The organism is Rothia mucilaginosa (assembly GCF_964210535.1).
Taxonomy (GTDB): domain Bacteria; phylum Actinomycetota; class Actinomycetes; order Actinomycetales; family Micrococcaceae; genus Rothia; species Rothia mucilaginosa_F.
Genome location: NZ_CAXOMR010000015.1, coordinates 1 through 55,229, shown reverse-complemented (window position 1 = coordinate 55,229; position 55,229 = coordinate 1). Strand labels below are relative to the sequence as shown.

The window sequence follows — 55,229 nt, the reverse complement described above, 5'->3', positions numbered from 1 at the left end:
AGTTGTTTGCGTTCACTGTATGGTTTTTGGATAATAACCCTGGGCTTTCTTCGGGAGGCTGAGGTTTTTTATTCGGAAGATTTTCCGTGGTTATAGCAAGAGGGAAACGCCTGGTTCCATTCCGAACCCAGAAGCTAAGACTCTTTGCGCCGATGGTACTGCACTTTTGTGGGTGTGGGAGAGTAGGTCACCGCGGGTTTTTTTATTCAAGAGGGGAAGACCTTATAGGTCTTCCCCTCTTTTTGTGTACCCAAAAACTCTTTGGAGCGAAAGCCCCATAACTCAGCAGAGTACAGAGACGCAGCAGAGAAGAGGAGGAACAAGGCTGCAGGGCCAGCCCGACAGCGTGCTAGCCTACTGCAGAGGTAACGCGATGGGAAGCCCATAGATCCCGTCTGAATGACGAACTAGAGGGCACGGTGGAGAAACTCTTGGTACCTTAACAACAAGAGCAGTCCACATCTCTACCCGAACAAGTAGAGAACACGCAAAGGAGCATCACCATGGCCGATGAGAAGAGCATCTACGAGCGCTGGAGCGAAGAACGCCTCGACCCGCCCTTCCCCAAAGAATGGGGGCTGAGCGAAGAAGACGAAGCCGAGCTGCTTTGGCCTATCTGGCCCCTGCTGTTTATGGGTGAATCTGATACTGAGCAGTACGTAGAAACCATTACCGATTATGTGATGGACGTACTCGGTCTGGAATACGATGGGGAGAACGAAGACAGCAAGTTCTGGGAGAAGCGCGTAGAGGACTACGTGAAAGAGCTCATCAAGCGTCGTCGTGCATTCGCCGCAGAGCTGGGCATTACCTCCGAGAAGCAGAAGAATTCCAACCTCAACCGTGCCTTCGCAGCGCTCGAAGAAGAAGGAGTTATCGCACGACAGAACTTCACCTGCTGCGGTACCTGCGCCTCCGCAGAAATCTGGGATGAGATCGACGATAGCCGTGAATGGAAGGGATACATCTACTTCCACCAGCAGGACACCGAAAGCCTCGCTGAGAGCGGCGGTACCTACGTTGGGTTCGGCTCCTTCCTCGCCTACCCCAGGGACGAAAATGAATGGAACGCGCTGAGCGATGCGCAGAAGGAAGAGATTAGTGCTCTTCACAAGAAGCTTTCCGTGGAGCTTATGAAGGACACTATTATCCCCGTACTGGAGAAGCACGGCCTGAACGTGGAGTGGAAGGGGAACTTCGACACCCGCCCGTTCATTGGGGGAGTGGAAGTCTACAACATCCCCTAAGGATGTGAGCTGAACCGGATGGGAGCCTAGCGGCATACCTGGTGGGGGAGGAGCGCCTCCCAATGCTACAGAAGTTTACGAGGAAAATAAGCTGAGAGCGTGAGAACACACATCACAGTATCTCAGTCAGAGTATTAACTAGCCGATAAGGCACCCATTCGGTAGGCTAGACGGGTAGCGCGGTACGTCCACACTAGAGATAAGACAGAACCTATCCTCGCGACAGGAACTGCTCGACATACCTTTCAGTTGCTATACGTAGCAGGAAGCTAAAGCTCTAGAACGCCCAGCAGAGATCAGAAGGCGCCGAGCTCAGACGAGCACTGGCACTCTGAACCTCTGCCCTGACGGGTGCGTACTCCATAAGGAGTAAGCTAGCACAGTGGATGAACCGCCACCCATATTCCCAACCAAAGGAGCAGGCATGTCGACCGACGCCCGCGAAAAAGCCCGCCAGATTGCGGCCCAGCAGGCCAAGAAGAGCCCCAGCCAGGCAAGCCGCCGCTGGCTCCAGCTCGGCGTACTCGCCGTGGTCCTCGTCATCGTAGGTATCATCGGCTTCGTCGTAATCAACGGCAACAAGAACACCAAGGTAGCTGAAAGCGGCCCCGTGCCCGCCAGCGCCAACGAATACGGTGGCATTGTGCTGACCAAGGACGGAATCGTCAAAAACTCCTCTACTCAGGAGACCCGCGACTTCAAGCAGCTTGTAACCTCGACCTCCTCCGTGACCCCCATGGTCAACGGAACCGCAGCAGCCGTCAACACCCTGCCCCCGGGCGTGCAGACCGCTGAAGAGGCATCCAAGAACGGCCAGCCCGTTCGCGTGACCATCTTCCAGGACTACAACTGCGTGCACTGTGCAGAGTTTGAGAAGAAGTACGGTGAGGAAATCCAGAAGCTCGTCGAAGACGGCACCATCACCCTGGAAATCCGTAACCTGACCTTCCTGGACCGTTCCTCGCCCACCGCATACTCCGCACGTAACGCGGCAGCAGCATACTCCGTGGCAAACCAGGTCAGCACCAGCGACTTCCTGAACTACCAGCGTGAGATCTTCACTCACCAGGGTAGCGGCGACATGAACAACCAGCAGATCGCTGACATCGCCTCGAAGTACCACGCCTCCATTGGCTCCGATATGAACGAAGGCAAGTGGCGCCCCTTCGTGGACGTGGTCAACGCTGAATCCGCAAAGAACGGTATTAAGGGTACCCCCACCGTCTTCGTTGATGGTGACCAGTACACCAGCAACGACTTCAGCGCCTTCCTGAAGAGCAAGATCGAAGCTAAGAAGAAGTAACCGCTTCGATACGAAAACCCGGTAACCTCCGCGTGAGGCTACCGGGTTTTTCTGTATGTATCCGAAGCTTTGAAAAGAGCGGTGCGCGCCGGTGATAAAGAAGCGCAACGGTGAGGGGGAGGAACCGACGAAGCGCTGGAAGCGGCGCCTGGAGCCTCCTACAGAGGGGCTGATTGGAAGGGAGAAAGCGAAGGAAACGAACGCATCAAACCGGCATAATCCAGAAGCGTTCTCAAGCAAACCGCCAAAGAACAACTAAGCAGATTCAACCACGAGAATAGGGTACACTGGACAAGTTGCCTCCTTAGCTCAGTTGGCCAGAGCATCTGTCTTGTAAACAGAGGGTCACCGGTTCGAATCCGGTAGGGGGCTCAGAAAAATCCTGGTTCGCACCAGCCTCATAGCAGAGGTGCGGATCAGGATTTTATTGTAGCGAGTGTCCTCGAGTGTCTAAGGGACCCGCACCAAAACACCGTCTACCCGCCCTGAGGAACCAAGTATGTCTGAAACCTCCGGAACCCCGCAGGCCACCGCCTCGCAGGGCACCCGTACCGCGGCGCTGCGCACCGTCAAAGCACGCGAAAACAACGACTACCCCCTCGAAGAATTCATCGAATCGCGAGGATTCCGCCCCGAAATCCAGGGCCTGCGCGCCTTCGCCGTGCTCCTCGTGGTGCTCTACCACGTCTGGTTCGGCAAAGTCTCCGGCGGCGTGGACGTCTTCCTCTTCATCTCCGCCTTCCTGCTCTCGCTCTCCTTCATGCGCAAGATCAACGAAGGTAAACCCCTCAAACTCTTCAACTACTGGCTGCACGTCTTCCAGCGACTGCTACCTGTAGCCACCGTGGTTATCGCGGGCACCACCATTGCGTCCTTCTTCGTGCTCGCGCCCAGCCGCTGGTCGCAAACCGTTACCGACGCAACGAGCTCCCTGTTCTACTTCCAGAACTGGAACCTCGCGTTCAGCTCCGTAGACTACTACGCCCAAAACGCCTCCGTGAAGTCGCCCTTCCAGCACTTCTGGTCGCTCTCCATCCAGGGACAGATCTTCATCATCTGGCCCCTGCTCTTCGCCGCAGTAGCCTACGTCGTGCACCGATTCCGCGGAAACCTCTTCACCACCGCGGTATTCATCTTCAACACGGTGTTCGTCGCATCCCTGACCTTCTCCATCGTCGAAACCGACACCAACCAGGGATTCGCCTACTTCGACACCCGCACCCGCCTCTGGGAATTCGCCATCGGAACCCTGCTGGCGATGCTCACCCTCAAGTGGAAGGCGCCCGAAAAGGCGCGCGTCATCATGGGCTGGGTCGGCATTATCGGCCTGGTCACCTGTGGCGCAATCCTGCCTGTTGAACGAGCATTCCCCGGCTACCTGGCACTCTGGCCCGTGCTCTCCGGCGCGCTCGTCATCATGGCAGGCCGCACCAACAGCCGCTGGGGCATTGATCGACTGCTGGTCTCCGCACCCCTGCAGAACCTGGGCAACATCTCCTACGCCCTGTACCTGGTGCACTGGCCCATCCTCATTCTCTACAGCAGCGCCGTCGGCACCTCCCGCGTGAACGTCATCGAAGGCACCATCATCATCCTTGCCTCCATTGGCCTGGCATGGATGCTCATCCGCTTCGTGGAAAAGCCGCTGCGCTACCGCAAGGATCCCTTCGTACCCTGGCTCATGATGAAGATGCGCTTCAAGACCGTCTTCTCCGTCAAGACCTGGGCAGACCAGCTCGCCTTCATCCTCGCCATCTTCCTGGTCGCCGGCGTACCCCTGACCGCCGCACAGACCTGGATCGGCTACCGCAACGCCCAGTCCGAGCAGAACGCCGAACTGAAGGTACAGACCGTCAGCGAAAATTACCCCGGCGCCCGCGCAATCGGCGGCGCCCAGCAGGGACTCATCGACAACCCCATCCCCTCCGGTGGTGACGTCAAGGCCCAGTTCGACGGACTGAGCGACCCCTGCGCCGGTGGCTTCGCCCCCTCTGACCCGGCACTCGCCAAGTACTGCACCATGCAGAAGTACGGCCCCGAAGACGCGCCGCTGACCATGGTCATCGGTAACTCCCACGCGGAGCAGGCGCTGAGCATCTTCAAGCCCATCGCCGAGCAGACCAAGACCAACCTGCAGACCTACCTGCTCGGTGGCTGCCAGTACCCGGTCCGCGCCGTCAATGCCAGCAACGAATGCTCGGAATTCAACGCCAAGATGACCGAGGAAATCCTCAAGCGCAAGCCGCAGACCGTGGTACTCATCGCCACCGTTGCTCAGGCACGCTCGAACGATGAACGCGTTGACCCGAGCCTCGACGAGACGGTCCGCCGTCTCACCGAGGCAGGAATCCAGGTTATCGGCCTGCGCGATAACCCGCGCTTCGAGTACAACATCTACGAATGCGCTCAGAAGGCCGGTGCCGACAAGAGCTCCTGCGCACGACCCGCAAGCGACAAGTACGCCGCAGAAAACCCCGCGAAGGAAATCTTCGACAAGTACCGCGACCAGGGCGCCGTCATGGTGGACCTGAAGGACGTGTACTGCCCGGACGGCATGTGCAGCCCCGTGGTTGGAAACATCTACGTCTACATCGACGACAACCATGTCTCCAAGACCTACAGCCGCACCATGGCTCAGGAAGTGTTCCAGCGTGCTGCAGAAGGCGGCTGGCTCGTCAACGGAAAAGTGAACTTCTAAAGTTCGTCAATACAGCGGATCCCCCGAACTGTTCTACAGAAGTGTGAACAGTGCGGGGGATTCGCTATTTTCTGACCCGAAATTAGGATAGGCTAAGTTAGGAGGCTTCTGGGAAAAGCCTTAGAGAAGAAAGGACGCCATGAAAGAAATCACCGAACGCACCCTCAAAGTTGAGAACGTCAGCCTCGGCTACGGCGAAACCACCATCGTCAAAGACCTCTCCCTCGAATTCCCCAAGGGCAAAATCACCGCCATCATCGGCCCCAACGGCTGCGGTAAATCCACCCTGCTACGCGGTGTCTCCCGACTACTCAAGCCGCTCAACGGCGACTTCACCCTCGACGGCAAACCCACCCACGAATACTCCATGAAAGGCTTCGCCCGCATGGTCGGGCTGATGCCCCAGCATCCCATCGCCCCCGAAGGAATTACCGTAGCAGACCTGGTCTCCCGCGGCCGCTACCCCTACCAAGGCCTCTTCAAACGCAATAGCGCCGAAGATGATGAGGCGGTCGCCTGGGCGCTAGAAGCCACCGACACTATGTCCCTCGCCGAACGACAGGTCACCGAACTCTCCGGCGGCCAACGTCAGCGTGTCTGGATTGCCATGGCGCTCGCCCAAGAAACTGACATTCTACTGCTGGACGAGCCGACCACCTACCTCGACCTGGCACACCAGGTGGAGCTACTCGACCTGCTCTCGGAACTCAACGAACAGCGCGGCACCACCATGATCATGGTGCTGCACGAACTGAACCTCGCCGCCCGAGTCGCCGACTACCTCGTCGCGATGAAGGACGGCTCCATCGTTGCCCAGGGCGAAGCACACGACGTGCTCACCCGCGAGAACCTCGACACCATCTTCGGGCTGAAAGCAGAGGTCGCCGACCCGTTTAACGACGGCAGCGTGGTGGTTGTACCGCATCCTCGCTCAGCTATCGGACAGAAAAACGCCTAACTATGGTTATGCAAAATAAACGCCGCCGCGTGCGCACACATGGTGATAACGCCTATGGCATCTTCACCCTGGCTGTGAGCCGTGTGGAGCGGCTGACCCCTTCCTACGTGCGGGTCAGCCTGACCGGTCCCTCCCTGCGCTACGCCGTGAACCCGGTCGCGTTGGGTGGGCTAAATGCCGACGCACATGCGGTGGGGGAACAGGATACTACCAGGAGTGAGGGCGAGCTCGGTTCCTACCGCGGCGTGTTGGACGGCTACGTTAAGTTGCTCGTGCCGCCCGCCGTCCAACACGACGAGTATGGACGCATCACGCGCCTAAACCCTGAGCCGGTGCACATCGACCTCACCGACACATGGCGGCAGGATTGGTTCGCCTTGCCCGACACCGAACGCGGCTGGATGCGTACATACACTCTGCGCGCCTCCCGCCTGCGTGAGCCTGATGCTGCTCTGCGCAAGGTGATTGAGGCCCTGCCTACCGCACCCCTCATCCCTGCCGGGGTAAGCCTACCTGCCGCGCAAGGTATCGACTCCGCTCTGCCCGAAATTGCCCTCGACTTTGTGTGCCACACTGAGGTAAGTTCCGACGGGGTTGAACGCAGGGGCCCCGGTGCTACCTGGGCAAGCCTTGCTGAGAGGGGGGATAGAGTCTCTATCCTCGCGCCCCTGGCTGGTCAACCCCTGTGGGCCTCTTGGTCGAGTGGTGGCGCCGAGCGCATCATCCTCGCGGTGGATGAAACCGCGGTACCCGCCGCGCTCTCTATCCTTGCGGACTATGCTGCCGGGGAACAGAACCCTGCCGAAATCCAGCTCATCGCAGAAGTGCCTCACGCAACCGACAGCCTAACCACGCTCTGGGATGGTCCCTATCCGCACTTGCCTGCACTGAGTGAGTTACCGAACCTCACCGTTAACTGGTGTGCTCGCGAAGATGCGCCCCGAGGCGAAGCCCTGACTGCTGGTCTGCGTAAGGCTCTGGGTTTGGGCGGGTGGAATTCTAAAGGTGCCCCTGTAACTACTGAGCCTTCCCCAGATTGTGACGACGAAACCGAGGTTGTCTGGACCTTGGCAGATGATGAGAACCCGCAGATTTACGTGTTCATCGCCGGTGAGTCGTCGGTCGTCAAGACCCTGCGCCGTATCTGCGTGCAGGAGGCGTCCATTCCCAAAAATGATGTTTCATTCATGGGATACTGGAAGACAGGACGCACCGAAAGCTAAGCGAAGAAGCCGGTACACCGCGCGGGTGTACCGGCTTCTTCCATAGAAGGGCTAAACTCTGCAGACGCCCGGAAAGAAGAACATAATGACGACCCCGCTCCTAGACTCTAACGGCAAGCTCAACGGTGAATCAGTACGCTACGTGGCAATCGGTGACTCCTTCACCGAAGGCGTGGGCGACGTTGACCGCCGCCGCCCCAACGGACTGCGCGGCTGGGCAGACCGCGTTGCCGAAGGTATCGGCGCAGTAGACCCGCAGGCACAATACGCAAACCTCGCCATCCGCGGCCGCCTGCTCGGTCCCATCCTGGATGAACAGTTGCCCCGAGCCCTGGACCTCTGCCCCAACATTGTCACCTTCTATGGCGGCGGCAACGACATTATGCGCCCCAACGTTGATATCGACCAGCTCATGACCCGCGTGGACGAAGCCTTCGCCGCCATGCGCGCCCAGGACATCACGATCCTGACCATTACGGGCCTGGATGTGCAGGGTCAGGGCCCCTTCGCCCGCACCCGCGGCCGCACCGCAACCTACAACGAACTGCTGCGCGGCATCGCCGAAGACCACGGCGCACACATTATCGACTACTGGCGCTGGACTGACTTCCTCGACTGGCGCCTGTGGGCTGACGACCGCCTGCACATGAACGACCTGGGCCACGAGCGCTTTGCTTCCCGAGTGCTGGCGCAGCTCGGACTGCCCGGCGTGGTGACCGAATCGGTACTGCCCCCGGAGGTGCAGCTGACCGCTCGCGAGAAGATCGAGCAGGAGGCACGCTGGGTTCGTGAGTTCGCCCTGCCGTGGATTGGTCGCCGCCTGAAGGGTACGAGCTCCGGTGACGGCGTGACCCCCAAGTACCCGGAGTGGGTGCCCGCGGCAAGCCTGAATAATTAGGCTGAAGAACTAGGACCGCGGTGGCTCACGATACGGCGTAGAACTCTACGCCGGGGGAGCGCCCTGCGCTGTATCTGTACCGTATTTGCGCTCGCATCTACGCCGTAACTGGAACGGTGAATCCGCCGTTACCCGTACCGTTGCGACCCCTTAAACTGCCCTTTAAAACCGGGGCGGAAGCGTTAAAACGAGAGTTAAAAGCTCTTTAAACGCGTGTTTAAACCTGTTTAACAGCCCTGTGCACACCGTCAGAAGCGGTGGCGCGGGGCTGTTTACGGCTTAAATCCGGCTTAAGCTGTTAATCTCACAACATGAATTTCACCGGTGTAATTTATCCCCGGTCACATCGAGAACGCCCGTTCTTAAAATTGCGGATTAACGCCTGACTAGGGGCGTTAAAGATTCCCTTAAAAACATCTGGACTTGCAAAAACACCCATTTTTGGTAGAATGGGTAGGTATGTTTGCCGCCCGGCGGCAGGCGTGCATCCGCGAATCGAGCGCTTTGCTTAAACGAGGTGCAATCGGCTCAGAACACCGAGATTCCGCGGATTTTTAAGGCAAAATCCGGCGTGCAGGCTTGCACGAACCCCCGTATTTACCTAGAATTTAACGCTGTTCGTAGTGGTGGAAACGCCTCTCGACACTAATAAGCTTCACCGTTTTTCCCGCGGCGGGGATCGATGCGTGGCCTCTCACCCACGTGACGATCTCAAACACTCTAGCCCGGCGAATAACCCGGTGCTTCTACATTGGTGGCGGGACGCTCACGAGTAACATCGACTGCGTACCGTCATAAAAGTCAATCAATAAAGGAGTGAAACATGGCAGCAGTCTGCCAGGTGACCGGAGCTGTTCCCGGCTTTGGACACAGCATTTCGCACTCGCATCGCCGCAACAAGCGTCGATTCGACCCGAACGTTCAGAAGAAGACCTACTGGGTTCCTTCGCTGCGTCGTAAGGTAACCCTGAACGTGTCCGCTAAGGGCATCAAGGTTATCGATGCTCGTGGCATCGATGCCGTTGTTGCAGAAATCATCGCACGCGGGGAGAAGATCTAGTAAATGGCATCCAAGGCTAAGGACCTCCGTCCTATCATCAAGCTCAAGTCCACTGCTGGCACCGGTTACACCTACGTGACCCGTAAGAACCGCCGCAACAACCCCGACCGTATGGTGCTGAAGAAGTACGACCCCGTCGTTCGCAAGCACGTTGACTTCCGAGAGGAGCGCTAAGAATGGCTAAGAAGTCCAAGATCGCTCGCAACGAGCAGCGCAAGGTCATCGTCGCTCGCTACAACGAGAAGCGTATCGCGCTGAAGAAGACTCTGATCGACGAGAACGCTACCCCCGAGGAGCGCGAAGCAGCGCGCGTGGCACTGCAGAAGCTGCCCCGCAACGCTTCCCCCGTTCGCGTGCGTAACCGCGACCAGATCGACGGCCGCCCCCGCGGTACCTTCCAGAAGTTCGGTATCTCCCGCGTGCGCTTCCGCGAGATGGCACACCGCGGCGAGCTGCCCGGTATCACCAAGTCCAGCTGGTAAATCTGGTATTTTAGTTCCTAAACGGTTTTCCGTCGTCACCGACGGTCACTCGCTTTAGACTCAAACCTTAAGTCTCTGGAAGGGGCACCCTAATGGCTAAGAACCGTACCGAACTCGTTGCAGAGGTTGCAGAGAAGTCTGGCAAGAGCCAGGCAACTGTAAACGCAGTCCTCGACGCAGTGTTCCAGGTTTTCGAGTCTTCCGTCTCCAAGGGCGAGAAGATCACCATCCCCGGTTGGATGGCAATCGAGCGCACCGACCGTGCAGCTCGTACCGGCCGTAACCCGCAGACCGGCGAAACCATCCAGATTCCCGCCGGTCACGGCGTGAAGCTGACCGCAGGCTCCAAGCTGAAGGCAGCAGTCGCTAAGAAGAAGTAATTCTTGAGACTTTGAATCTGCTAAAGACCCCCACCAATATGGTGGGGGTCTTTTAGTATGCCCAGATGCTCTCTCTTGGCGCTGGGGGGCACAGGTTGCTGGGAGGCGGTGGTACAGGCGAGGTGGTGCGGCTGGCGAAGTGGTGCAGCTAGCGGATTGGGAGGGCACGTGCGGCGGGGAGCGTGCGCAAGGCAGAGGGCGTGCACAAGGTGGGTCTTCAAGACCCTAACCCTTAACTCGAGCATAAGACACAGAAAGTAGCTCGGTTTCACAGGGGAAGCTCTGATGGGCTACAGAAAAAATAAAGAAAATTTATACATTTGAGCAGAAAGCTATGCATGAGCTGAGCGAGAAATCGCGATTATCAAACCCCGCTGGGAAAAATACTTATACATTGCCGATCGGACACAGCTTAAACACAGCAAACTAAAGCTCAATCTTAGACTCACACCCTAAGCTGGAATCACCGGCGAAGGAAAAGCCACACACCATACACGGCGACCCCACCCAACCGGAAAATCAACCATACAAACCCCGGACGATTGACCCTCCGGGATGCACAAGGAGAACCACCTCATGGCACGCCCCGCACTGCATACTTCCGCACAGACCCCCAACCGTCGCTTCCGCACCGGCGCGGCAGCCCTGTCCCTCGCAGCAATCGCCGCGCTCGGCCTGAGCGCCTGCGGTGCACAGAACACCTCCAACCCGGCACCCACCGCCACCGCGACCGCTAAGGCATCCTCCACCGCCGACGCAGCAGTTAACGCGGGCAACGGCAAGGTCACCGTCAAGGCAAGCGACGCAGCCTCCCCGAGCGCCACCGCAAGCAGCTCCCAGGGCACCGTCACCGTCACCGAAGGCGGCGTGACCGTCAGTGGCGCTGATGGTACCGGGGTCACCGCAGACGCCAACGGTAATGTGACCGTCAACGGCGCGAACGGTACCGGCGTCACCGCAGACGCTAGCGGCAACGCAACTGTGAACGGCGGCTCTGCAGCGAACAACTCCGCATCCGGCAACTCCGGATCCTCCGCAAAGGTCGACGAGAAGGCCGGTGAGACCACCGCTAAGAGCGGCTCCAACGGTGCCGGTAACGGCACCGTGACCGTCGACAGCGGAACCGTCAGCGCAGCCAACGGCTACACCCTCATCGAAATCAAGACCGACGGCGGCTGGTCCTACCACGCCCCCAACGGCGACATCATCGAGGTACGAGCTGACGGCTCCTGGGAGCGCGTTGGCGATGGAGGCGTCGTTGAGGTTGATGCTGACGGCTCCTGGGAGCAGACCGGCGAGAACGGCGTGATCGAGGTAGAAGCCAACGGCACCTGGGAACAGACCGGCGGCAAAGGCGCGGTTAAGGTACCCAGCGTCCCCCTCAAGCCTGCCGGTGCTACCGTGGACCCGGTCAAGCCCGTCACTCCCCGCCGCTAAGAAGCTGACTGACGAACCGGGTGAAAACGTGGGCTATGCCACCCGCTAGAATGCGGATAAACACCCATGCACCCGGATAAACAGACCCAAACTCGATAGAATTAACGCGGTTGGTTAAACCGATAATCGTTATGGGACCCCACAAGGATCCTGCGCACGACGCGAATACGTCGCCAACTAGCCGCACCATACTAACAACCACAAGGAGAAACAATGGCATTCGCCCCCGCAATGAAGAAGACCACCGCGGTTCTGTCCATCGCTTTCGCAGGCGCACTGGGCCTGAGCGCATGTGGCTCCCAGTCCTCTTCCACCACCACCGCGACTGCATCCGCATCTGCTTCTGCGACTGCTTCCGCAAGCGCATCGGCTAAGGCATCCTCTGCAGCTGCAACCACCTCGGCTGCTTCCGCTTCCGCTACTGCAGACGTGAAGGTTGACAAGGACGGCAACGTCACCGTCAAGGCTAACGACGGCGAGGGCAACTCCGCAGACGTCAAGGTCGGCGCAGATGGTAAGGCATCCGTCAACGCTAAGGACTCCGAGGGTAACTCCTCCAAGGTAGAGTCCGACGAGAAGGGCACCAAGGCTGAGTCCAAGGACTCCGAGGGTAACTCCTCCTCCGCCGTTGAGGGCGACGTCGTTGTCTCTGAGGACGGCGGCTGGACCATTCAGGGTGACGAAGGTCAGGTAGCTGTACAGGCTGACGGCTCCTGGAGCCGCCAGGACGCAAACGGCCAGGTCGCAGTCAAGGCTGATGGCTCCTGGAGCATCCAGGCTAACAGCGGCCTGCAGGCAACCGTGGACGCTTCCGGTGAAGTAACCTCCATCGTTGGCGGCGAGAAGGCAGACCTGAAGGCTCCGAAGGTTCCTGCAAAGCCCGCACAGGCTAAGGTCAACCCCGTCAAGCCCGCACAGCCCAAGTAAGCTGTAAAGAGCTAACAGCGGCTTGTGACGCTACCAGAGCGTAACAGCCCCTGACCTAGAAGACGCCCCGTGCGCATCCGACAGTGATGCGTGCGGGGCGTTTTGCGTCTTCAAGTTGCGCTGAACTCCTAGGGAAAATAGGAAGCTTCGCATAACTGTTGTTAGGATTAGGGAGACGCTCAGAATCTAGCTCTCACTCAACTCTCACTCAACAAACAACCACACTATAGGTCTCCCCGGCATAGCACGGGGATCTACCAGAAAAGAGAACACAGTGAAGAAGTCTATGGCTGTTCTGTCCCTGAGCCTCGCCGCAACCTTCGGTCTTGCCGCGTGCAGCTCCAACGCCAAGGCACCCGCCGAAAGCCAGAGTGCATCCGCGAGCGTGTCCGCTTCGGCAAGCGTTTCTGCCTCCTCCAGCGCGTCCGCAGCTGCAACCACCTCGGCAGCTACCTCAGCATCCACTTCGGCAAGCGCATCTGCTTCTGCAAACGCAAATAGCTCGAGCTCCTCCGCTAAGGCGTCCGGAAGCCAGAAGGGTGGCTTGTCGGGTGCTTCCTCCATGCCCACGGACGCCACCGATAGTAGCTACGGCCCGAAGGTCTACGAGCATTACAAGGAGACCGTCGAAGAAGCTAAGAAAGATCACTCCACCAAGAGGACTACGAACGCTGAAGGTAACGTGTATGCTGACCCTGACGGAAGCATCGCTGTTGTCGAAGCTAAGAACGGTAGCTACATCAGCATTGAGAACGACGGCGGCTGGGTACGTGTGACCCCTGAAGGTGAGGTTATCGCCGTGACTGGGAAGGGCGGCTGGGCCGCTGTCAAGCCTAACGGTGAAATCATTAACGTTGATGAGAATGGCGCGGCTTCCATTATGAACGTTAAGACCTCGGAGGTTTCGGACGATTACCAGTCCCTGGAAGTGCCCAAGACCCCGGCTCCGGTGGGAGATTTCCCCGCCCCGAAGAGCCCCGTTAAGCCGACCAGCATGGCTGCGAACTAAACGTATCCACCACTTAGCTGGCGACTAGCTAGACCCGCACGCCCCGTGCGCATCCGATAGCGATGCGTGCGGGGCGTTTCTGTGCGCTTGCAGAGTACCGCCAGAATGAGGTGCTAGGCTGGACGCGGGAAATAACGCCCGCTCAACAAGTCCCACCCATAACGGACACCCCGGACGCCCAGCGCAGTTCGGGACCTACCAGAAAAGAGAACACAGTGAAGAAGTCTATCGCTGTTCTGTCCCTGAGCCTCGCTGCAACGCTCGGCCTTGCCGCGTGCAGCCCCACCAACATCAAGGCACCCACCGAAAGCCAGAGCAACTCCGCCAGCGCAACCGCGTCGGCAACTGCCTCTGCAAGTGCGTCGGCTACCGCTTCCGCGAGCGCATCCTCCGAGTCCAAGGCAAGCGCATCCTCCGACAGCTCTTCAGATACCAAGGGCACCGATAGCAGCTCCAGCGACAACACCGCAGTCAGAATCGGTAAGCAACGATACAACGTTTTCAAGAAGGGTGCTGAACAGGCCAAGAAGGACCCCAACGCTAAGAAGAGCACCAACGCTGACGGCACCGTGTACACCAACACGAAGGAAGGCGCATCCATCGTCGAAGCTAAGAACGGCGACTACATCCTGATTAGGGATGACGGCGGCTGGATCCGCGTTAGCCCCGACGGATCGCTCAGCAGCGTCAGCGAATCCGGCGACTGGAGCGTCATCAAGACCAACGGCGACACCATCGCTGTTGACGAGAACGGTGAAGCCACCATCACGAACGTTGTCACCGGTGAATACTCCCAGGACTACAAGTCGCTGGAACTGCCCAAGCCCCCGGCACCCGTGGACGGCTACAGCACCGCCCCGAAGGAAGGCGTGAAGCCGACCAGCGCCAAGACCCACGAGTAGGCAGACCCGTACAGGGGTAGCTACTTGGTGACCGCCCCGAGAAATTGAACGCCCCGTGCGCATCCGAGTGTGATGCGTGCGGGGCGTTTTGCGTCTTCAAGCTACGCTGAGAAGAGCCGTGAAAGTAGCGGGGGAGGGGCCACCCGCAACATCTCAGGGAGCTTTCAGGTCGCGGTGCTAGCATGATGGCGTACGCCGGGTAGCCCGTGTACAGGTCAACCACACCACGCACTGCGCCGTTGCAGAGCGGCGCATACAGAAAGAGAAACTACAGTGAAGAAGTCTATTGCTGTTCTGTCCCTGACCATTGCCGGTGCCCTCGGCCTCGCAGCCTGCGGCGGTAACTCCGGCACCAACTCCAACTCCTCCGCATCGGCAAGCGCGTCCGCTTCTGCAACCGCCTCCGCAACTGCCTCGGCACCCGCAAGCACCTCCGCAGCAGCAACCAGCGCAAGCACCACCTCCGCAGCAGCTGAAACCACTAAGGCAGAAACCAAGACCACCCAGGGCACCATCAGCGCACCTAGCGGCCTGCCCAGCGAAGCAACCGAAGCACTCAAGAAGGGTCAGGAAGCCGCCCAGCAGGGAGCCTCCGCAGGCTACACCGGCAGCAAGAAAGCACTGGAGCAGCTCAAGGAGCAGTCCGGTGTGAAGAAGGTGCAGACCAGCGACGGCACCGTCTACTACACCGATGAATTTGCCGCATTCGAAGCCAAGGACGGCGCTATCGTTAGCATCCAGAACACCGGTGTGTGGACCAGCATCGACTCCAACGGTACAACCATCGTCGTGAAAGAGGACGGCTCCTGGATTAAGACCAACCCCAAGGACAACCTCTACACCGTCGTCAATGCAGACGGCACCGCATCCGTGCTGAACACTAAGACCTTCGAGAAGGCGACCGACGTCTCCACCATTGAGACCCCGAAGGCACCCGGCCGTATCGACGGTTTCAGCGGCACCGCTAAGACCCCGGTCAAGCCCACCAAGATTGGTGACCTCTCCGAGGTCGCAGGCGCTAAGTAAAGACTAGCTCCTGCCCCCGGGCAGAACAGCCAGAACAGCCCGCCAGAATAGGGCTTACCAAGTGCCCCGTGCGCATCCGATAGTGATGCGTGCGGGGCGCTTCTGTGCACCCACACACCACCCGCAATATGACTTAATATGACAGGTCGTTAAGCCCCCAAGTCACAAAGCTCAACTCCCAGCGAACCACCCCCACCACGCTGGCATAATGGGGACAGCAAACCAACGCGCCCACACGCGGCGCACCCAACAGGAGAGAGAACCCATGAGCGAGAACACCACCCGCAACGTACGCGTGCGCGCCAGCGAACTCGAAGGCCGAGCCTGGCTCAACACCGGCGACAAAAACCTGACCCTGCAGGACCTGCGCGGCAAAATCGTTATTCTCGACTTCTGGACCCTCTGCTGCATCAACTGCCTGCACGTCCTCGACGAACTACGCCCCCTCGAAGAAGAATTCTCCGACGTACTCGTCACCGTCGGCGTGCACAGCCCCAAATTTGAGCACGAAGCAGACCCCGTAGCGCTCGCCGCAGCCGTCGACCGCTACCACATCACCCACCCCGTACTCGACGACCCCGAACTGACCACCTGGCAGGCATACACCGCCCGCGCATGGCCCACCCTCGTCGTCGTCGACCCCGAAGGCTACATCGTCGCGCATCTCTCCGGCGAAGGCCACGTGCAGGGCCTCACCTCCCTCGTACGTGAACTCGTCGCAGAACACGAGGCGAAGGGCACCCTACACCGCGGCGACGGCCCCTACGTGCCCCGCCCCAAGGCAGTCGGCACCTATGCCTTCCCCGGCAAGGCCATCGAACTGCCCGCCGAATTCGGCCCCGCAAACCTCTTCGGCAACCGCGAGCGCACCTACCTCGTCGCAGACACCGCACGCCACCGCATCCTGCAGGTAGCAGCCGACCTCAACACCGTCATCAACACCTACGGCGGCGGCGACGACCCCGTAAACCACCCCGTCAAGGGCCATGTCGACGGCACCGGCACCGAAGCGCGCTTCAACGAGCCCGCCGGCCTCGCCCTCGTACCCGAAAACCTGCGCGAACAGCTCGGCTACGACGTGCTGGTCGCCGACACCGTCAACCACCGCCTGCGCTCCATCAACCTGCGCACCGGCGAAGTGCGCACCCTCGCGGGCAACGGTGTGCAGCGCGTCATCGACGGCGATAACGCCATCACCGGCGACCCCAACCACATCCCCGCCGACGTACCCGCCACCGAAATCGCGCTCTCCTCACCCTGGGACGCCGTCTACTCCCGCGAAGCCGGCCAGTTCATCATCGCCATGGCGGGCACCCACCAGCTCTTCGGCTACGAACCCGTCACCGGCGCCGTCAGCATCTTCGCAGGCTCCGGCGTCGAAGGCCTCGCCGACGGCCCCGCCGCCGACGCCTGGTTCGCACAGCCCTCCGGCATCATCGAAGCCCGCGACGGCAGCCTCTGGGTCGCCTGCTCCGAAACCAGCGGCCTGCGCCACGTCACCTTCACCGAGGACGGCGTACAGGTCACCTCTGCCGTCGGCAAGGGCCTGTTCGACTTCGGCTTCGTCGACGGCGACTCCGACACCGCCCGCATGCAGCACCCCCTCGGCCTGACCGAACTGCCCGATGGCTCCGTCGCCGTCGCCGACACCTACAACGGCGCCATCCGCCGCTGGGACCCCGCAACCGGCACCCTCGGTACCCTCGAACGCGGCCTCGACGAGCCCTCCGACCTGCTCGTCGAAGAAGTACCCGGCGAAGAACCGCGCCTCATCATCGTCGAAACCAACGCCCACCAGCTCGTACGCGCCTCCATCCCCGCCAAGGCACAGCACGTCGACGAAGGCGCCATCACCACCGCACGCCCCTCCACCAAGCTCACCGGCGGCACCCTCGAATTCACCTCACGATTCACCGTGCCCACCGGCCAGAAGCTCGACACCCGCTGGGGCGACCCCACCCAGCTGAAGATCTCATCCACCCCCGAGAACTTCATCCTGGAAGGCGCCGGCACCTCCACCGGACTGACCCGCACCCTCGTGCTCAACCCCGAAATCACCGAGGCAGTCCTGCACATCACCGCCCGCGCCGCCGCCTGCGACGGCACCCCCGACGGTGACATCCCCGAGCACGCAGCATGCCACCTCTACCAGCAGGACTGGGGTATTCCCGTCATCGTGACCGGTGACGAGGTAGACGAAAGTGAACTCGTCCTGGACCTGCGCGGTATCAACTAGGAACCTATAAAAGAATCAAGGGTCAGTATTATCCTCTCCTCTGTTAGGAGCGAGAATAATACTGACCCTTTTCTACGTAGTAACTACGTCTAGAAGGAGACACGGACCGCCTTCGCATCCGCCTCCACCGACGCCTTCAACGTAAACGGAATCTCCTTCTGCACCTGCGAACGCGCACCCGTATACAAATCCAACTGAGTAAATGACACCCTCGCCGTACCCGACATCGGCTTCAACGACCACACACCCGCCGAACTCACACTCACCTGCGGATCCGCCACCTTCTCAACAGACCACTTCACCTCAGAATCCACACGACCCGTAAACGCATACTCAAAAGGGCACCCACCAGGATAAAGAGTGCTCTGCTGCGTGCACTTCTTCAAATGATCCTGCACCTGCTCCTTCACCGACGCCAACGCATTATCACTCGGCTTCAACTCTATACGCACCGCATGATTCGCATCCTGCGCCGTCACCACCTCATTCACCTTCTGCGCCGTATACACCGTCGAATCATACGACACCGCATACACACCCGGATAAAACACAGGGAACGACGCCACACCCTTATCCACCGCAACCTTACGGTTATTAATCGTCGCAGCCTCCACACCCTGAATATTCACCTTCACCGATGGCAAAGACGCCTCATCAATAGCCCACTTATCAAAAAAGCCCCAATGCGTGCCCGAACGGTGCAAACGAAAATCCGTATGCTGCTGCGAACCCCCCAAAGAATACGAAGCACGCACCGTCGCATGCTCACCATCCTCGCTGGTCTCCACCACCTCATACGACACCTCACCCAACGAAGACACTGAACGCCTCAAAGCATCCCCATCCAGCAAAGACGCGTCACCCTCCGGAATCTGCGCACCCAACAAACCACGCGCATACGAACCATTACCCGTACGCAACGCATGAAAATACTCCCGCACCTGACCAGTCGGGCCATACACCAGCTTATTCGTCATAACCAGCGCCGCAGCAGCCACAGACACCGCCACCACAACACCGACCATCCACATTGCCAGAACCCGCTCCACGGGAGAAAAATTACGCATAGAACCAGGGTAACGCAGGTAGTCCGCTAGGTTTCACGCACCGCACACACTAAAGTTGTGTATATGGCAGAACGCGCTCACGAAGTCCCCGCCAAATACGGCGAAGTCAACGAACTATTCCACCCCCGCATGCGCTCCTACGGCAGGCGCATCGAAGCGGCACTCCCTGGCACCATCGTGCTCCTCGCCGCACTCGCCTTCATCTTCTACAAGCGACCCGCCCTGCCGTACACCATCCTCGTACTGCTCATCGGCACCATCGCAGGCGTAAACCTCTACTCAGTCCTCAAACCCACCATTATCGTCATCACCAAAACCCACGTGCTCCGCGCACGCACCTTCGGCTGGTTCGCCGTACCCCTCGAAAACATCGACCACACCATCTTCGTCGAAAAGCTCTACCCCAAAAAAGCCTACGGCCAGAAACTCAAAACCGTCGCCGGCCGCCTACGCTACCGCAGCTTCCCCGCCATGTGGGCCGTCGACAAAGACGGCAAACAGCTCATGCGCATCGACGGCCGCGTCTGGGACGGCAAAACCATGCGAGAAGTCTCCTCAAAGCTCTCCGCCCAAACCACCATCTACAAGCAGATCAACGTGGTCAACATGGACAAAGAACACAAGGGACTCATCACCTTCAACGAGCTGCACCCCGGCTGGCGCTCCAGCCTCATGACCGCGCTCGCCGTCATCATTGTGGCAATCCTCTTCGCCGCATCCTTCATGCCCGAAGAACTCGCCCGCACCATCTACCTCATCCACTAGAACACCCATTCTTTAAAGTTCTTCTGGATGCGCTTCTTGAGGATGTGCAAAGGCCCGGCACCCACCCCACACGGGGCAGGCGCCGGGCCTTTTGCATGCCTAGCTCAGAACGCTTAGTGCGCTCGTTGCATAGGTGAACCTATTCCGCCGGGCGGGACAGTACCGCCACCAAAAACTCCGAAGAACCCTCAACAAACGGGTGCATCTGCCACGACGAATACGTGTTATCCACATTCAGACCAGCCTCGCGGGCATCCGCCAAAAACTGCTCAAACGCATAATCACGGCCCGGACCCGAACCGTAACCAACCACCGCACGGCCGCCCGGCGCCAACACGCGGCGGAAATTCTCGACCACCGGCTTACGAGTCGAACGAGCCAAGAAACCCATCACATTACCCGCACACACCAGCAGCTCAAAACCATTCTCCTCAGTGGCGTCACCCTCAATGCCCAGAACCTCCGGCAAATCCACCAGATCAGCCGTAATCCACGTAGCATCCGGGCAGACGCGGCGCGCCTCCTCAATCAGCTCAGGATCAATATCCACACCCGTCACACGGTGACCCAACGCGTGCAGCTGCTTACCCACACGACCAGGACCCGAACCCGCATCAAGAATCTTCGCGCCACGAGAAGCCAACGCATTCACCAGACGAGACTCACCCGCCATATCATTGCCCTCAGCCTCCATCGCCTTAAAACGGTCAATGTACCACTGCGAATGATTCGGGTTGCTCTCCTTGCGGACCAGCCACAAGGACTTCTCACGCTCGCCCGGAGCGTTGAAACTCATCATTGCCATAAAAACTCCTTAGACAGGGTTGAGGACGCGCCAGCCACCAGGCAAGGTGACCGCGGCGTATAAGCGGTGTGTGCGCTACGTACTAGCATAGCCCCACCCGGCGTCTGCCGGTAAGGGCAGTAAGAGCCGGACGGGGCTATCGGAAGCGCTACAGAGGCGCTACAGGGGCTGGACGATAGGGGCGCGTTTAGAGGTGGTCGCCCTCAGTATTCGACGTACCCTCAGCAATCGCCTTACGCATCTGCTCCTCACGCTCCTCCTCAGCCAGACGAGCAGCTTCAGCGAACTGCGCCTCAATATCGGCCAGCAGCGCCTCAACCTCCTCCTTACCAGCCACCGGACCGCCAGCAATCAGACCATCAGCACCCAAAACCACAGCCAACGGCACACCATTACCGAAATTCGCGCGCGCACCAGCATCACGGTCAATCAGCGGAGTCAAACCTTCAGGCAACGTACCCGCATTACGCGAGGTCTGCAACGACTCCAGGCTCGAATACACCGGATGCAACGCCACCTGCGGCAGACGCTCCTGCCACGAAGACATCGTCTTCAAAAACTTCACACAACCAGCACACGTCGCCGACACAAACACCAGCACACGCGCCTGATTCTTAGCCAACGCGCGCATATTCGTGTGACGACCATTCTCCAGGTACAGCGCCGCATGAGGAATCGGCATACGAACATACTGCTCCTCGCCGTTCTCGTCATACACCGGCTCCGGCAAAATCACCTGAGCCTGCGGCTCCGACTGCCCCAGAGCATCACCGCGGCGAACCGCATCCAGGGTCAGCGCAATCAGCGCCGCACCAACAACCCAAGCCCAGCCGGAGGCATCCAACGAGAACAGCGTGAAGAGCACACCTGCACCACCGGCCAGGGCCGCCGCGTGAGCGCCAGCCGCCGCCAACAGCAGCGCAATATTACGGACCAGCGTGTAACGGCTCACCGGCGCATTCGACTCAGAGCCAAAGCAATTACAACCAGCAGTACGACCCGTCGCCAGCGCGCGCGCAATCACCACCGTATAGAACAGCATCAGAATCAGTGCCAAACCCGACGCAATCACCGCAGGCAACCGCACCGGCGACAGCAGCAGGACGGCGGCTAGGGCAATCTCGAACCACGGCAGGACAAGCGACACCGCACGGGTCGGCGCGATCTTCTCCAAACCAAGATTCTGAATACCAGTCACGGTACTCTGCGGATCCTTCGCCTTAGCAATACCGCTAATGAGCAGGGTTAGGGCGATGAGAGCCGTGCACAAAACAAGCGGCACAGTAGGGACGGTGAGCATAAAACTCCTAGAGTGAGTGTGCGAAAACAGGAGGCGGCAGGGCAGTTTTTGGGCAGAACAAACCGCGCGACGTGCCGCCGTGTTATACACGATTTTACGCCCTGCACATGGGGAAACCGTCTCTACGAGTTAAGCGCCTACCAGTTAAGCGGAAAGCGGTATACGCCCTCGTTCCTACAGGGGCACCCGTCCTCGCTTCGCTTCGGACACCCTGATGTCACTACGGGCGATACCGCTTTCCTTACACCTAGACTCTTGGCGCCTTGGCGCGCTAGGCCCTTCCTCCGCTCCTGCAGGGACACCCTGATGTCGCTTCCGGAAGGGATAGCTACGCCGGTGGACCACTAGATTGCCGTGAGGCGCACCCCGTACTCGCCCGCCAGCTCCGCGTACGCCTGCACAAAGCGCTGCGCTCGCGCACCCGAGGCACAGAAAACGCCCACACGCTGATCACGCACCGACTCAAACAAGCTCAGCAGCTCCGCGGGCACGTCGGTTGCCGGCAACAGCGACCCCTCAGCGTCGCTCAGCTGCGATAGCGGCAGATGCAACGAACCCTCATGCTTCACCGACTCTTCACGCTCGGGCACCTCACGCACATCCAGCAGAACCTGCGGAACATCATGCGCCGACAAATCCACCGGCACCACACGCGCCGGATCCGGCACCGCCCCAAACGACGTACACGTACCCGACAAGGCATCATACGTCAGCAGAGTACCCGCCGCCGTCGGCAAACCACTCACAAACTTGAGCACCTCCGTCGCCATCAGCGAACCCACCACAGCTGTTGTCGCACCCAACACCCCGGCAAGCGCACACGACTCCACCGTCTGCGGAATCGTCGGAAAAATATCACGCAAATGCGCGCCATCCGGCTCAAAAAGACTCACCGACCCGCCAAAACGCAAAACTGTGCCCCACACCAGCGGCAAACCCGCAACCTGCGCAGCATCCGCAATCAGATACTTCGATGCAAACGTATCCGTACAATCCACCACACAATCCGGTGCCGACGCGGCGAAAAGATCCAAAATCCAGGACGCATCCACATGCCGAATCGTTGTCTCAACCGTCAACGACGGGCACAGCTCCAGGGCACGGCGCGCCGCAACCTCCGCCTTCGGCTCACCCACATCAGACACACCAAAAAGCGGCTGACGCTGAATATTCGACAGCTCCACCGAATCAGAATCCACAATATGCAGATACCCCACACCAGCCGCCGCCAACGCCTGCACCACCGGACAACCCAAACCACCAGCGCCAATCACCAACACGCGGGCAGCCGCCACCGCATCCTGATCAAAGCCCGGCAGGCGACGCTGACGGTCCGTGCGCTCGCGATCCAGACGCGCATGCTCCGGATTCACCGGGGTAGGGGCAAGGTTTACATCCACGAGACAAAACCCTCCGACGGCGACGACGCCTTCGCGTGCTCACGCACCGGAATACGGCCAGCCTCACGCGCCAACGCGCCCGCCTGCACCGCAAACTTCATCGCCTGAGCCATCGCAACCGGATCCTCAGCACGGTTCACCGCCGACGCCAACAATACCGCATCACAACCCAGCTCCATCGCCAGCGCCGCGTCGGAGGCGGTACCCACGCCAGCATCCAGAACCACCGGAACCTGCGCGCGAGAAGCAATCAGCTCAATATTGTGCGGGTTCAAAATGCCCAGACCGGTACCAATCGGCGCGCCCAACGGCATAACCGCCGCAACGCCCGCATCCTCCAGGCGAGCGGCAGCCACCGGATCGTCAGAGGTGTACGCGAGCACCGTGAAATCCTCGGCGACCAGCTGCTCGCAAGCGTTCAACAGCTCCACGGTGTCCGGCAGCAGGGTGTCTTCGTCGTGGATGATCTCGACCTTTACCCAGGAAGTGCCCAGCGCCTCGCGGGCGAGCATTGCGGTCATCACCGCGTCAGCTGCGGTGCGGCACCCTGCGGTATTAGGTAGCGGCGCAATATTGAGCTTCTGCAGAAGCGGAAAAATGGGGGTGCCTGCGGCGTGACGGCGCATGGCAACGGTCGTCATTTCGGTGCCGGAGGCGATGAGCGCCTGCTCGAGCAGGTCCATGCTGGTTGCGCCTCCGGAACCCATGATAAGGCGGGATGTGAAGGTGCGGTCGCCGATGGTGAGCGGTGTGAGGCTCATGAGTTCTCCTCTGTGGGAACGTCTAGATAACGGGGTTTAGGTGTTGTGTGGGCGCGGCGGCGCGCCCGGTGTAGAAAGAAAACCGAGAATGTCTGTTCTTTTTTTGCCGGTGGGTATTCACCAGCGGGAATCTAACCGGTACAGGCTGGCGGGTTAGCCACCCTGCACGGCGGTGAGGGCATCCACCCTATCGCCCTCGCTTAGCGGCACATCCAGCCACGTGGAACGCGGCACGATACTGCGGTTGAGCGCGACAGCCACACCATTTTCGGTACCGAACTGGTCCATGACAAGGTCAAATACGGTGGGGGCGTTCGTGGTTAGCGGCTCGCCGTTGTAGGTGATAATCATGCGAAATCCTTTCGTGAAGGTGCCGGGTGCATCCGGCGGGGACTGTGTTTAGTGGGTGAATCGTGCCGGGTCGCACGCCTGCATGATGGGCGGAATCTCCGCCCCGCAGGCGACCTCCGCGCCGACCTTGCCGGCGAGCGCGGCAAGCAGAATACCGTGGCGGAAATAGCCCGTGGACACGAGCTGACGGGTGCCATCAGCGCGGGTACGGTGCCCGAAGATGGGCAGGTCGTCCGGGGTGCCGGGGCGGGCGCCGACGTTCGCCTCCAGCAGCTCGCACTCTTCAACAGCGGGCACCAGGCGGATTGCGTCACGCAGTAGCTGGTGCACGCCGTCAATGGCGGGTAGCGTGCGGTGGTCTTCGCGGCTGGTCGCGCCGATGCACAGCTCTCCGCCGGGGCGGGGGATGAGGTAGACGGGGCGGGAGTTCACGTAGCCGCGCACCACGTGCTTGAGGATGGGCCGCGGGGCACGCAGGCGCAGAATGTCCCCGTAGACGGGTCGTAGCGGGTAGTCCCCGTGCAGCGTTGCCCCTAGTCCGGTGCAGATAATGTCGCCAGCGTCCGGGTCGGTGACCCGTTCGGTGCTGAAGGTTACACCGCGGCGGGTGAGCGCGTCTTTGAGGGCGCGCCTCATGAGCCGCGGGTGCAGCTGATGGTCGCTGGGGATGCTCACGGCACCGGCAATGCGCGGCGCCAGGAGCGGTTCGAGGGTGCGCGCCTGCGTGGGCGTGACGGGGTCCGCGGGGCGGTTCATGTCCCGGTAGTAGGCGCGGGTGCGCTGTAGGTGCTCGGCGTCGGCACGGTCGGCGGCGACAATGAGCGTGCCGGTGGTGTCGTAGCCGGTGGGCAGGCCGGTGGCGCGGCTGAGCCGCTCCATGAGGGAGGGGTAGGCGTCGGCGCTGGCGGTCATGAGCGGGAAGAGCGCGTCCTGCTGGAATTGCACTTCTGCGATGGGCGCGAGCATGCCGCCGGCGTAGTGGCTGGCAGCAGGGTAGAGCGCCGTGCCGTCCTCGACTGTGCTGTCCTTGACTGTGCCGTAGTCGCTGGTTTCGGCGTCGATGAGGTGCACGCTCTCGCCGCGTTCGGTGAGCTCAAACGCGGTGGTGAGGCCAATGATTCCGCCGCCAATAATCGTGATGGTCATGGTTATGCCTTCAGTGCGGGGTTGTCGACGAAGGCGCGGACCATGGCGATTCCGGCAACTCCGGTGGTGCGGATGGCGGGGCAGTCTTCGGGGGTGATGTCGCCGATAGCCACGGTCGGCACGGCGGACAGCTCGGCAAGTTCGCGGAGCCCGTCAACGCCCAGGGGCGGGCGGTTGGACTGCTTGGTGGGGCTGGGGCGGAACGGCCCGGTGCCAATGTAATCGATGAGGTGCGCGACCTTGTTGGACTCTTCAACGAGCTGCCGGGTGCCGGTGGTGAGGCCGATGATCGCGTCGGCACCGAGGAGGGCGCGGGCGTCGGCTACGGGCAGGTCGTCCTGACCGATGTGCACGCCGTCAACGCGCACACCGCGGGCACGCAACGCGAGGGCAACATCGACACGGTCGTCGACGAGTAGGGTCTGGTGCGGCTGGATGATGCCGGCGATAGCTTCGGTGAGCTGGTAGAGCTCGCGCGCGCTGATGGGTTTGGACCTGACTTGGATGCAGGTGGCGTGTTTGGCTGCCCGGACGGTTTCGAGGGGGTTGTCGCCTGTGACGAGGTAGAGGCTCAGGTCGAGGGGACGTTCGGGGGTGGTGTAGGGGTGCGTTTCGCGGGTCATGCGGGTCTACGATTCGTCGTCGAGTAGCTGTTTTTGAGAAAATCTCTCATTGAATTTCTGTGGTTAGGTTAGCACAGCTGTGGGGTGAGTTGAACATTCTTCAAGTGTTTTGGGGTGGCTTGCGGGGTGTGTTCCTCGCTTGTGTAGGGGATAGGCTGGCGCGCTATACACTTCCTTCGCTCCTGCAGGGGACCCGCCCTCGCAGAGCTCGGGCACCCTGATGTCGCTTCAGGAAGGTATAGCTGAGCCGTGCGCAAGCCTGCGGTGAGGTACCCTGAACCCAATATTCAATCTTGGCGAGCTGCCTGCGGTACCCAACCCGAGTATTCCTTCCCCCTCTCCGCGCACACTCTTCCCAAGCCGAGTAGCCCGCGGTTCGCACCCCTGCCGCGGCAGCCGCACCCACTACTCCACCTGCCCGGAGAGGGGAAGAGAGGCAGGGGAGAGGCCGGTATGTTCCGTCGCGACATCAGGGTGTCCGACGCGGAGCGAGGACGGGTTCCCTGTAGGAGCAAGGAACATACCGCCTCGACCCGTCCAACCCAAGCGGCATCCTAAACTCTTGGCCCAACTACCGCATCCAACCTAAAAAATAAAGCCCCAAACCATAAGGTCCGGGGCTTGTGGAGCGGCTGACGGGAATCGAACCCGCGTATCAGGCTTGGGAAGCGTGCGCTCTACCATTGAGCTACAGCCGCATCTTTTTCAGTGTATCGTGCCTGCTTGCCGGGGGTGAAATGTGTCGGGGGTGAAATGTGTTGCGGCTGTTTGTGTGCGGGGTACCGGGGTTGAAATGTGATGTAGGCCTGTGTACTGGGGCTGGTGGATGCCTGCACGTGGGTGGTGTTTGCCAGGTATCCTTTAAGCGTGCTTATTTCAGATCGCGATATTCGTCAAGAGATTGCTGATGGGCGCATCGTTCTTGAACCGTTCGATGAGTCGATGATTCAGCCTGCAAGTGTGGACGTGAGGATTGATCGTTTCTTCCGTCTGTTTGATAACCATAAGTACCCGCATATTGATCCTGCTCAGCCGCAGGAGGATTTGACGCGCCTGGTTGAGGTGGCTCCTGATGAGCCGTTTATTTTGCATCCGGGTGAGTTTGTGTTGGGTTCTACGTATGAGAAGGTGACTTTGCCTGATGATGTGGCTGCCCGCCTGGAGGGTAAGTCGTCGTTGGGTCGTTTGGGTCTTCTGACTCACTCTACGGCTGGTTTTATTGATCCTGGTTTTTCTGGGCATGTGACGCTTGAGTTGTCGAATATGGCGACTTTGCCGATTATGTTGTGGCCGGGTTCTAAGGTTGGTCAGTTGTGTTTCTTCCGTTTGAGTAGCCCGACTGAGCATCCGTATGGTTCTGGTGCGTATGGTAACCGTTACCAGGGTCAGCGTGGCCCGACTGCTTCGCGTAGTTATTTGAATTTTCATCAGACGATGATTCCTGCGGATAGTTCTGTGGAGTCTTAGTCTTTCCCGCTTTGGGGTGCGGGCGTGCAGGCTGTGTGTTTGTGCGCCCGCGTGGGGCGGTTTTCGCCTGTTGTGCTCGTGCGTTCACTCGCGTGCGGGTTTTTATCTCTCACTCTCTAAGGATTTTTGATGAATCTGAAGCCTGTTGTTCTGCGTGTTGCTGGCGCGGAAGTTTCTTTGTATCTGATTGATATGTCGGACTCTTTTGTGGAGCGTTTTAAGAAGGCGTGGGAGCCTCTTGCTCCGGAGTTTTTTGATACTCCTGATGAGGCGTATGCTTCGTTGTCTCGTTTTGATCAGGTGATGCTGGTGCATGCGCCGACTGATGAGTCGGTGATGGATTTGGCGAATCCGTTGATGGGTCCGTTTGATAAGGTGTCGACGCTGCGTGTGGCTGATGATGATTCGGGTATGCAGGATCTGACGAGCCGTATTACGTTGGCGATGATTGAGCAGCTGGTTGGTCGCGGTGTGATGCTGCATGCGGCTGTTATTGGCGACCCTGAGTCGAAGCGCGCTGTTGCGTTGGTGGGTGTTTCTGGTAGCGGTAAGACGACTGCGTCGCGTTTCTTGGGTTCGAAGTTTGCGTACCTGACTGATGAGACTGCGATTATTTCGGATGAGGGTGTTGTGTCGCCGTACCCGAAGCCGCTGTCTGTGATTGTTGACCCGAATGCGCCGAAGGATCAGCAGAACCCGGTTGATCTGGGTCTGAACGTGGTTGATCGTGATGACCGCAGCTATGAGCTGTCGCGTATTGTGTTCATTTCTCGTGATGAGTCGGCGTCTGAGCCGTATTTTGAGCGTGTTCCGCTGCATGAGGCTCTGGTGTTCTTGAGCGAGCAGAGCTCGGGCCTGGCGCGTCACCCTGAGGGTGTTGTGTCGCTGGCTAAGCTGGTGGAGCGTTGCGGTGGCGTGTGGCGCCTGGTGTACTCGGAGGTTGAGGATACTCTGCCGCTGGTTCAGGATCTGCTGAATGGCGGTGAGCTGCCGAATGCTGATGAGGTTGAGAAGCTGGAGAAGTACACGGTTGAGGATCACCTGCCGGGTGTGTTCTTGAACGGTACGATTGCGGTGTCTCGTATGCCGGGCACTTCGGGTGTGCGTGTGGGTGAGGACGGCCCGTTCTTGCTGCTGTGTGACACTGAGCTGAATGAGCTGTCTGATTTTGCGGCTGAGTGCTGGCTGCAGGCTGAGGGCGACATTTCGTATGATGACCTGTTTGCGCGTCTGGCTGAGATCTTTGAGGGTCTGCCTGCGGAGGCGTATGACGAGAACCTGAGCGCTCTGGCGGCTGGTTCGATGCTGTGGGTTCGTGTGATTGATGATCCGCTGATTGATGACGCGACCTGGGCTCAGATGACTAGCGATGAGGTTCTGGATGAGGAGCAGCAGCAGATTGCGCTGGATTCCTCTGAGGATGCTGTCTCTGATGATGAGGACGACGTGGTGGAGGACTAACCACTGCGGCTTACTGACACGGCTCTCTGGCGCGGCTTTCTGAGCTCCGCTTGATAGGCACTGCTTGGTAGGTACTGCTCGATAGGCACTGCTTAAGCACGAAGGAGGGGCGGGTAGAAGATCATTCTTCTACCCGCCCCTCCCTGTGTGTATGCGGGGTTGCGTCTGCAGGCTTGTATTTGCGGGGTTTGCAAGGACGCTTAGCCCCGCGACGCCTTACCGAGCAGCCTTACTGGGCTGCCTTGTCGCGGCGCTTCTGTTCACGCTTCTGCTCGCGGCGAGCCGCACGCATACGCAACGGACCGGGCGCCTTCACCGGCAGTAGCAGGAGCAGACCTGCCACCACAACGATCAGAATACCGAGCACACCCCAAATCTGCGCGCCCATGATGCTCACGCACAGACCGAACAGCATCGGCGCCAGGAAGCTGGTGGCACGACCGGTGGTCGAGTACAGGCCGAACAGCTCACCCTCAGTACCGGGATCAGCCAGGCGAGCCAGGAAGGTACGGGATGCCGACTGCGCCGGGCCCACGAACAGGCACAGCAGCAGGGCGCATACCCAGAACACGCCCGGTTCGGGGAAGAACAGCAACGGGGTAGCCGCCAAGATAATGCCGACCAGCGAGATAACAATAATCGCCTTCGGGCCCAGGTAGTCATCCAGGTAGCCGCCCAGAATCGCGCCAACCGCCGCGACAGCGCTACCGGCAATACCGAACAGGATCACCTCGGAAGTGCTGAAACCGAACGTGCCCGCCGCGAGAATACCGCCGAACGTAAAAATACCGGACAGGCCATCACGGAACACCGCCGAAGCAATCAGGAACCACAGGGTCTGCGGGGACGTCATCTTCAGCCGTTTAATGGTGCGCCACAGCGCCTTGTAGGAGGCGAGCAGACCGCCCTGACGAGCCGGGGAGAGACGCTCCATGCCGAGCTCCAGGAAACGCAGCTCGCGGGTGGGTAGCACCTCCGGCAGGAAGCGCTCGCGGGTGCGCATACGCACCAGCAGAGGCACGCAGAAGATGAGGCACCATGCGGCGGCGAACAGCGCGACCGCACGGATATTCAGGGCGTTATCGGTGGTCAGGCCGAGCACCTCGGGGGTCAGCACAAAACCCCACAGCACCACAGCCAGCGCCAGGATGCCGCCAATGTAGCCGGCAGCCCATCCTGCGCCCGAAATCTTACCGATATTCTCCGGGTGGGAGATACGCGGCAGCACCGCGTTATAGTTCACGTACGCGAACTCGCTGAACACGCTTGCCGCAGAAATCAGGGTGACACCCAGCCACAGGTACTGCGGGGTGGGGCCCACGAAGAAGCACGCCGCCATCGAACCGACCAACAGCATGGTGTTCACGCCAAGCCAGAAGATGCCCCTGCCGGACTTGTCGTTACGCTGACCGGTCACCGGCGCCAGAATCGCAATGAGGAAACCGGCAATGGTCAGACCCAGCGACAGCGCCGAAGAAGTCTCTTCGGGCGTGCCAAAGTAGCTACTGGTCAGGTACACGGTGAAGATGAAGGTCATCATAATCGAGTCGAAGCTCGACGAACCAACATCCCACATGACCCAGGACGCGACCGAACGGCGGCTGTTCGCGTGGTCAACGACCCTACGCGGAGCCTTCGTCTTACGGCGGGGAGAAGAAATAGTCATAGTTGTGCTTTCGGATGCCGAGGTGGCGCTTCAGCGTAGCGGCGGCGTGAAACCGGCTGAAGTGGGGCGGGCGTGCTGAAGATGGAACACCAGGCGGTACGTACCGAGTGAAGATACGTACCGCCTAGTTCATGAACTTTCGCGCGGAAGGCGCAAAGTCTTAGTTGAAGAAACGACGCTGCAGGCGAGCAATACCGAAGCTCACTACAGCACCGACGACGGAGGTCAGAACGGTCCAGAGGATGACCTGACGCAGGGTGTCTTCAGAGTCGTGGGAAATGGCGGGAGGCTGGTTACCGGTAGCCTTGGTCCAGGCTGCGCCCAGGCCCTTACCAACCAGGGCAGCAGCGCCCATGTTGATACCCGCAATAGCAAGCTTAGCGACGGGGTTCATGTGTATCTCCTTAGCTGTATACGATGCGGCGTCCTGCCCGTGAACCCCTTCGGGGTTGGGTGAGAAAAGAGCGCCACTCCCTAGCGTATAGGGTTTAAGGCGTTCGTGCCGCTTTGGAGCCTCTCCGTCCCAAAATTGTACACCGTGCAATTCTGTAATGCGGGCAGAAGAACGAAACAAAAAGCGGCAAATTGGCACGAACAGCCAGACAAGCCTACAATCGAACCTGGGTTCCCACCCGCGCCACAACGGTACGGACAAGGAACCCCACACGACAGGGGAGCGCCACCGAGGCGCTGAGAGTGCTAAGCAGACCCTCGAACCTGATCCGGTTAGTACCGGCGTAGGGAGTCGAATTATTCTCGATGCCCTCGTCCATTCAGAGGGCGAGGACATTCCCCTTCCAACGAAGGAAGGACCACCAATGTCGCAGAACGTAACCCCCGCCTCCAAGGCATCTAGCCAGGCAGAAGCGAAGAAGCCGAACCTGCGCTGGCGAGTCAACGAAATCGTCATCGCCGCAGTTATCGCAGTAGCCTGCGCCGTCATCTTCTGGATCTGGGACATCGCAGTCGGCCCCGCCGCCAAAACCGCACTCGTAGCAGCACCCGAATTCCGCCCCATCGTCGCCGGCGCGTGGCTGCTCGGCGGCACCCTCGGCGGCCTGCTCATCCGCAAGCCTGGTGCGGCACTCTTCGGCGAAATCGTCGCAGCATTCATCTCCGTGCTCTTCACCGGTGGTGCGTGGAGCGGCGAAATCCTGATCGCAGGCTTCTTCCAGGGCGTCGGCGCTGAAATCGCCTTCGCAATCTTCCGCTACCGTCGCTGGGACGCATTCGTAGCAGTCTTCGCCGGCGCGCTCAGCGGCCTGTTCATGGGCGTTAACGAAATCTTCATCTACTACCCCGACATGGAACCGGTCAAGGCAATCATCTACGTAGCGTGCGCCGTCATCTCCGGCGCAGTCATCGCAGGCTTCCTCGCATGGATTCTCGTGCAGAACCTCGCCAAGACCGGTGTGCTCTCCTCGCTGGCATCCGGCAAGACCCGCCGCTAACCACCAGCAACTAGCCACCAACCAGTCACTCACCACGAGTCACCACTCGGCACACAACAGCAGCCACACAAAAGGCTAAGGAACCATCATGGAAGCAACACCGCGCGGGGCGCGCATCGAGCTCAACAACTTCAGCTGGCACCACCCCGGACGCCCAGAACCCGTCATCAGCGGACTCAACCTCACCATCAACCCCGGTGAAAAAGTCCTGCTACTGGGCACCTCCGGCGCCGGCAAATCGACGCTCCTGCACGCCATCGCCGGTGTGCTCCACGATGACGACGGCGAATCCGCCGGCGGCACCATCACCATCAACGGGCAAGCACCCGCCGAAGCGCGCGGTACCGCAGGCATGATGCAGCAGGACCCCGAATCCTCCATCGTCATGGCAACCGTCGGCAACGACGTAGCGTTCGGCCCCGAAAACCTGCGCGTACCCCGCGAAGAAATCTGGGACCGCGTCGCCGAAGCCCTCACCGCAGTAGGGCTCAACCACCTGCCCCTCGACCACCCCAGCAGCGCACTGTCCGGCGGACAGAAACAGCGCCTCGGCCTGGCGGGCATCCTCTCGATGCACCCCGGCGCCATGATCCTCGACGAACCCACCGCCAACCTCGACCCCTCCGGCGTGCAGGAAGTACGCGACAGCATCCTCACCGCTGCCGAGGCGACCGGCGCGACCCTGCTCGTTGTGGAACACCGCGTGAGCATCTGGGCGCCGCACATGGACCGCATTATCGTGCTCGGCGAAGGCGGCACCATCACCCACGACGGCGCACCCGACACCGTGCTCACCGAAGCACGCCAAGAACTCATCGACGCGGGCGTGTGGGTACCCAACTACGTGCCGCGTGCGCCGCAGAGCGACAGCGATAGCGAACACGGCGAAGCGCTACTGCGCGCCGAAAACCTCAGCATCACCCGCGCACAACCCACCCCCAAACAACGACGCGCACGCCGACGCACCATCAAACGCCTCGGCGACACCCCCGCACCCGCACCCACCGACCTGCCCGTACTGCGCAGCGGCATCAACCTCACCCTGCACGCCGGCGAACACCTCAGCGTGCTCGGACCCAACGGCGCAGGCAAATCAACCCTCGCACTCACCCTCGCAGGGCTCCTCACCGCACCCGATGGCACCCTCACCGCTACCGACGCGCTGCGCAACTACGACGGCAACCACAGTGGCAACCACGGCAGCAACCACGATAGCGAGCGCGCCCACTGGGACGTGCCCACCTGGACCCCCGCCCAAATGCTCAGCCGCATCGGCTACGTCTTCCAAGAACCCGAATACCAATTCATCCGCGGAACCGTACGCGAAGAACTCGAACTCGGCCCCCGCCGACTCGCCGCGCTCACCCGCGAACCCCTCAACGAAGACGACCTCACCGCACGCACCAACGAACTTGCGGCCCACCTGCGCCTCGCCCACCTACTCGACGCCAACCCCTTCACCCTCTCCGGCGGCGAAAAACGCAGGCTCTCCGTAGCCTCCGCACTCGCCACCGCACCCAAAATCCTCATCCTCGACGAACCCACCTTCGGCCAAGACGCACGAACCTGGGCAGAACTCGTCGACCTCATCCGCGAACTACTCGCAGGCGGCACCGCCATCATCTCCATCACCCACGACGAAGACTACACCGCCGCACTCGGCGGCAACCACATCACCCTACCCGCCCTCACCACCCCCGGAAAGGAGAACGCATGAACACCGACTTCTTCGGCACCATCGACCGAACCAGCTACTTCAGCAACCTCAACGCCGGCGTAAAACTCATCGTCTCCTTCACCCTCATCATCGCCGCACTCATCGTGCGCGACCCCCTCACCTCCGGAATCCTCTTCGCCCTCGAACTGCTCGGATTCATCCTCGTCGGATTCCGACCCGTCAACGTCCTCACCCGCTTCTGGCCCATCCTCATCGCCGTCATCACCACCGGCTGGTCCGTCGCCATGCTCAGCGCCAAAACCGGCACCACCATCCTCGACCTCGGCTTCAACAGCATCACCACCGACTCCGCCGCCGTCGGCGCAGCCATGATGATCCGCTCCCTCGCCATGGTCCTACCCACCCTCGCATTCGTCCTCACCACCGACCCCACCGACCTCGGCGACTCCCTCGCACAAACCTTCAAACTGCCCTCCCGGTTCGTGCTCGCCACCGTCGCCGCCCTGCGCCTCGTCGGCATTCTCTTCGCCGAATGGAACGCCCTCGGCCAGGCACGCCGCGCCCGCGGACTCGGCGCAGGCCAATCCCTCATTGGACGTGCACAAACCTTCGGCGGCCAAAGCTTCGCCCTGCTCGTGCAGGCTATCCGCCGCGGCTCCCGCCTCGCCATCACCATGGAGGCGCGCGGCTTCGGCGCAGGCGAACGCACCTGGGCTCGTGTGCCTAGCTACTCGCCCCGTGATGTGCACGTGAGCATTGCCGCCGCCGTCATTATCGCTGTTGCGTACGGTGCATCTATTGTGGCGGGTACGATCCAGTTCCTCTGGGGCTAGTTTGCTCTGCTCTGGACGTGGTTAGGGAGGCGCCCGCACCCTTCCTTCGCTCCTACAGGGGCACCCGCCCTCGCAGAGCTCGGGCACCCTGATGTCGCTTCAGGAAGGTACGGCGCCTCCTGCCTACGGTTCGGCTGCGAACGTACAATAAAACTATGTCTAGTACCGTAATTCTTCTGAACGAGCAGAACCCGCAGGGCATCTTCGTTGACCCGTCCGTGCCCCTCATCAGCGTTGATGACCAGGGCTTCACCCGCGGCGACGGTGTCTTCGAGACCATGCTGTCCGTCAACCGTCGCGTGCGTAAGCTCGGCATGCACCTGTCCCGCCTCGAATCATCGGCGCGCATGTTGGATCTACCCGACCCGGAACCCGAGATTCTGCGTTCGGCGGTGGAGCGCCTCATGCGTGAGGCGGCCCCCGGTGCCGAAACGGCGCTGGGTGAAGAGCACATCGTGAAGATCATTATTTCGCGCGGCCCCACCCAGGCGGTGACCTCCATGCAGCCGGGCCCGTACACGCTGATTATGGCGTCGCCGGTGCCCGCATCCATCGTGAAGCGCCGCACCGAGGGCGTGAAGGCGATGCTGCTGCCGCGCGGCCACGAGCCGATGGACAACAGCGCCTACCCGTGGCTGCTGGCGGGTGCGAAGACCCTCTCCTACGCGGTGAATATGGCGGTTCTGCGGTACGTGCAGGAGCGCGGCGCGGACGACGCCATCTTCATCACCGACGAGCGTCGCGTGCTGGAGGGTGCCACCTCCTCGGTGCTGGTCGCCAAGATTGAGGACGGCAAGAAGGTACTGTACACGCCCGAACCGAGCCACGGCATCCTGCCCGGTACCACGCAGGGCGCGGTGTTCGAGGCGGCACGCCAGGCCGGTTGGGAGCTGGGTTTCGGCCCGCTCTACCCGCAGGATTTGTTCGAGTCGGACGGCGTGTGGTTGGCGTCGTCGGTGCGTCTGATTGCGCCGGTGACTCACCTGAACGGTACGGCGCTGGCACACGACCCGGAGCTGACCGCCACGCTGTTGAACTACCTGGCGCAGCAGAGCTAACCGCATACAAAAGGGACGGTATTATCCGTAGCGACATCAGGGTGTCCGAAGCGAAGCGAGGACGGGTGCCCCTGTAGGAGCGAGGATGATGCCGTCCCTTTGTGTATATCTAAGAGGCGGGGCCGGGGCGCCGCATGTTTCCTCCGCGCCTACGCAGGGGCACCCGTCACCCGGACGCTCCGCCCTTCCTTGCTTCGCTGCGGAGAGCGTCCGGGCTGACACCCTGAGGGCGCTTCCGGAAAACGCGGTAGCCCCTGCGCTCATGTACGGGCACAGCAAAGCCCCGGACGCGCAACCCCTTAGCGGGTCGCCCATCCGGGGCTATTACTCATAGATTATCAGTAGCTTGACCAGCTGATTTGGGGGTGTTGAGCTAGCGGAGAAGATAAATCATCAGATGGCAAATTATAGCTACTTGAGATAGCGCTACAGGAATGAGCGTGAGGTATGTTTTGGAGGTTGTTGAACGACGGTTAAGGGGTTGCTTCCTCTCCAAATGCCAGCACAGGGTAGACACGTAAAAATGAATCCACAAAGTCGTGAACCGGCTATTGAAGGAGCTGGAAAACCGGGTCATGTAGATGTCATAGATAGTTGCGCAAGCCGCAATGAACATTACAAAATTAGCAATATCCGCTGTTTGGAGTATCATTTTAATCTCTCCTGTCGTATGTCTTGCCTCGGTTGACTTGTTGCATGTAGGTTGCCAAGGCGGGGAAATATGTAGAGGGATGGGGGTTGGGTGGAGCCAACCCCCTTTTTTGTGTATCTCAAGGGGTTCGTCCTCACTTACGAGCTATTTCATTTTCTATTCTACAACATATTTAATATTAAGTCTCAGTATTGATGTCAACGGGCACAGCAAAGCCCCGGATGCGCAACCCCTTAGCGGGTCGCCCATCCGGGGCTTTAGCTATACAAAAATCAACAACAGGCTAGTGGCCCGCTGCCGGGGCACCGTGGCCTTCACCGGCGCCGTGGCTCTTGCCGTCCGCCGAGTAGTCCGAATCCTTACGCGGGGTCAGCCACAGGACCAGCGCCGTCAGGATCGCGAAACCCAGAATGGAGAAGCCCATCGGCAGGTACTCGTGCTCACCCGCAATGGACACCAGCGGCGCCGCCAACGCACCCAGCAGCGCCTGAATCGTGCCCATTACCGCCGAAGCACTACCCGCCATGTGGCGCGCCTCGTTCAGCGCCAGCGCCGAAGCGTTACCGAAAATCAGGCCGCACGAGCTGGTCAGCAGGAACAGCAGAATTAGCGTCGGCACCAGCGAAATGCCCATCAGGAAGCTGACGGTCAGTAGCACAGCCACCACGAGCAGGCTAACCACACCGGTGTTCACAATACGGCGCTGCGCCACACGTCCAACGAGCTTGGTCGCAATCGCGCTGAACAGCACAATGCCCAGCGAGTTCACGCCGAACACAATCGTGAACTGGGTTTCGGACAGGCCCAGAATCTTCTGCAGCACAAACGTCGAACCGGAAATATACGAGAATAGCGCACCGAACGCGAAGCACATGGTCAGCATGAAACCCATGTAGCGGCGCACCTTAAACACCTGCGGCAGCTCCGAGTACACGCTCAGGGCGGTGCCCTGGTAGCGCTCCTCCACCGGCAGGGTCTCCTTCACCACGAAGACCACGCCGAGCATCATGATTGCGGTGACCACGCCGAGCACGTGGAAAATATCGCGCCAGCTACCCCACGACAGCACCCAACCACCAAACAGCGGCGCGAGCACCGGCGCGAAGCCGTTAATCATCATCATGATGCCCATGAGCTTAGCGGTCGCCAGACCCTGAGTCGTATCAGTCACGATGGAACGCGCCAGCACTGCACCGATCGAACCGGTGAAGCCCATCATGAAACGCGCAAAAATCAGCAGCTCAATATTCGGCGAGAAACCACACGCCACCGTCGCAATGAAGCAGACAACCACACCGAACAGCAGCGGCTTGCGGCGGCCCGTCTTATCAGAGAGGGGGCCCACAACCAGCTGACCGAGCGCCATACCCACCATGAACGCGCTCAACGTCAGGGATGCGTTCGTGCTGGTCGTGTTCAGGTTCTCCGCGACAGCGGGCAGCGCGGCAAGGTACATGTCCGTAGCAAGCGGCGCAATAGCGGTCAGCAACGCCAGAACAACAATGAAAAGGGGCGATAGCCCGAATGAGGTCTTAACCGACTTCGAAGACATATGTCTTAGTTTTTTCTTTCTGCGTGATGCACGTGCAACGGCGCCTGCGGCTCTAAAACATGGATGTGGCGGTACCGCCCCTGGGGATGAGCTTGCGCAGGCTGGAAACACAACTTTTTCACCGTATCAGAATTGGGTGTGGCTTCGTAAGTTAAACGTTTGACCTTTTTCGGTTTGGGAGGGCACGCCACATATTTCCTCCGCGCCTACGCAGGGGCACCCGTCGCACAGACGCTCCGCCCCTCCTCGCTTCGCTGCGGAGAGCGCCTGTGCGACACCCTGAGGGCGCTTCCGGAAAACGTGGCTGCGCCCTACGCATACCGGGTACCGCAAAGGGACGGTGTTATCCACCCTCCATTGGAGAGATAACACCGCCCCTTCTCGACGGTTACCGTGCGTCTGCCGCTCAGCCCCAGGCACTGAAGAAATATTTGAGAAATATTCTTGAGAAGCATTGCTCGGTGCGACCGCATAACTTACGTTGGTCATACCACGCGATACGACCGGAGGGACAACCTCAGATGCGCAACCACTATTACAAATATTTGCTATGCATCCTGCTGCTCATAGCTTGCGTCTTGCTCGTAGTCCTTGCTGCGCTGTCCAATAACAACCCGGGTAACGAAAAAGACGGCACGACCTCCACGCACGCGCCGGAGAGTACTTCAACCTACTGGGATAAAGACCGCATGGAATCCGCTAGCCCGGCTTCCATGCCTGAATAAAACAGCGCCTCAGTAAAACTGCCTCTGAATAGCCGTAGGGCCCAATGCTTCCAGATACACGAAGCATTGGGCCCTACTGTCTTGTAGGCGGCTGTTACTGCGCCGCGCTGTCGTAGATGAAGTCCACGGTCGCGTAGTCCTCCGGGATTTCGGCGAGTAGCGCCTCCTCCTGTGCCGCCCAGCGTTCCCAGTGCGGGCGGAACGTGTCACCGTCACGAGCCAGGGCGCGTTCGCGGCGCACCTCGTCGGGGGCGGTGACGAGGATACGCACCTCGCAGGCGCCCGCAATCGCGCCGACACCCTCACAGATGATGACCTGCGTAGCCGCCGGGTCGACGGTGCGCTCCTCACCGGGGGCGCCCGCCTCCCAATCCCAGGGGGTGTAGGTTCCGGCAATACCCTCGGTCAGCTGCACGGATAGCGCGTCCCACGCCTCCACGCCGTCGAAGAGGCCGTCCCAGCCGGGGTAGAAGTCGTCCAGGTGCAGCACGTGCACGCTGTGCCCGGCGGCGGTGAGCTCCTGCTCAAGCTGCGCGGCGAGGCTGGTTTTGCCGGTGCCGCTGCGGCCGTCAATGCCGATGATCAGCGGGATCTGCGCGAAGTCGGCGAGGAACTGGGCACGGAATTCGGTGAATTCGGCGGTGTCCATGTCGAAGTCGTTGCCGATGCCGTGCTCCAGGCGCAGCATGTCTTTGCAGAGCTCCAGGATTTCGGTGGTGGCGGTGACGCGGCGGTTCTGGTTCAGGGGGATACGCTGGCTCACTGCGCGTCGCCTTCCTGCTTGAGGTGGTTGATGAGGCCGCGTGCGGCGGCGTCAATGAGGCCGGTGGTGTACACGAAGTCGCGTTCGCTACCGTACCAGGGGTCGTAGATGCCGAGCTGGTCCAGGTGGGTGGTGGTGACCTTCGGGTCGAAGCTGCGCATCATGCGGATTTTTGCCTTGTCGGCCTCGTTGCGGGCGAGAGCTTTGAGGCGCAGGTAGTGGGGTGCGTCCATGGCGAGGATGAGGTCGTTGCGGTCGAAGTCCTCGACGGTGAAGACGCTGGCGCGGTGCGCGGACGGGTCGATACCGCGGGTGGTGAGCTGCGCGGCGGCGCGCGGGTCGATGCGGTTGCCTTCTTCTTCGTTGCTGATGCCGCTGGAGGTGACGGTGACGGGCACGCCGGCTTCTTGGGCGTGCTGGCGGATGAGGTATTCGCCGACGGGGGAGCGGCAGATGTTGCCGGTGCAGACAGTCATGATTCGGTACATGGTTCTAGTGTATCGGTGGGGTGGCGGGTGGGCGGACGCAGTGGGGGCTCGGGGTGGTGCTTTGTGCGGCGCGGTGACGGGCGGATGCGCTCGCCGCCGGGGCTGTCGCTACCAGAACCGGGCGCGAAAAGGCCCCGCCGACGAAGGGCCGGCGGGGCATTCGGCATATCTTATTCAGAATCTTCAATTGATTCTGAAGCGCCACTCATATTGATGTCTCTCTTGTTCTCTTTATCCGGTGGGCTGAGTTCGAAAAGGTAAGAATCCACTGGAATAGAACGACGAATAATTGTGCCATCAAAGAGAGTGAAGTCTACAACTCCCATGTTAATTAGAGTTTGACTGTCCTTAGATACCCTGAAGTCATGCATGGCAGGGTGCCGGAAAGAAGCTTCTGAAAATATTAGCTTTCCTTCGGTTTTTTCTTCGGTTTCTGGGTTACTTTTTTGTATAGATTTTGCATTTTCAAATTCAGCTTCATTGAAGAAATGTGATTTTTCGAAAGAAATATTGTCTGCGAATGTTGTTCCGTTGAAGTATGTGCTACCACGGAAATTGACACCTGAAAATGTTGAGTCTCCCATAAAATATGAATCATCAAATTTGAACTTTAGGGACTTTTCGTTATTTATAATCTTTAACTTACGTTCATTTTCTTTGTTGCTCAGAATAAATCCAAATTCAGATAGCTCGAAGTAGGCTCCGCTCTCAAAATAGGCTTTTAAAAAGTCTGCTGTATTGCAAAATTTTGTCCTGAAGAAGGATGGGCTTTCATAGAACTTTGTTTCTTGAAACAGTGCTTCATTTTCAAATATCGTGTCCCAAAAAGACGCTCTTTTGAAGCGTGCTTTATAGAATTCTGCTTTTTCATGGAAACGTGAGTCAGAAAATTCTGCTTCCTGACTAAATCTTGTTTCTGAAAAATTTATATTTTCTCCAAAGTATGTTTTGTTGAATTTTGCAATCCCTGAAAACGTAGAAGAAGTAAAACTTGACCCTTCATAAAATACTGAATCCCTGAAGTCAGGTGCGTCAAAGGATAAATTATCTAAGGAATAGAAAATCTGTGATTTATTGAAATCATACTTTAGGTGACTCCAAAATCCGGGAGTTACTTTGAGATTTTCATCGATTTTACTGAGGCGCTTGCTCATCTCTGAGAATATGGTTCGGCGGACTTCCTTCTCCTCACGAAGCTTGAATTGATCTGCTATTAAGTCGCCTTTGTATTTGTTTGTATCTGTCAGTTTCTCCAATAGATCTTGTTTTCCTGCAAGAGGGAAGGGTAAACGAATGTATGAGCATAGGGTGTTGATGATAATCTGTGCTTCTTCTGTTCTGCTATCTTCGCTAGGGACAGTTTTATCATCGGACAACCACTCATCTGCGAGCTTTGCTAGAGTATAGATGCCTCCAAGTCGGACAGTAGATTTATCATCAGCTAGCTGTTCAATTGCTTTGGCGTAGCGGCTACGACGTTCAGCTTTAACTTGTCGGGTGTGGTCAATGTCGTTTTTGTCTTTTTCTTGCAAATTTTTGCGTCGGTTTTCCCAGAGGGTAAGCATCGCTAGGACGCCGCCGGTAGCTGCCAGGATGGCATGGCGGAGCGCCGCTACGCTATCGCCAGCGCTGAATGGTTCTGAGATGAGCAGGGGAAGACAGAAAGCGCAGAAAGACCCGATAATAGCTATCGAGATAAGAGCCGTATAAAACCAATTTCTGCTCCACCAGCTGTGACGTCGGGAAAGTCCACTGGGAGCCTCGTTCGGTTTATTCATGCTTCTATTTCCTGCCTTCTCTGATAGGAACATTCACCTTCCAGCATAGAGTAAATGTGCTTGCCTTGAGTCTCGCACGGTCATACACGAAGGCCCCGCCACACATTCATGTGACGGGACCTTTGGATATTACTGTGCGGGCTCACTCAGGCGCGTGTATTCCTTCAGCCGTGCATCCCAGGACGCCGGATCGAAGAGCACCGTACCGATTGGGATACCGCAGCTTACCCCGTCCAGTACGGCTGTACCCAACAGAATAGGTTGGCTGCTCTCGTCGACCGTGAAATCAGATACTTCTTGTTCTTCGGGTAAAGCATTAAATTGTGCTCGGAACGTTACACTTGGCTCTTTGGACGCATCTGCAAATTTTGGTGAGGTCTCTTCAAATATTGCCCTGCTGAAGTCCACATTTTGAGTAAAGGTCGCTCCATCGAAGTTTGCACCGTGGGCGAAGGCAGCCCCCAAAAAAACCGCGTCTTCGATGAACAATGTTCCGATGAAGTTTGCTGTAGTGAAGGTTGAATCGCTGAAATCCGCTAGGTCGGTGAAGATTGCCCCAACGAAATTCGCGGTGGTGAAGACTGTTCCGATGAAGTTTGCGGTGGTGAAAGTCAGATGGAAGAAATCTGCGCAGCCAATAAAGGTCGCTTCGAAAAAATCTGCGTCGCCAGTAAAGGTGGACCCATTGAAATTTGCATTACGGATAAAGATTGCTTTGCTGAAGTTAGCGTCGCGGATAAAAACAACCTTGCGAAAATCAGCGTCAGTATAGAACTTCGCATGTAAGAAATTTCCTTCCTCAATTGTGAGGTTATTCAGAGGGTAGAAAATCGGTGCTCGGGTGAAATCAAATGCAAAGTTACTCCATACGCCAGAGGTAATGGTCACTTCGCCCTTCTCGTTTTCGCCAAGGGTGCTGCTGCGCTTGCTCATCTCAACAAAAATAGTTCGTCGTATATCCTGTTCTTCGTGGAGCTCCGCATAGTCTACGGTGACATCTTCGGCTTTTTTATATTCGTTAGGCTCTTTGAGACGTGCGCGAAAAAGCCTGATTAGCAAGGTTTCTGTTTTGCTGAGGCGCTCAGGGTCTTCTTGTTCGAGCTCTTCTAAATCTTTGCGAGCTTGGTATTCTTCAAGTCTCTCTACGAGAGGGAACGGAGAACGAATATAGGAGCAAAGGTTATTGATAATAACCTGTCCTTCTTTCTGTTGTTCTTCTACCTCAAGAGTGTCATCAGCGAGCCATTCATCGACCAGACCGACAAGGGTATAGACGCCACCTAGACGGACAGTCGCTTTCTCATCAGCTAGCTGCTCGACGGCCTTGGTATAACGGCTACGACGCTCAGCATGAACCTGGCGGATGTGGTCGCGTTCGTTCTTCTCGGCATCCTGCTCATTCTTTTTGATATCGGCATCAATTTTGAGACGGTCACCCTGGTTCTTCCAATTAGTCTGCAGAAGAGTCAGAACCGCAATAATGCCACCAGTGATGTACAGAAGATGCAAGCGCAACTGATCTGAACTGCCAGAGTTCATGTCGCAGAGCAGCCACAGCATCCAAGGCAGAAGAATCGCAACCGCGCCGCCGCCCAGACCAAAACCAATGAGGAGCTTAATAAAGTGCTGGATATACCAAGGCTTCTCCTGAGCTTTCGGAGCTACAGGGTTTTCTGGAGCGGATGATGTGTTATTGCTGGGCACTAGGTTCTCCTGTCCTCTCTGATAGGAACATTCACCTTCCAGCATAGGGTAAAGCTACTCGCCGTGAGTCGCGCTCAGTCAATAATGAGGGGTCAGCCTGCTTGAGAGACGCAGGTGGGGTTTCTCCGCGGATGTAGCAAACACTGAAGATTGGAAGTTCTCAAAATGACCGATATTGTTTCTCGCGGTGGGTGCAATGGCTACGTAATTAATATTGTCGTGTTGTTATGTCTTAAGAAATGCGATATATTATTAGATATACGGTCATATGTACACGGCTTGTCCTTATGCGTAATGACTATAAAATAAAAGTGGAGCCACCAGCGATGTGCCAGCATCGCCAGTAGCCCCACACAGGAATCTCTAGAAGAGATGAGCATTAATCGACTCACACATCTCTACGAGAGCAAGGAACAGAGTGGCTACATAGCTACCCCGTTCAACAAGTACCCAAAAATGGTCCTTGTCCATAGGAGTTCACCTCCTCTCTATTTAATTTATTGATTAGAGGCAACGCGGAATTGCGTTGTCACTGCTGATTTTAGCAGATGACACACATTCCGCTGATTTTTGCTACCCAATTTATGTTTTATTTATCTCAGACATGGTGTAATGCCGCTGGAGAGAAATGAACGAATCCGGGTAGCTAAGAAGCGAAAAACCCCGCTAGAGCTTGCTTGCTCAAGCGGGGTTTTTCGCACCGTTTTATTTTTTCCGCTCGGACTGCTCGGTAGCGTCTGCCGCGCAGGCAGAGGCCCCGCCACACATTCAATGTGGCGGGGCCTTTGGATATTTACTGCGCGGGCTCACTCAGGCGCGTGTACTCCTTCTGCTGTTCATCCCAGGACGCCGGATCGAAGAGCACCGCCCCGACCGGGATACGGCAGCCCCCGCCGTTCAGCCCGGCTGTACCCAGCGGAATAGGCTGGCTATCCTCGTACACCGCGAAGTTATGTGCCTCCTGACCGGCAGCCTCCTGACCAGCAGACAGCGCAGCGAACCGCGCCCGGCACATCTCGCCCGAATCAGCATCCTCAGCTACGAAGAGTGGCGGGCTCTTCACGAAAGACGTATCGCAGAAATCTGCAGTCTGTCCAAAAGACGCGCCATAGAACTCTGCGCCTGCCTCAAAGGTTGCGTCACGGAACCCAGCGAGCCCCTCAAACGTAGCCCGGCTAAAGTGCGCGACCTGCGCGAAAGCCGTCTCACTGAAGCGCGCGTTCTGGATAAAAGTCACCTCGCTGAAGTATGCGGTGCCTGTGAAGACCGCTTTGGTGAAGTTCGCGTTGTTGGTGAATGTTGCCTCGCCAAAGTATGCATTGCTGGTGAAGGTCGTCCCGATGAAGTTCGCATCGCTGGTGAAGGTCACCTCGACGAAGTACGCGTCACCAGCAAAGCCTACCCCGCTGAAGTCTGCGTTGTTGGTGAAAGTTACCTCGCTGAAGTACGCGCGGCGGGTAAAGTCTGCCCCGCCGAAGTTTGTGTTGCTGGTGAAGGTAGCCCCGATGAAGTGCGCGTTTTGAGCGAACACAGCCCAGCTGAAGTCTGCGTTCCGGGCAAAATTTGCTCCGCCAAAACTAGCGTTCTGGATGAAAGCCGCCCCAGTGAAATTCGCATCCTGAGCGAATTCTGTCCCGCTAAAATGCGCGTTCTGCATGAACTTCACCCCGTCGAAATGCGCGCTCTGAATGAAGGACGCTCCGCCAAAGTCTGCGTTCTGAGCGAAGGTTGCGTGGCTGAAGTTCCCCTCGCCAGCGAAGGTTGCGTCACTGAATCCCGCGATAGATTCAAAAGTTGCGCGGCTGAAATCCACGGTTCCTACAAAAGCTGCCCCGCTGAAATCTGAACCGTTGCAGAACCTCGCCGCAGAGAAATCGGCGTCCTCAATGGTCAGACCGTCAAGAGGGTAGAAGACAACCGCCCGGCTGAAATCGAACTCAAAGCCGCTCCACGCGCCGGGGACAACAGCCACCTCACCCTTCTCATTTTCAGCAAGGGTGCTGCTGCGCTTGCTCATCTCAACGAAGACGCTGCGGCGAACATCCTGCTCACCACGAAAAGCCGCCAGATCCGTAGCGAAATCACCCGCATAGTTAGCGGGCGGCGTGTCGGATTCAAAAGCTTCTGCCTTGAACGCCCGCGAGAACGGCGAACGCACATAAGCGCAGAGGGCATTGACGATGACCTGCCCCTCCTTCTGCCGCGCCTCAACGCTGAGCTGCTCGTCAGCGAGCCACTCATCAACCAGACCCGCAAGAGCGCTGAGGGCGCTCGCACGGACTGCCGGGTTCGGATACGCCAGCTGCTCAACTGCCTTGCTGTAACGGGTACGGCGCTCGGCGTGCACCCGCTGGGTGTGTTCTTGCTTGTTCAGGCCGCTTAACCGGTGGACCTCCCCAAGAAAGAGAACGCCCAGCAGGGTACCGGTGATGAAGAAAATGAACGGCTGAACCTCAAAATGGGTGATATCAGTATCAAAGGTGAAAGGCATAAAACCAGCCGTGACAATGCCCAAGAGAGCGATAGCCCAAACCCAGGTGCGGAAGCTCGACAGCTTCCCCTTGAAATTGCCGAACTGCGCGGCGAGCGGGAAAAGCAGAATGACGACTGCGCAAGATATCAGCCAAGCCCACGCGGTGCTGGGTGCTAGATGCATGTGGTTCTCCTGTCATCGTTGAAAGGAACGGGTCATACTCAGCATAGTGTAAAAGCTGCTGGGCTTGGGCTGTCACTGGTCAAAAGCGAAGACCCCGCCAGCACCGGATGTGCGGACGGGGTCTGTGTGCAGGAGCTTCCCCGATGGTGGGGGAGAGCTAGGTTTTACTGCGCAGGCTCACTGATGCGGGTGTACTCCTGCTTCTCTTCGTCCCAGGAATCCGGGTCGTACAGCACCGCACCGAGTGGGAGAACGAACGTTCTATTAAGAAGCATTGCTGTGCCCAGCGGAATAGGTCGGCTGCCCTCGTACACCGTGAAGTTATGCGCCTCCTGACCGGCAGACTCCGGACCAGCAGACAGCGCAGTGAACCGTGCCCGGCACATCTCACCCGAGTCAGCATCTTCAGCTGCGAAGACCGGCGGGGTCTTCACGAAAGATACATTGCAGAAATCTGCAACGCCCATAAAGGACGCCCCAGCGAACTCCGCGCCTGCCTCGAAGACTGCATCAGCGACCCAAGCAAGCTGCTCAAACACAACCCCGTTGAAGTTGGCATCAGCGCTGAAAGCCGCCGTGCTGAACCCGGCATACCCCTCAAAGACAGCCTCACTGAACTCTGTAGCCCCCGCAAAATCCGTCCTAAAGAAGCTCGCATTACCGCCGAAAGACGCCCCGCAGAATCCTGCGTTCTCGCCAAAGGATGCGCCGCTAAACCTCACATCCGCAGTAAACACAGCGTCGCGGAAGTCCGCGTGCCCTCTAAAAGAAGCCTCGTGGAATTCCGCATTAGCGTTGAAGGTCGCATTCGCGAAGCTCGCATTATGGTTAAACGTCGAACAGGTAAAGTCCGCGTCCCGACCGAACGTCGCACCCGGGAAGTAGGCACCCGCAAAGCTCGTCCCGTTGAAGCTCACCGCCCGAGCGAACGTCACCCCACCGAAGCCGACATACGCCGTGAATGTCGCCTTGCTAAAGTCGGCATCCTGCGCGAAGGTGGCCTTATCGAAGTTCGCGTGTTGCGGGAAGTCCATCTCATAGCGTGTCCTCGGAAGCGCAATAAAAGACGCCCGGCTGAACGTGGCGTCGCCGTCGAACCGCGCCCCACCAAAATCCTCGTACTGCGTGAAGGACGCCCCGCTGAAGTCCGCCGCGCTCGCAAAGCGTACGTTGCTGAACATTGCGGACTGCTTGGTGGTTATACCGGCAAAGCGCGCGGCCCCGCCGAACAGCGACTTGGAGAACACCGCCGGACGGTTGAAGACCGACGCGGCGAAGTGTGCTTCATCGTGGAACGTGGAGGCGGTGAATACTGCCTTTCCGTCGAAGGTGACCGCCGCGAAGCTGGCTATGCCTGCGGTGTTCAAGCGTGAGAAATCGGCATCGGAGTTGAAGGTGGATACCGCGAAGTCAGCCGTAGCTGAAAAGACCGCGTCTGAGAAGTCAACCTCGCCGGTGAAGGTTACGGTTGCGATGCTTGCCGTGTCTGCAAAGCGTGCGCCGCTGAACTCTGCTGCGCCCATGAAGTGTGCGGCGCTGAACCCCACCCAGTCGTTGAAGTTTGCGCTGTCGAAGGATGCGTCAGCCGTGAACTTGGCTACTGAAAAGCTGGTGTCACCGTGGAAGGTTGCACCGGAAAAATCTGCCGGACCGTAGAAGGTTGCGGAGGCGAAGTCAGCGTTCTGAAAGTGCAGCTGCCCCAACGGGTAGAAGATGGGGGCGCCGCCAAAGTCGAAGCGCAGATCAGCCCACATGGGCGATACCGACGGCGCTCCGTGCTTGCTTCCCCTGTTGCCAGTCTTATTGTTCTCGGTAATTGCGGCGAGGCGGCGGCTGAGCTCCATGAAGACGGTGCGGCGCACTAGCTGCTCTTCGCGTAGCGCTTCCTGATCGCGCGTGAAGTCGCCTTCGTACCCTTCGGGTGCCTCACCGGATTCTAGGGCCTGCCGGTTCTGCGCGAGGGGGTAGGGCGTGCGGATGCACTCGGTTAGCGCGTCGATAATGGTTTGGGCTTCTTCGAGGCGCACCTGCTCGGGGAGGGAGGTATCGGCGAGCCATCCGTCTGCGAGGTTCGCGAGCGTATATGCCCCGCCGAGGCGCACGGCGGGTTGCCCGTCGAGGAATTGTTCGAGGGCGTGCGTGTAGAGTTCGTGCCGTTCAGCCTGTAGGTTGTGCGCCGGGGTGTTTTTGCGTTGCCGTAGCGCAGTTAAGAGTTTGTTGAGGTTCATGGTGGTGTTCCCTTCCTGCTCCGGTGCTGGCTTATATCCAGCATAGGGGAGAGCCCCACCCTGGCGCGCTCGCGCTGGTTAAAGAAGAAGCCCCGCCTGCACGAGAGGTGCAGGCGGGGTATCGATTGAAAATATTTAAATTTATATTTTAATATCCTAATGCTTTAGATATTTCTAGGCCTATTAGATGCTGTGCATAGTTTTTATCTGTTACAGCACCCATGCCGGCAATAACTATTGTATAGCTATTATCTATATCTCGATAAAAAGGCATAGAATCCAGGGGGAGGAGATAGTTATACATGGGTGATTCTATATATGAGCGCCCAATGGTTATAGTCGTGACCTCGCTGAAAGTCTTATCATCGAAAGAATGGCGCATTTTTTCAAAATGGCAACTATTAAAGTCGGCATCTTTTTCAAAGGTTGCTCTATTAAATTTTGTTCTTCCCCAGAAGGTAGCTATTGAAAAATCTGCGGATCCAGTAAAAGTAGAGTCCGAGAAATTTGTTTCATATTCTAGCGTTGAAAAGAAACTTGCGTCGAAAAAGTCGGCCTTGCCATAGAAAGTGGATCCAGAAAAATTTGCATTTAAGAAATTTAGTCCTCTGAGGGGATAGAATATAGAGGAACCTTCAAAATTAAAAATGAAAGGTTCAAATTCTTTTCTGGGTCCATTATTTTCATTAGCAATCCTTAAGGATAGTTCCTTGAAGATGGTCTGACGTATTTCTTTTTCTTCTATGAATTTAATCCTATTGTCGCTAAAGGATTTATTTGCTTTTATATATCTATTTATTTTCGAGAGGTTGGGGTGTTGAGACATGTTAATTTCTGTAAAGGTTTCAGCCTTTGCTGCAAGAGGGAATGGTGAACGAATATATGCACATAAATTATTAATGATAACCTGACATTCACGCTCGCGAATATTTTTTGTTTCAGTTAGCCATTCATCGATAAGTGCAATTAATGCGTATACTCCGCCAAGCCGGACGGGGGCATGCTCGCTAGATAGTTTATCGACCGCCTCGATATAACGGTCACGGCGAGCTGCATGGACCTGGCGAATATACTCTCGGTTATCTTTCTGCTTCTGCACTTCCAGTTGCTCACGTTCAAGCTCGCTCTTCTGATGACTTTTGATAAGTGAGAATAGTGCAACAACTCCACCTGTAACTCCAAGTAGTGCGGTTGTTAAGTCTTTGGTCTCTCCGATGAGTCTGTAATTATACAAAAAGGACGGGATAGCGAATGCGAGTATGCCTCCAAATATTACTGTTGCTACAAATACTCGTAAGATATGATTTTGTAGCGTTAATTTAATATATTCTCTGAAAAAACAGGCAATGAGAAAAATTAGGAGTATGACTCCAAGCATCTGCTTGAAAATAATGTTTTGAAGAGAGTGAATATTCGAAAGTTCCTGACTTTTAGCCGAGAAGCTGAAGCTGTCTGGTAGATTTATCATTGTTTCTCTATAGTTATTAATATTTACCAAGAGAAGGAAGATTTGAGTTATGGTGATTAATATAAGAATAGCAAGGCAGAAACGCTTAAGAAAATGGTTTTTGGTGCGTTTTTCCTCAGGCTTGGGGGTCTGTGGAAGGTTCATTTTTTTGTGCCCCGCAGGATTTTCTGAATCTATTATATAGTTTGTGAGGCGAAAATATAAGAAAATAAAAATAGGTATACCGATAAGTAAAAGAATTCCGAAGATAACTGGGCTAGATATGTATACTATGAGGTAAGGAATGAAAATAAATGTAAATAGTTCCAGTATCCAACGTGGAAATTTTTTTTTGGTCTTTTGGGTGGACTCTGGCATGTGAGCTCCTGTCTACTTTGAGAGGATATGGTCGTATCCAGCATACGGCAGGTGGGTAGCCTCAAGCCACAAGTGAAGGTTAGAGAATTACGGGTCGGACAAGCGGAGATACCTCCATCTAGTGAGCAATGGAGCTTGCAGGTGAGCCTTCCATATATAACTCCCTCATATAAGAGGAGTGATTCTCTGACGTCTCGCTGCGATGTCTCATGGTGGGTGCTCGTAGTTGAGACACCTGCGCAAAGCGCGCCTCTAGCAACGCTGCTAGAGGCTGAGCCTCCAAATCTAAAACACCCCCGCACACCCTATATAGGGTGCTCCCAGGCCACCTTCCGGCACCTCTCGCCCCCAATTTTTGGGTTTTTCGCCCTTTCTCTCACTTTTTTAAAAATTTTTTCGCCCAATCACCCCGGCGCTGTCCGCCGTGCGCTGAATCGCCGCCCCGCGCCCACGCCCAGGTCGAAAACCCCGGAATTCCGCGGCAAAACCGCCCATTCGCGCCTCGCCGCCGCCCCAAAATCAACCGTAAAACACCGCCCCGACGCCCCGAAAAACCCGCCCCTAACACAATCCCACGAAAAAAAGTTGAGTAAAGTTCGCTCAAGTCTCTTGACAGCCCTTCCGAGAGGGTGCATACTTGAGTACATGAGGCTCAAGGAAGCCGCGCAGACCACCCCACACGGGGCGGCGCGCGCAGCACCGACCGCCTCCAAAACTTTCAAACTATCCCGCCTCGCATTAGAAGAAGCGGGGCACTAACACCTAAGGAGTGAATAAACATATGGCACGTGCAGTAGGTATTGACCTCGGTACCACCAACTCGGTCGTAGCAGCACTGGAAGGTGGCGACCCGGTCGTCATCGCTAACGCAGAGGGCACCCGCACCACCCCCTCCGTCGTCGCATTCTCCAAGGACGGCGAGGTTCTGGTCGGTAGCGTCGCAAAGCGTCAGGCAGTGACCAACGTCGACCGCACCATCTCTTCCGTCAAGCGCCACATGGGCACCGACTGGACCACCGAGATCGACGGCAAGAAGTACACCCCGCAGGAAATCTCCGCTCGTATCCTCATGAAGCTGAAGGGCGACGCAGAGGCGTTCCTGAACGACACCGTTACCGACGCTGTCATCACCGTCCCGGCATACTTCAATGACGCTGAGCGTCAGGCAACCAAGGAAGCTGGCGAAATTGCAGGCCTGAACGTCCTGCGTATCGTGAACGAGCCCACTGCCGCAGCACTCGCATACGGCCTGGACAAGGGTAAGGAAGACGAGCTCATCCTGGTCTTCGACCTCGGTGGCGGTACCTTCGACGTCTCCCTGCTGGAAGTTGGCAAGGACGACGACGGCTTCTCCACCATTCAGGTTCGCGCAACCAGCGGTGACAACCGCCTCGGTGGTGACGACTGGGACCAGCGCATCGTTGAGTGGCTGCTCGCACAGGTGAAGGCAAACACCGGCGCTGACCTGTCCAAGGACAAGATTGCTCTGCAGCGTCTGCAGGAGGCAGCTGAGCAGGCTAAGAAGGAGCTGTCCAGCGCTTCTAGCACCAACATCTCCCTGCAGTACCTGTCCGTGACCCCCGAGGGCCCCATCCACCTGGATGAGAAGCTGACCCGCGCAAAGTTCGAGGAACTGACCCGCGACCTGCTCGAGCGCACCAAGAAGCCCGTGCTCGACGTAATCAAGGAAGCTGGCGTGTCCATCTCCGAAATTTCCGAGGTCATCCTGGTCGGCGGCTCCACCCGTATGCCCGCTGTTGCTGAGCTCGTCAAGGAGCTCACCGGCCGCGAGCCCAACAAGGGTGTGAACCCCGACGAGGTCGTGGCAATGGGTGCAGCACTGCAGGCAGGTGTGCTGAAGGGCGACCGTAAGGACGTTCTGCTGATCGACGTCACCCCCCTCTCCCTCGGTATCGAGACCAAGGGTGGCGTGATGACCAAGCTGATTGAGCGTAACACCGCAATCCCGACCAAGCGTTCCGAGACCTTCACTACCGCAGAGGACAACCAGCCCTCCGTGACCATTCAGGTCTTCCAGGGTGAGCGTGAGTTCACTCGCGACAACAAGAACCTGGGTACCTTCGAGCTGACCGGCATCGCCCCCGCACCCCGTGGCGTGCCCCAGATTGAGGTCACCTTCGACATCGACGCAAACGGCATCGTCCACGTCTCCGCAAAGGACAAGGGCACCGGTGCTGAGCAGTCCATGACCATCACCGGCGGTACCTCCCTCTCCAAGGAGGACATCGACCGCATGGTCAAGGACGCAGAGGCACACGCCGAGCAGGACAAGGCACGCCGTGAGGCTGCTGACACCCGCAACGCAGCCGAGTCCGTCGCATACTCCGTCGAGAAGCTCCTGAAGGAGAACGACGACAAGCTGCCCGAGGACGTCAAGACCTCCGTTCAGGGTGACGTCGACGAGCTGAAGAAGGCACTCGAGGGCGATGACGACGCAGCAGTGAAGTCCGCATTCGAGAAGCTGCAGGCATCCCGATCCAAGCTGGGCGAGGCACTCTACGCAGCAGCTCAGGCTGACGCTTCCGAGTCCAAGCCCGCAGCTGACGAGGACGTTGTCGACGCCGAGGTTATCGACGAAGACGAGAAGAAGTAATCATGGCTGAGCAGGAAAACATCACCCCCGACCCGCTGGAGGAGGCATTCAACGCCCCCGCAGCGGAAGGCCACCCCGAAGCTGAATCGGTCGAAGCCACCGAGGGCGCTGCGGAAGCCGTCGAGGCTGAGCTCCAGGACGCTGTCGAGGCAGAATCTGCTGACGCGGCACTCGCCGCGGAGCGCCTGGACTCCCTGCTTCGCCTGCAGGCAGAGTTCACTAACTTCAAGAACCGCACCGCTCGCGAAAAGGAGCAGCTGCGAGGCTTCGTAACCAGTGAACTGGTGACCGCACTGCTGCCGGTGCTCGACGATATCGACGCCGCACGCAAGCACGGCGACCTGCAGGGCGGCCCCTTCGCCTCCATTGCTACCAAGCTCGAAGAGCTGCTCGGCAAGCAGGGCGTGGAGCGCTTCGGTGAAGTAGGCGACGCCTTCGACCCGAACATCCACGAAGCTGTACTGCAGCAGCCCACCGAAGAGGTGGCCGAGGACCACATCTCCATGGTTCTGCGTTACGGCTACCGCGTGAATGACCGCGTGGTTCGTACCGCTCAGGTGGCTGTGGCCGTCGCACCGTAAGGTGACCGGCTAAGCATCGGCTGAATAACTAACGACGGGCGGGTACTCTCCCTGATGGGGGAGTGCCCGCCCTGTTGTTTGCCTTGTGTTGTTTACCCTGGATGTTTTGTCGGGGCTGTTTTGCCGGAGCTGTTTTGCCGGAGCTGTTTACCGGGGTGTTTGTTCGGGGTGTGGCGAGCTGCGGTCGCGGTGAAAAACCCTTGGAGGGCGCTATTTTTTGGTCTAGCCCCTTCCAAAATTGAGTCAAGTAGACTAAACTTTTATATAGAGCATTAAGACAAGAACGTGGTGCCCTGCTAGCCGTCCCGTAACCGAGGAGGGCGGCGCATCACCGCGAGAGGAGAAACAAACATATGGCAAGCGAAAACTGGATAACTGACGATTTCTACAAGGCACTGGGTGTCAGCGAAGACGCAAGCGAAAACGACATCAAGAAGGCGTACCGCAAGCTCTCCCGCAAGTACCACCCCGACCTGAACCCCGGCGACGCCGCAGCAGAGAAGAAGTTCAAGGAAATCTCGGAAGCATACGACGTGCTCTCCGACAAGAAGCAGCGCGAAGAGTACGACCAGATTCGCCGCTACGGTGCCGCAGGCATGGGCGGCTTCGGCGCGGGCGGTGGCTACACCGGCTACCCCGGCGCGGACGCATTCGGCGGCTTCAGTGGCGGCGGTGCGGGCATCAACATTGACGACCTGCTCGGCGGCCTCTTCGGCGGTGGCGCGGGCGGCTCCCGACGCTCCGCAGGCTTCACCAGCGCCGATTTCGGCGGTATGGGAGGCGGCGGCTTCGGTGGCGCACAGCATGCAACCCCCGAGGAAAGCACCACCAGCACCCGCATCAGCCTCGCCCAGGCATATACCGGCGCGACCGTGACCGTGTTCCTGCCGGACGGCTCCCACACCGAGGCACGCATCCCCGCCGGCATTAAGGACGGTCAGAAGGTGCGCCTGCGCGGCAAGGGCCTGCACGGCGCCGACCTGAAGGTCACCGTGCGCGTCTCTGACGACTCGGTGTACTCCCGCGAGGGCAACAACCTGATCATGCGTGCGCCCGTCACCCTCGCCGAGGCCGTTGACGGCGCCGTCATCGAGGTGCCCCTGCCCGACGCATCCACCGTGAAACTGCGCCTGGCACCCGGCCAGGTCGGCCGCCGACTGCGCGCCAAGGGCCGCGGCTTCAAGGCTAAGGGCGGCGACGGCGACCTGCTGGTCATCCCCGAAATCGTTCTGCCCACCGAGCTGAGCGCAGAGGCGCAGGAAGCATTCGATAAGTTCGTGAAGCTGGCACCCCAGGAGAATCCCCGTAAGGATCTGTTGAAGAAGGCGAAGTAAACCATGGCATCTCGAGAATCATCATCCAAGTCTCGTAGCGGCAAGCCGCTGCACAGCGTGGACCTGCCGGTTTTCGTGATTTCTGTGGCGGCTGAGCTGGCGGGCATGCACCCGCAGACCCTGCGCCAGTACGACCGTATCGGCCTGGTTCAGCCGTCGCGTGCGCCCGGCAAGGCGCGCCGCTACTCACAGCGTGACGTGAACCGTCTGCAGCAGATTCAGCAGCTCTCGCAGGAGGGCGTCTCCCTGGAGGGTATCCGCCGCATCATTGAGCTGGAGTCCCTTGTGGAGGAGCAGCAGGAGCAGATTGCGGCGCTGCAGCGTCAGGTTGAGGACGCGAAGGTGAAGCTGGGCCTGACGGAGCGCGTGTTCGCAGCCGGTACCAGTGGCGACGTGGTGCATATTGCCCGCGGTACCCGCCCGGCGGCGCGTCAGCGTTCCTCGGCGGTGGTGCTGTACCGTCAGCGTCATCAGGCGGCTGCGGCGGATGATACGAAGTCGCCGCGCTAAACCGGCAAAACCGGCTACACTTGGATAAACGGTTCGGCTGTTCTAGCTCATCTGCGCTAGTCAGCTGCTTATATAGACTTGTGCGTCTTAGCGTCGCGCGAGCGAGGGAGGGTAGACCCCCGCCCCGCATGCACTTGGACCCACACACAAGGAGGTGAGGCTCCCCGAATGACCGGGGAGCCTCACCTCCTTAACGTATAT

The 55,229-nt window shown here is 58.5% G+C and carries 46 protein-coding genes, 2 tRNA genes, 1 rRNA gene and 1 riboswitch; of the genes, 30 read left to right on the top strand and 19 right to left on the bottom strand.

The genetic code is table 11. The features are described from left to right. The first annotated feature begins 82 nt into the window (after nt 1–82). From rrf to AB8C10_RS06150, 18 genes are all read left to right on the top strand, one after another. A 5S ribosomal RNA gene (gene rrf, locus AB8C10_RS06235) occupies nt 83–199 on the top strand. A gap of 304 nt (nt 200–503) precedes the next feature. Next, entirely contained in the window at nt 504–1,247 is a 744-nt protein-coding gene (locus AB8C10_RS06230) for a DUF6891 domain-containing protein (protein ID WP_368867194.1), read from the top strand. A gap of 424 nt (nt 1,248–1,671) precedes the next feature. Continuing rightward, entirely contained in the window at nt 1,672–2,550 is an 879-nt protein-coding gene (locus tag AB8C10_RS06225; protein WP_368867193.1) for a DsbA family protein, read from the top strand. A gap of 298 nt (nt 2,551–2,848) precedes the next feature. After that, nucleotides 2,849–2,922, top strand: a tRNA-Thr gene (locus AB8C10_RS06220). Nucleotides 2,923–3,049: 127 nt separating this feature from the next. Then, entirely contained in the window at nt 3,050–5,248 is a 2,199-nt protein-coding gene (locus AB8C10_RS06215; RefSeq protein WP_368867192.1) for an acyltransferase family protein, read from the top strand. Nucleotides 5,249–5,387: 139 nt separating this feature from the next. Next, entirely contained in the window at nt 5,388–6,206 is an 819-nt protein-coding gene (locus tag AB8C10_RS06210; RefSeq protein WP_368867191.1) for an ABC transporter ATP-binding protein, read from the top strand. A 29-nt stretch (nt 6,207–6,235) separates the two neighbouring features. Continuing rightward, nucleotides 6,236–7,429 (top strand): siderophore-interacting protein, encoded by a 1,194-nt coding sequence (locus AB8C10_RS06205; protein ID WP_368867190.1) that lies wholly within the window; start codon nt 6,236–6,238, stop codon nt 7,427–7,429. Nucleotides 7,430–7,514: 85 nt separating this feature from the next. Further along, nucleotides 7,515–8,327 (top strand): SGNH/GDSL hydrolase family protein, encoded by an 813-nt coding sequence (locus tag AB8C10_RS06200; RefSeq protein WP_368867189.1) that lies wholly within the window; start codon nt 7,515–7,517, stop codon nt 8,325–8,327. Nucleotides 8,328–9,150: 823 nt separating this feature from the next. Then, nucleotides 9,151–9,387, top strand: coding sequence for a 50S ribosomal protein L28 (gene rpmB, locus AB8C10_RS06195; RefSeq protein WP_004005966.1), 237 nt, complete (start codon nt 9,151–9,153; stop codon nt 9,385–9,387). 3 nt (nt 9,388–9,390) lie between these two features. Further along, a complete protein-coding gene (gene rpmG / locus AB8C10_RS06190) occupies nt 9,391–9,561 on the top strand; it encodes a 50S ribosomal protein L33 (protein ID WP_004005967.1) in 171 nt (56 codons plus the stop codon). Between the two features lie 2 nt (nt 9,562–9,563). After that, nucleotides 9,564–9,869 (top strand): 30S ribosomal protein S14, encoded by a 306-nt coding sequence (rpsN, locus tag AB8C10_RS06185; protein ID WP_005506731.1) that lies wholly within the window; start codon nt 9,564–9,566, stop codon nt 9,867–9,869. Between the two features lie 92 nt (nt 9,870–9,961). After that, nucleotides 9,962–10,249, top strand: a complete 288-nt coding sequence (locus AB8C10_RS06180) for an HU family DNA-binding protein (RefSeq protein WP_005506733.1) — start codon at nt 9,962–9,964, stop codon at nt 10,247–10,249. A 576-nt stretch (nt 10,250–10,825) separates the two neighbouring features. After that, the gene (locus tag AB8C10_RS06175) at nt 10,826–11,686 is read left to right on the top strand and encodes a hypothetical protein (RefSeq protein ID WP_368867188.1); all 861 of its coding nucleotides are present in this window, start codon (nt 10,826–10,828) and stop codon (nt 11,684–11,686) included. Nucleotides 11,687–11,899: 213 nt separating this feature from the next. Then, a complete protein-coding gene (locus AB8C10_RS06170) occupies nt 11,900–12,613 on the top strand; it encodes a hypothetical protein (RefSeq protein WP_368867187.1) in 714 nt (237 codons plus the stop codon). Between the two features lie 274 nt (nt 12,614–12,887). Next, a complete protein-coding gene (locus AB8C10_RS06165; protein WP_368867186.1) occupies nt 12,888–13,622 on the top strand; it encodes a transcriptional regulator in 735 nt (244 codons plus the stop codon). Nucleotides 13,623–13,837: 215 nt separating this feature from the next. Next, a complete protein-coding gene (locus AB8C10_RS06160) occupies nt 13,838–14,524 on the top strand; it encodes a transcriptional regulator (protein WP_368867185.1) in 687 nt (228 codons plus the stop codon). 273 nt (nt 14,525–14,797) lie between these two features. Further along, nucleotides 14,798–15,550: a preprotein translocase subunit SecD gene (locus tag AB8C10_RS06155; protein ID WP_368867184.1), complete on the top strand. Its 753-nt coding sequence runs from the start codon at nt 14,798–14,800 to the stop codon at nt 15,548–15,550. Between the two features lie 265 nt (nt 15,551–15,815). Then, entirely contained in the window at nt 15,816–17,786 is a 1,971-nt protein-coding gene (locus AB8C10_RS06150; RefSeq protein WP_368867183.1) for an NHL domain-containing thioredoxin family protein, read from the top strand. A gap of 89 nt (nt 17,787–17,875) precedes the next feature. Here AB8C10_RS06150 and AB8C10_RS06145 read toward each other — a convergent pair whose 3' ends face one another. Then, a complete protein-coding gene (locus AB8C10_RS06145; RefSeq protein WP_368867182.1) occupies nt 17,876–18,853 on the bottom strand; it encodes a hypothetical protein in 978 nt (325 codons plus the stop codon). 63 nt (nt 18,854–18,916) lie between these two features. Between AB8C10_RS06145 and AB8C10_RS06140 the strand changes: the two genes are divergently transcribed. Continuing rightward, on the top strand, nt 18,917–19,618 hold the full coding sequence (locus AB8C10_RS06140; protein WP_368867181.1) for a hypothetical protein: 702 nt from the start codon (nt 18,917–18,919) through the stop codon (nt 19,616–19,618). Nucleotides 19,619–19,757: 139 nt separating this feature from the next. On the opposite strand, the gene AB8C10_RS06135 is transcribed toward AB8C10_RS06140, so the two are convergent. The 8 genes from AB8C10_RS06135 to AB8C10_RS06100 all read right to left on the bottom strand — a co-directional run bounded on the left by AB8C10_RS06135 (nt 19,758) and on the right by AB8C10_RS06100 (nt 26,702). Continuing rightward, nucleotides 19,758–20,423 carry a class I SAM-dependent methyltransferase gene (locus AB8C10_RS06135; protein WP_314390941.1) on the bottom strand — a complete coding sequence of 222 codons (666 nt, stop codon included), beginning with the start codon at nt 20,421–20,423 and terminating at the stop codon, nt 19,758–19,760. A gap of 187 nt (nt 20,424–20,610) precedes the next feature. After that, nucleotides 20,611–21,723, bottom strand: coding sequence for a MauE/DoxX family redox-associated membrane protein (locus AB8C10_RS06130; protein WP_368867180.1), 1,113 nt, complete (start codon nt 21,721–21,723; stop codon nt 20,611–20,613). A 344-nt stretch (nt 21,724–22,067) separates the two neighbouring features. Then, a complete protein-coding gene (locus tag AB8C10_RS06125) occupies nt 22,068–23,123 on the bottom strand; it encodes a ThiF family adenylyltransferase (RefSeq protein WP_368867179.1) in 1,056 nt (351 codons plus the stop codon). Further along, nucleotides 23,114–23,884 carry a thiazole synthase gene (locus AB8C10_RS06120; protein WP_005509016.1) on the bottom strand — a complete coding sequence of 257 codons (771 nt, stop codon included), beginning with the start codon at nt 23,882–23,884 and terminating at the stop codon, nt 23,114–23,116. The genes AB8C10_RS06125 and AB8C10_RS06120 overlap by 10 nt, the downstream gene beginning before the upstream one ends. Nucleotides 23,885–24,037: 153 nt before the next feature. Beyond that, nucleotides 24,038–24,235, bottom strand: coding sequence for a sulfur carrier protein ThiS (gene thiS, locus AB8C10_RS06115; protein ID WP_049340547.1), 198 nt, complete (start codon nt 24,233–24,235; stop codon nt 24,038–24,040). A gap of 48 nt (nt 24,236–24,283) precedes the next feature. Then, nucleotides 24,284–25,381, bottom strand: coding sequence for a glycine oxidase ThiO (gene thiO, locus AB8C10_RS06110; protein WP_368867178.1), 1,098 nt, complete (start codon nt 25,379–25,381; stop codon nt 24,284–24,286). Nucleotides 25,382–25,383: 2 nt separating this feature from the next. Further along, on the bottom strand, nt 25,384–26,004 hold the full coding sequence (locus tag AB8C10_RS06105) for a thiamine phosphate synthase (RefSeq protein WP_368867177.1): 621 nt from the start codon (nt 26,002–26,004) through the stop codon (nt 25,384–25,386). Nucleotides 26,005–26,628: 624 nt separating this feature from the next. Next, nucleotides 26,629–26,702, bottom strand: a tRNA-Gly gene (locus AB8C10_RS06100). Between the two features lie 169 nt (nt 26,703–26,871). Between AB8C10_RS06100 and dcd the strand changes: the two genes are divergently transcribed. Together dcd and AB8C10_RS06090 are read left to right on the top strand one after the other, a co-directional pair. Continuing rightward, nucleotides 26,872–27,471, top strand: coding sequence for a dCTP deaminase (dcd, locus tag AB8C10_RS06095; RefSeq protein ID WP_294628205.1), 600 nt, complete (start codon nt 26,872–26,874; stop codon nt 27,469–27,471). Nucleotides 27,472–27,600: 129 nt separating this feature from the next. Next, nucleotides 27,601–28,932 (top strand): septin family protein, encoded by a 1,332-nt coding sequence (locus AB8C10_RS06090; protein ID WP_368867176.1) that lies wholly within the window; start codon nt 27,601–27,603, stop codon nt 28,930–28,932. Between the two features lie 229 nt (nt 28,933–29,161). Here AB8C10_RS06090 and AB8C10_RS06085 read toward each other — a convergent pair whose 3' ends face one another. Together AB8C10_RS06085 and AB8C10_RS06080 are read right to left on the bottom strand one after the other, a co-directional pair. Further along, complete coding sequence (locus AB8C10_RS06085; protein WP_368867175.1) at nt 29,162–30,598, bottom strand: MFS transporter; 1,437 nt, start codon at nt 30,596–30,598, stop codon at nt 29,162–29,164. Between the two features lie 160 nt (nt 30,599–30,758). Next, nucleotides 30,759–30,992 (bottom strand): DUF4235 domain-containing protein, encoded by a 234-nt coding sequence (locus tag AB8C10_RS06080; protein ID WP_049340557.1) that lies wholly within the window; start codon nt 30,990–30,992, stop codon nt 30,759–30,761. Between the two features lie 266 nt (nt 30,993–31,258). Continuing rightward, nucleotides 31,259–31,359, top strand: a riboswitch (TPP riboswitch). Between the two features lie 57 nt (nt 31,360–31,416). Between AB8C10_RS06080 and AB8C10_RS06075 the strand changes: the two genes are divergently transcribed. The 4 genes from AB8C10_RS06075 (at nt 31,417) to AB8C10_RS06060 (ending at nt 35,618) form a co-directional block, all read left to right on the top strand. Beyond that, on the top strand, nt 31,417–32,049 hold the full coding sequence (locus tag AB8C10_RS06075; protein WP_368867174.1) for an ECF transporter S component: 633 nt from the start codon (nt 31,417–31,419) through the stop codon (nt 32,047–32,049). An 88-nt stretch (nt 32,050–32,137) separates the two neighbouring features. Beyond that, nucleotides 32,138–33,766 (top strand): ABC transporter ATP-binding protein, encoded by a 1,629-nt coding sequence (locus tag AB8C10_RS06070; protein WP_368867173.1) that lies wholly within the window; start codon nt 32,138–32,140, stop codon nt 33,764–33,766. Further along, a complete protein-coding gene (locus AB8C10_RS06065; protein ID WP_368867172.1) occupies nt 33,763–34,560 on the top strand; it encodes an energy-coupling factor transporter transmembrane component T family protein in 798 nt (265 codons plus the stop codon). Before AB8C10_RS06070 ends, AB8C10_RS06065 begins: the two co-directional genes overlap by 4 nt. Before the next feature lie 155 nt (nt 34,561–34,715). Next, on the top strand, nt 34,716–35,618 hold the full coding sequence (locus AB8C10_RS06060) for an aminotransferase class IV (RefSeq protein WP_049350526.1): 903 nt from the start codon (nt 34,716–34,718) through the stop codon (nt 35,616–35,618). A 935-nt stretch (nt 35,619–36,553) separates the two neighbouring features. Here AB8C10_RS06060 and AB8C10_RS06055 read toward each other — a convergent pair. Continuing rightward, entirely contained in the window at nt 36,554–37,822 is a 1,269-nt protein-coding gene (locus tag AB8C10_RS06055; RefSeq protein ID WP_368867171.1) for a multidrug effflux MFS transporter, read from the bottom strand. A gap of 578 nt (nt 37,823–38,400) precedes the next feature. Between AB8C10_RS06055 and AB8C10_RS06050 the strand changes: the two genes are divergently transcribed. Then, the gene (locus AB8C10_RS06050) at nt 38,401–38,547 is read left to right on the top strand and encodes a hypothetical protein (protein WP_368867170.1); all 147 of its coding nucleotides are present in this window, start codon (nt 38,401–38,403) and stop codon (nt 38,545–38,547) included. Nucleotides 38,548–38,641: 94 nt separating this feature from the next. On the opposite strand, the gene AB8C10_RS06045 is transcribed toward AB8C10_RS06050, so the two are convergent. From AB8C10_RS06045 to AB8C10_RS06015, 7 genes are all read right to left on the bottom strand, one after another. Beyond that, the gene (locus AB8C10_RS06045) at nt 38,642–39,310 is read right to left on the bottom strand and encodes a hypothetical protein (RefSeq protein ID WP_368867169.1); all 669 of its coding nucleotides are present in this window, start codon (nt 39,308–39,310) and stop codon (nt 38,642–38,644) included. Beyond that, a complete protein-coding gene (locus tag AB8C10_RS06040; RefSeq protein WP_049338547.1) occupies nt 39,307–39,798 on the bottom strand; it encodes a low molecular weight protein-tyrosine-phosphatase in 492 nt (163 codons plus the stop codon). The genes AB8C10_RS06045 and AB8C10_RS06040 overlap by 4 nt, the downstream gene beginning before the upstream one ends. 170 nt (nt 39,799–39,968) lie before the next feature. Next, nucleotides 39,969–41,576, bottom strand: a complete 1,608-nt coding sequence (locus AB8C10_RS06035) for a pentapeptide repeat-containing protein (RefSeq protein WP_368867168.1) — start codon at nt 41,574–41,576, stop codon at nt 39,969–39,971. A 129-nt stretch (nt 41,577–41,705) separates the two neighbouring features. Then, a complete protein-coding gene (locus tag AB8C10_RS06030) occupies nt 41,706–43,280 on the bottom strand; it encodes a pentapeptide repeat-containing protein (RefSeq protein ID WP_368867167.1) in 1,575 nt (524 codons plus the stop codon). A 793-nt stretch (nt 43,281–44,073) separates the two neighbouring features. Then, a complete protein-coding gene (locus tag AB8C10_RS06025; RefSeq protein WP_368867166.1) occupies nt 44,074–45,936 on the bottom strand; it encodes a pentapeptide repeat-containing protein in 1,863 nt (620 codons plus the stop codon). Between the two features lie 164 nt (nt 45,937–46,100). After that, entirely contained in the window at nt 46,101–48,164 is a 2,064-nt protein-coding gene (locus AB8C10_RS06020; protein WP_368867165.1) for a pentapeptide repeat-containing protein, read from the bottom strand. Nucleotides 48,165–48,312: 148 nt separating this feature from the next. Beyond that, nucleotides 48,313–49,989 (bottom strand): pentapeptide repeat-containing protein, encoded by a 1,677-nt coding sequence (locus AB8C10_RS06015; RefSeq protein WP_368867164.1) that lies wholly within the window; start codon nt 49,987–49,989, stop codon nt 48,313–48,315. 781 nt (nt 49,990–50,770) lie between these two features. Here AB8C10_RS06015 and dnaK point away from each other — a divergent pair. From dnaK to AB8C10_RS05995, 4 genes are all read left to right on the top strand, one after another. Further along, complete coding sequence (gene dnaK / locus AB8C10_RS06010; protein ID WP_368867163.1) at nt 50,771–52,603, top strand: molecular chaperone DnaK; 1,833 nt, start codon at nt 50,771–50,773, stop codon at nt 52,601–52,603. Between the two features lie 2 nt (nt 52,604–52,605). After that, entirely contained in the window at nt 52,606–53,184 is a 579-nt protein-coding gene (locus AB8C10_RS06005) for a nucleotide exchange factor GrpE (RefSeq protein ID WP_368867162.1), read from the top strand. A 353-nt stretch (nt 53,185–53,537) separates the two neighbouring features. Then, nucleotides 53,538–54,518, top strand: coding sequence for a DnaJ domain-containing protein (locus tag AB8C10_RS06000; protein WP_368867161.1), 981 nt, complete (start codon nt 53,538–53,540; stop codon nt 54,516–54,518). Nucleotides 54,519–54,521: 3 nt separating this feature from the next. After that, nucleotides 54,522–55,028: a heat shock protein transcriptional repressor HspR gene (locus AB8C10_RS05995; RefSeq protein ID WP_368867160.1), complete on the top strand. Its 507-nt coding sequence runs from the start codon at nt 54,522–54,524 to the stop codon at nt 55,026–55,028. Nucleotides 55,029–55,229 lie beyond the last annotated feature (201 nt).

What these genes read in the sequence shown, in the direction of transcription:
- AB8C10_RS06230 (WP_368867194.1), top strand. Translation starts at nt 504, where the DNA reads ATGGCCGATGAGAAGAGCATCTACGAGCGCTGGAGCGAAGAACGCCTC.
- AB8C10_RS06225 (WP_368867193.1), top strand. Translation starts at nt 1,672, where the DNA reads ATGTCGACCGACGCCCGCGAAAAAGCCCGCCAGATTGCGGCCCAGCAG.
- AB8C10_RS06215 (WP_368867192.1), top strand. Translation starts at nt 3,050, where the DNA reads ATGTCTGAAACCTCCGGAACCCCGCAGGCCACCGCCTCGCAGGGCACC.
- AB8C10_RS06210 (WP_368867191.1), top strand. Translation starts at nt 5,388, where the DNA reads ATGAAAGAAATCACCGAACGCACCCTCAAAGTTGAGAACGTCAGCCTC.
- AB8C10_RS06200 (WP_368867189.1), top strand. Translation starts at nt 7,515, where the DNA reads ATGACGACCCCGCTCCTAGACTCTAACGGCAAGCTCAACGGTGAATCA.
- rpmB (WP_004005966.1), top strand. Translation starts at nt 9,151, where the DNA reads ATGGCAGCAGTCTGCCAGGTGACCGGAGCTGTTCCCGGCTTTGGACAC.
- rpmG (WP_004005967.1), top strand. Translation starts at nt 9,391, where the DNA reads ATGGCATCCAAGGCTAAGGACCTCCGTCCTATCATCAAGCTCAAGTCC.
- rpsN (WP_005506731.1), top strand. Translation starts at nt 9,564, where the DNA reads ATGGCTAAGAAGTCCAAGATCGCTCGCAACGAGCAGCGCAAGGTCATC.
- AB8C10_RS06180 (WP_005506733.1), top strand. Translation starts at nt 9,962, where the DNA reads ATGGCTAAGAACCGTACCGAACTCGTTGCAGAGGTTGCAGAGAAGTCT.
- AB8C10_RS06175 (WP_368867188.1), top strand. Translation starts at nt 10,826, where the DNA reads ATGGCACGCCCCGCACTGCATACTTCCGCACAGACCCCCAACCGTCGC.
- AB8C10_RS06170 (WP_368867187.1), top strand. Translation starts at nt 11,900, where the DNA reads ATGGCATTCGCCCCCGCAATGAAGAAGACCACCGCGGTTCTGTCCATC.
- AB8C10_RS06150 (WP_368867183.1), top strand. Translation starts at nt 15,816, where the DNA reads ATGAGCGAGAACACCACCCGCAACGTACGCGTGCGCGCCAGCGAACTC.
- AB8C10_RS06145 (WP_368867182.1), bottom strand. Translation starts at nt 18,853, where the DNA reads ATGCGTAATTTTTCTCCCGTGGAGCGGGTTCTGGCAATGTGGATGGTC.
- AB8C10_RS06140 (WP_368867181.1), top strand. Translation starts at nt 18,917, where the DNA reads ATGGCAGAACGCGCTCACGAAGTCCCCGCCAAATACGGCGAAGTCAAC.
- AB8C10_RS06135 (WP_314390941.1), bottom strand. Translation starts at nt 20,423, where the DNA reads ATGGCAATGATGAGTTTCAACGCTCCGGGCGAGCGTGAGAAGTCCTTG.
- AB8C10_RS06130 (WP_368867180.1), bottom strand. Translation starts at nt 21,723, where the DNA reads ATGCTCACCGTCCCTACTGTGCCGCTTGTTTTGTGCACGGCTCTCATC.
- AB8C10_RS06120 (WP_005509016.1), bottom strand. Translation starts at nt 23,884, where the DNA reads ATGAGCCTCACACCGCTCACCATCGGCGACCGCACCTTCACATCCCGC.
- thiS (WP_049340547.1), bottom strand. Translation starts at nt 24,235, where the DNA reads ATGATTATCACCTACAACGGCGAGCCGCTAACCACGAACGCCCCCACC.
- thiO (WP_368867178.1), bottom strand. Translation starts at nt 25,381, where the DNA reads ATGACCATCACGATTATTGGCGGCGGAATCATTGGCCTCACCACCGCG.
- AB8C10_RS06105 (WP_368867177.1), bottom strand. Translation starts at nt 26,004, where the DNA reads ATGACCCGCGAAACGCACCCCTACACCACCCCCGAACGTCCCCTCGAC.
- AB8C10_RS06090 (WP_368867176.1), top strand. Translation starts at nt 27,601, where the DNA reads ATGAATCTGAAGCCTGTTGTTCTGCGTGTTGCTGGCGCGGAAGTTTCT.
- AB8C10_RS06085 (WP_368867175.1), bottom strand. Translation starts at nt 30,598, where the DNA reads ATGACTATTTCTTCTCCCCGCCGTAAGACGAAGGCTCCGCGTAGGGTC.
- AB8C10_RS06080 (WP_049340557.1), bottom strand. Translation starts at nt 30,992, where the DNA reads ATGAACCCCGTCGCTAAGCTTGCTATTGCGGGTATCAACATGGGCGCT.
- AB8C10_RS06075 (WP_368867174.1), top strand. Translation starts at nt 31,417, where the DNA reads ATGTCGCAGAACGTAACCCCCGCCTCCAAGGCATCTAGCCAGGCAGAA.
- AB8C10_RS06070 (WP_368867173.1), top strand. Translation starts at nt 32,138, where the DNA reads ATGGAAGCAACACCGCGCGGGGCGCGCATCGAGCTCAACAACTTCAGC.
- AB8C10_RS06065 (WP_368867172.1), top strand. Translation starts at nt 33,763, where the DNA reads ATGAACACCGACTTCTTCGGCACCATCGACCGAACCAGCTACTTCAGC.
- AB8C10_RS06060 (WP_049350526.1), top strand. Translation starts at nt 34,716, where the DNA reads ATGTCTAGTACCGTAATTCTTCTGAACGAGCAGAACCCGCAGGGCATC.
- AB8C10_RS06055 (WP_368867171.1), bottom strand. Translation starts at nt 37,822, where the DNA reads ATGTCTTCGAAGTCGGTTAAGACCTCATTCGGGCTATCGCCCCTTTTC.
- AB8C10_RS06040 (WP_049338547.1), bottom strand. Translation starts at nt 39,798, where the DNA reads ATGTACCGAATCATGACTGTCTGCACCGGCAACATCTGCCGCTCCCCC.
- AB8C10_RS06035 (WP_368867168.1), bottom strand. Translation starts at nt 41,576, where the DNA reads ATGAATAAACCGAACGAGGCTCCCAGTGGACTTTCCCGACGTCACAGC.
- AB8C10_RS06025 (WP_368867166.1), bottom strand. Translation starts at nt 45,936, where the DNA reads ATGCATCTAGCACCCAGCACCGCGTGGGCTTGGCTGATATCTTGCGCA.
- AB8C10_RS06020 (WP_368867165.1), bottom strand. Translation starts at nt 48,164, where the DNA reads ATGAACCTCAACAAACTCTTAACTGCGCTACGGCAACGCAAAAACACC.
- AB8C10_RS06015 (WP_368867164.1), bottom strand. Translation starts at nt 49,989, where the DNA reads ATGCCAGAGTCCACCCAAAAGACCAAAAAAAAATTTCCACGTTGGATA.
- dnaK (WP_368867163.1), top strand. Translation starts at nt 50,771, where the DNA reads ATGGCACGTGCAGTAGGTATTGACCTCGGTACCACCAACTCGGTCGTA.
- AB8C10_RS06005 (WP_368867162.1), top strand. Translation starts at nt 52,606, where the DNA reads ATGGCTGAGCAGGAAAACATCACCCCCGACCCGCTGGAGGAGGCATTC.
- AB8C10_RS06000 (WP_368867161.1), top strand. Translation starts at nt 53,538, where the DNA reads ATGGCAAGCGAAAACTGGATAACTGACGATTTCTACAAGGCACTGGGT.
- AB8C10_RS05995 (WP_368867160.1), top strand. Translation starts at nt 54,522, where the DNA reads ATGGCATCTCGAGAATCATCATCCAAGTCTCGTAGCGGCAAGCCGCTG.